52 protein-coding genes (2 of these 52 only partly in view) are annotated in these 57,189 nt (G+C 61.8%); 43 read left to right on the forward strand and 9 right to left on the reverse strand.

What is annotated here, in order from left to right:
• The 3 genes from clpA to AC3WVQ_RS06265 all read left to right on the forward strand — a co-directional run.
• Positions 1–960, forward strand: partial view of an ATP-dependent Clp protease ATP-binding subunit ClpA gene (gene clpA / locus AC3WVQ_RS06255; protein WP_034796722.1) — the end only. It extends 1,557 nt beyond the left edge of the window; only the last 960 of its 2,517 coding nucleotides appear in the window; its start codon lies beyond the left edge, outside the window; its stop codon occupies positions 958–960.
• 192 nt (positions 961–1,152) lie between these two features.
• Positions 1,153–1,890 (forward strand): AzlC family ABC transporter permease, encoded by a 738-nt coding sequence (locus AC3WVQ_RS06260; RefSeq protein WP_060607501.1) that lies wholly within the window; start codon positions 1,153–1,155, stop codon positions 1,888–1,890.
• A complete protein-coding gene (locus AC3WVQ_RS06265; protein WP_034796719.1) occupies positions 1,887–2,231 on the forward strand; it encodes an AzlD domain-containing protein in 345 nt (114 codons plus the stop codon). The genes AC3WVQ_RS06260 and AC3WVQ_RS06265 overlap by 4 nt, the downstream gene beginning before the upstream one ends.
• 88 nt (positions 2,232–2,319) lie before the next feature.
• On the opposite strand, the gene AC3WVQ_RS06270 is transcribed toward AC3WVQ_RS06265, so the two are convergent.
• From AC3WVQ_RS06270 to AC3WVQ_RS06285, 4 genes are read right to left on the reverse strand one after another with little or no spacing between them, the layout of a single operon-like run.
• Positions 2,320–2,736 (reverse strand): HIT family protein, encoded by a 417-nt coding sequence (locus AC3WVQ_RS06270; RefSeq protein ID WP_090295669.1) that lies wholly within the window; start codon positions 2,734–2,736, stop codon positions 2,320–2,322.
• 43 nt (positions 2,737–2,779) lie between these two features.
• Positions 2,780–3,967: a GNAT family N-acetyltransferase gene (locus tag AC3WVQ_RS06275; RefSeq protein WP_089044618.1), complete on the reverse strand. Its 1,188-nt coding sequence runs from the start codon at positions 3,965–3,967 to the stop codon at positions 2,780–2,782.
• A 4-nt stretch (positions 3,968–3,971) separates the two neighbouring features.
• Positions 3,972–4,697, reverse strand: a complete 726-nt coding sequence (locus tag AC3WVQ_RS06280) for a glycerophosphodiester phosphodiesterase (protein WP_060585298.1) — start codon at positions 4,695–4,697, stop codon at positions 3,972–3,974.
• 13 nt (positions 4,698–4,710) lie between these two features.
• Positions 4,711–5,178 (reverse strand): RidA family protein, encoded by a 468-nt coding sequence (locus AC3WVQ_RS06285; RefSeq protein ID WP_043622203.1) that lies wholly within the window; start codon positions 5,176–5,178, stop codon positions 4,711–4,713.
• Positions 5,179–5,323: 145 nt separating this feature from the next.
• Between AC3WVQ_RS06285 and AC3WVQ_RS06290 the strand changes: the two genes are divergently transcribed.
• The 8 genes from AC3WVQ_RS06290 to rseP all read left to right on the forward strand — a co-directional run bounded on the left by AC3WVQ_RS06290 (position 5,324) and on the right by rseP (position 12,590).
• Positions 5,324–6,151, forward strand: a complete 828-nt coding sequence (locus AC3WVQ_RS06290; protein WP_034796712.1) for a cell envelope integrity EipB family protein — start codon at positions 5,324–5,326, stop codon at positions 6,149–6,151.
• Between the two features lie 182 nt (positions 6,152–6,333).
• Complete coding sequence (gene rpsB, locus AC3WVQ_RS06295) at positions 6,334–7,101, forward strand: 30S ribosomal protein S2 (RefSeq protein ID WP_034796710.1); 768 nt, start codon at positions 6,334–6,336, stop codon at positions 7,099–7,101.
• 252 nt (positions 7,102–7,353) lie between these two features.
• The gene (gene tsf / locus AC3WVQ_RS06300; RefSeq protein WP_034796708.1) at positions 7,354–8,277 is read left to right on the forward strand and encodes a translation elongation factor Ts; all 924 of its coding nucleotides are present in this window, start codon (positions 7,354–7,356) and stop codon (positions 8,275–8,277) included.
• A gap of 192 nt (positions 8,278–8,469) precedes the next feature.
• Positions 8,470–9,192 carry a UMP kinase gene (pyrH, locus tag AC3WVQ_RS06305; RefSeq protein WP_090295665.1) on the forward strand — a complete coding sequence of 241 codons (723 nt, stop codon included), beginning with the start codon at positions 8,470–8,472 and terminating at the stop codon, positions 9,190–9,192.
• Positions 9,193–9,245: 53 nt separating this feature from the next.
• The gene (gene frr, locus AC3WVQ_RS06310; RefSeq protein ID WP_034796704.1) at positions 9,246–9,806 is read left to right on the forward strand and encodes a ribosome recycling factor; all 561 of its coding nucleotides are present in this window, start codon (positions 9,246–9,248) and stop codon (positions 9,804–9,806) included.
• Positions 9,807–9,848: 42 nt separating this feature from the next.
• Positions 9,849–10,592, forward strand: coding sequence for an isoprenyl transferase (locus AC3WVQ_RS06315; protein ID WP_090295662.1), 744 nt, complete (start codon positions 9,849–9,851; stop codon positions 10,590–10,592).
• Positions 10,592–11,425 (forward strand): phosphatidate cytidylyltransferase, encoded by an 834-nt coding sequence (locus tag AC3WVQ_RS06320; protein ID WP_090295660.1) that lies wholly within the window; start codon positions 10,592–10,594, stop codon positions 11,423–11,425. Before AC3WVQ_RS06315 ends, AC3WVQ_RS06320 begins: the two co-directional genes overlap by 1 nt.
• Before the next feature lie 31 nt (positions 11,426–11,456).
• Positions 11,457–12,590 (forward strand): RIP metalloprotease RseP, encoded by a 1,134-nt coding sequence (gene rseP, locus AC3WVQ_RS06325; RefSeq protein ID WP_090295657.1) that lies wholly within the window; start codon positions 11,457–11,459, stop codon positions 12,588–12,590.
• An 84-nt stretch (positions 12,591–12,674) separates the two neighbouring features.
• Here the strand turns inward: rseP and AC3WVQ_RS06330 are convergent, their stop codons facing one another.
• Positions 12,675–12,899 (reverse strand): hypothetical protein, encoded by a 225-nt coding sequence (locus AC3WVQ_RS06330; protein WP_162251000.1) that lies wholly within the window; start codon positions 12,897–12,899, stop codon positions 12,675–12,677.
• Between AC3WVQ_RS06330 and bamA the strand changes: the two genes are divergently transcribed.
• From bamA to lpxB, 6 genes are read left to right on the forward strand one after another with little or no spacing between them, the layout of a single operon-like run.
• Positions 12,841–15,177 carry an outer membrane protein assembly factor BamA gene (bamA, locus tag AC3WVQ_RS06335; RefSeq protein WP_060607504.1) on the forward strand — a complete coding sequence of 779 codons (2,337 nt, stop codon included), beginning with the start codon at positions 12,841–12,843 and terminating at the stop codon, positions 15,175–15,177. The two genes, AC3WVQ_RS06330 and bamA, sit on opposite strands and share 59 nt — an antisense overlap.
• A gap of 46 nt (positions 15,178–15,223) precedes the next feature.
• The gene (gene lpxD / locus AC3WVQ_RS06340; protein ID WP_034796696.1) at positions 15,224–16,291 is read left to right on the forward strand and encodes a UDP-3-O-(3-hydroxymyristoyl)glucosamine N-acyltransferase; all 1,068 of its coding nucleotides are present in this window, start codon (positions 15,224–15,226) and stop codon (positions 16,289–16,291) included.
• Complete coding sequence (fabZ, locus tag AC3WVQ_RS06345; RefSeq protein WP_034796695.1) at positions 16,284–16,748, forward strand: 3-hydroxyacyl-ACP dehydratase FabZ; 465 nt, start codon at positions 16,284–16,286, stop codon at positions 16,746–16,748. The genes lpxD and fabZ overlap by 8 nt, the downstream gene beginning before the upstream one ends.
• A complete protein-coding gene (gene lpxA, locus AC3WVQ_RS06350) occupies positions 16,745–17,560 on the forward strand; it encodes an acyl-ACP--UDP-N-acetylglucosamine O-acyltransferase (protein WP_162731877.1) in 816 nt (271 codons plus the stop codon). Before fabZ ends, lpxA begins: the two co-directional genes overlap by 4 nt.
• Before the next feature lie 5 nt (positions 17,561–17,565).
• A complete protein-coding gene (locus AC3WVQ_RS06355) occupies positions 17,566–18,453 on the forward strand; it encodes an LpxI family protein (protein WP_060585276.1) in 888 nt (295 codons plus the stop codon).
• Positions 18,450–19,625, forward strand: coding sequence for a lipid-A-disaccharide synthase (gene lpxB / locus AC3WVQ_RS06360; protein WP_090295651.1), 1,176 nt, complete (start codon positions 18,450–18,452; stop codon positions 19,623–19,625). The genes AC3WVQ_RS06355 and lpxB overlap by 4 nt, the downstream gene beginning before the upstream one ends.
• Before the next feature lie 198 nt (positions 19,626–19,823).
• Here lpxB and gltA read toward each other — a convergent pair whose 3' ends face one another.
• Positions 19,824–21,113 carry a citrate synthase gene (gene gltA, locus AC3WVQ_RS06365; protein ID WP_034796688.1) on the reverse strand — a complete coding sequence of 430 codons (1,290 nt, stop codon included), beginning with the start codon at positions 21,111–21,113 and terminating at the stop codon, positions 19,824–19,826.
• A gap of 315 nt (positions 21,114–21,428) precedes the next feature.
• On the opposite strand from gltA, the gene AC3WVQ_RS06370 reads away from it, so the two are divergent.
• From AC3WVQ_RS06370 to exoR, 9 genes are all read left to right on the forward strand, one after another.
• Positions 21,429–23,903: a ComEC/Rec2 family competence protein gene (locus AC3WVQ_RS06370; protein WP_244546739.1), complete on the forward strand. Its 2,475-nt coding sequence runs from the start codon at positions 21,429–21,431 to the stop codon at positions 23,901–23,903.
• A 183-nt stretch (positions 23,904–24,086) separates the two neighbouring features.
• Entirely contained in the window at positions 24,087–25,169 is a 1,083-nt protein-coding gene (gene exbB / locus AC3WVQ_RS06375) for a tonB-system energizer ExbB (RefSeq protein ID WP_244546738.1), read from the forward strand.
• Between the two features lie 3 nt (positions 25,170–25,172).
• The gene (exbD, locus tag AC3WVQ_RS06380; protein WP_034796684.1) at positions 25,173–25,598 is read left to right on the forward strand and encodes a TonB system transport protein ExbD; all 426 of its coding nucleotides are present in this window, start codon (positions 25,173–25,175) and stop codon (positions 25,596–25,598) included.
• Positions 25,599–25,802: 204 nt separating this feature from the next.
• Positions 25,803–26,468, forward strand: coding sequence for a protein-L-isoaspartate O-methyltransferase family protein (locus AC3WVQ_RS06385; protein WP_060583185.1), 666 nt, complete (start codon positions 25,803–25,805; stop codon positions 26,466–26,468).
• Positions 26,469–26,756: 288 nt separating this feature from the next.
• Entirely contained in the window at positions 26,757–28,124 is a 1,368-nt protein-coding gene (locus AC3WVQ_RS06390) for a TolC family outer membrane protein (RefSeq protein WP_034796676.1), read from the forward strand.
• A 208-nt stretch (positions 28,125–28,332) separates the two neighbouring features.
• Entirely contained in the window at positions 28,333–29,136 is an 804-nt protein-coding gene (locus AC3WVQ_RS06395; protein ID WP_060516970.1) for a PopZ family protein, read from the forward strand.
• Between the two features lie 121 nt (positions 29,137–29,257).
• Entirely contained in the window at positions 29,258–32,098 is a 2,841-nt protein-coding gene (locus AC3WVQ_RS06400) for a valine--tRNA ligase (RefSeq protein WP_090295648.1), read from the forward strand.
• Positions 32,099–32,597: 499 nt separating this feature from the next.
• On the forward strand, positions 32,598–33,875 hold the full coding sequence (locus AC3WVQ_RS06405) for an outer membrane protein transport protein (protein ID WP_034796673.1): 1,278 nt from the start codon (positions 32,598–32,600) through the stop codon (positions 33,873–33,875).
• A gap of 467 nt (positions 33,876–34,342) precedes the next feature.
• On the forward strand, positions 34,343–35,149 hold the full coding sequence (exoR, locus tag AC3WVQ_RS06410; RefSeq protein WP_034796672.1) for an exopolysaccharide production regulator ExoR: 807 nt from the start codon (positions 34,343–34,345) through the stop codon (positions 35,147–35,149).
• A gap of 79 nt (positions 35,150–35,228) precedes the next feature.
• Here the strand turns inward: exoR and xth are convergent, their stop codons facing one another.
• Positions 35,229–36,020 (reverse strand): exodeoxyribonuclease III, encoded by a 792-nt coding sequence (gene xth, locus AC3WVQ_RS06415; RefSeq protein WP_492382614.1) that lies wholly within the window; start codon positions 36,018–36,020, stop codon positions 35,229–35,231.
• A gap of 206 nt (positions 36,021–36,226) precedes the next feature.
• On the opposite strand from xth, the gene AC3WVQ_RS06420 reads away from it, so the two are divergent.
• Positions 36,227–37,690, forward strand: coding sequence for a phospholipase D-like domain-containing protein (locus AC3WVQ_RS06420; RefSeq protein ID WP_090295647.1), 1,464 nt, complete (start codon positions 36,227–36,229; stop codon positions 37,688–37,690).
• Between the two features lie 61 nt (positions 37,691–37,751).
• Here the strand turns inward: AC3WVQ_RS06420 and erpA are convergent, their stop codons facing one another.
• Positions 37,752–38,084 (reverse strand): iron-sulfur cluster insertion protein ErpA, encoded by a 333-nt coding sequence (gene erpA, locus AC3WVQ_RS06425; protein ID WP_034796669.1) that lies wholly within the window; start codon positions 38,082–38,084, stop codon positions 37,752–37,754.
• A gap of 212 nt (positions 38,085–38,296) precedes the next feature.
• On the opposite strand from erpA, the gene AC3WVQ_RS06430 reads away from it, so the two are divergent.
• The 15 genes from AC3WVQ_RS06430 to AC3WVQ_RS06500 all read left to right on the forward strand — a co-directional run bounded on the left by AC3WVQ_RS06430 (position 38,297) and on the right by AC3WVQ_RS06500 (position 55,601).
• Positions 38,297–39,514, forward strand: coding sequence for a deoxyguanosinetriphosphate triphosphohydrolase (locus AC3WVQ_RS06430; protein WP_034796668.1), 1,218 nt, complete (start codon positions 38,297–38,299; stop codon positions 39,512–39,514).
• 96 nt (positions 39,515–39,610) lie between these two features.
• Complete coding sequence (gene argS / locus AC3WVQ_RS06435) at positions 39,611–41,371, forward strand: arginine--tRNA ligase (protein WP_034796661.1); 1,761 nt, start codon at positions 39,611–39,613, stop codon at positions 41,369–41,371.
• A 63-nt stretch (positions 41,372–41,434) separates the two neighbouring features.
• The gene (locus AC3WVQ_RS06440; RefSeq protein ID WP_110818971.1) at positions 41,435–44,311 is read left to right on the forward strand and encodes an SPOR domain-containing protein; all 2,877 of its coding nucleotides are present in this window, start codon (positions 41,435–41,437) and stop codon (positions 44,309–44,311) included.
• 152 nt (positions 44,312–44,463) lie between these two features.
• On the forward strand, positions 44,464–45,480 hold the full coding sequence (nagZ, locus tag AC3WVQ_RS06445) for a beta-N-acetylhexosaminidase (RefSeq protein ID WP_090295642.1): 1,017 nt from the start codon (positions 44,464–44,466) through the stop codon (positions 45,478–45,480).
• A 53-nt stretch (positions 45,481–45,533) separates the two neighbouring features.
• On the forward strand, positions 45,534–46,400 hold the full coding sequence (locus AC3WVQ_RS06450) for a segregation and condensation protein A (protein WP_371813562.1): 867 nt from the start codon (positions 45,534–45,536) through the stop codon (positions 46,398–46,400).
• The gene (gene scpB / locus AC3WVQ_RS06455) at positions 46,393–47,121 is read left to right on the forward strand and encodes an SMC-Scp complex subunit ScpB (RefSeq protein ID WP_060516985.1); all 729 of its coding nucleotides are present in this window, start codon (positions 46,393–46,395) and stop codon (positions 47,119–47,121) included. Before AC3WVQ_RS06450 ends, scpB begins: the two co-directional genes overlap by 8 nt.
• 82 nt (positions 47,122–47,203) lie before the next feature.
• Complete coding sequence (locus tag AC3WVQ_RS06460) at positions 47,204–48,316, forward strand: ABC transporter ATP-binding protein (protein WP_492382615.1); 1,113 nt, start codon at positions 47,204–47,206, stop codon at positions 48,314–48,316.
• Positions 48,317–48,407: 91 nt separating this feature from the next.
• A complete protein-coding gene (locus AC3WVQ_RS06465) occupies positions 48,408–48,614 on the forward strand; it encodes a twin-arginine translocase TatA/TatE family subunit (RefSeq protein ID WP_034796642.1) in 207 nt (68 codons plus the stop codon).
• A 74-nt stretch (positions 48,615–48,688) separates the two neighbouring features.
• Positions 48,689–49,405 (forward strand): Sec-independent protein translocase protein TatB, encoded by a 717-nt coding sequence (tatB, locus tag AC3WVQ_RS06470; RefSeq protein ID WP_090295637.1) that lies wholly within the window; start codon positions 48,689–48,691, stop codon positions 49,403–49,405.
• Positions 49,402–50,244 (forward strand): twin-arginine translocase subunit TatC, encoded by an 843-nt coding sequence (tatC, locus tag AC3WVQ_RS06475; protein ID WP_034796629.1) that lies wholly within the window; start codon positions 49,402–49,404, stop codon positions 50,242–50,244. Before tatB ends, tatC begins: the two co-directional genes overlap by 4 nt.
• A 46-nt stretch (positions 50,245–50,290) precedes the next feature.
• Complete coding sequence (serS, locus tag AC3WVQ_RS06480; protein ID WP_090295634.1) at positions 50,291–51,574, forward strand: serine--tRNA ligase; 1,284 nt, start codon at positions 50,291–50,293, stop codon at positions 51,572–51,574.
• A 26-nt stretch (positions 51,575–51,600) separates the two neighbouring features.
• Complete coding sequence (gene surE, locus AC3WVQ_RS06485) at positions 51,601–52,371, forward strand: 5'/3'-nucleotidase SurE (protein ID WP_090295631.1); 771 nt, start codon at positions 51,601–51,603, stop codon at positions 52,369–52,371.
• The gene (locus AC3WVQ_RS06490) at positions 52,368–53,021 is read left to right on the forward strand and encodes a protein-L-isoaspartate(D-aspartate) O-methyltransferase (protein ID WP_034796623.1); all 654 of its coding nucleotides are present in this window, start codon (positions 52,368–52,370) and stop codon (positions 53,019–53,021) included. Before surE ends, AC3WVQ_RS06490 begins: the two co-directional genes overlap by 4 nt.
• 194 nt (positions 53,022–53,215) lie before the next feature.
• The gene (locus tag AC3WVQ_RS06495) at positions 53,216–53,860 is read left to right on the forward strand and encodes a hypothetical protein (RefSeq protein WP_034796617.1); all 645 of its coding nucleotides are present in this window, start codon (positions 53,216–53,218) and stop codon (positions 53,858–53,860) included.
• A gap of 187 nt (positions 53,861–54,047) precedes the next feature.
• Entirely contained in the window at positions 54,048–55,601 is a 1,554-nt protein-coding gene (locus AC3WVQ_RS06500) for a peptidoglycan DD-metalloendopeptidase family protein (protein WP_090295629.1), read from the forward strand.
• Positions 55,602–55,717: 116 nt separating this feature from the next.
• Here AC3WVQ_RS06500 and AC3WVQ_RS06505 read toward each other — a convergent pair whose 3' ends face one another.
• The gene (locus AC3WVQ_RS06505) at positions 55,718–56,587 is read right to left on the reverse strand and encodes an ATP-binding protein (RefSeq protein ID WP_090295626.1); all 870 of its coding nucleotides are present in this window, start codon (positions 56,585–56,587) and stop codon (positions 55,718–55,720) included.
• A 302-nt stretch (positions 56,588–56,889) separates the two neighbouring features.
• On the opposite strand from AC3WVQ_RS06505, the gene yajC reads away from it, so the two are divergent.
• Positions 56,890–57,189 carry the 5' portion of a preprotein translocase subunit YajC gene (yajC, locus tag AC3WVQ_RS06510; RefSeq protein WP_034796611.1) on the forward strand. 36 nt of this gene lie beyond the right edge of the window, so the window shows 300 of its 336 coding nt (coding positions 1–300); the start codon lies at positions 56,890–56,892; its stop codon lies off the right edge, out of view.

Raw genomic sequence — 57,189 nt, forward strand, 5'->3', positions numbered from 1 at the left:
AAGCAGCTTGCGACCTCGCTCGGCGTCGAGCTCCTGCGCTTCGACATGTCGGAATACATGGAGCGGCATACGGTTTCGCGCCTGCTCGGTGCACCTCCCGGCTATGTCGGCTTCGACCAGGGCGGCCTCTTGACCGATGGCGTCGATCAGCACCCGCATTGCGTGCTGCTGCTCGACGAGATCGAGAAGGCGCATCCGGACCTGTTCAACATCCTGCTGCAGGTCATGGACCATGGCTCGCTGACGGATCACAACGGCAAGAAGATCGACTTCCGCAACGTCATCCTGATCATGACGACCAATGCCGGCGCATCGGAAATGGCCCGGGCCGCCATCGGCTTCGGTTCTTCCAAGCGTACGGGCGAAGACGAAGAGGCGCTGAACCGCCTGTTCACGCCGGAATTCCGCAACCGTCTGGATGCGGTCATTCCGTTTGCTTCGCTGCCGACACCGGTTATCCACCAGGTGGTTCAGAAGTTCGTCATGCAGCTTGAAACCCAGCTTGCCGAGCGCAACGTCACCTTCGACCTCGCGCCGGAGGCGATCGCCTGGCTTGCCGAAAAGGGCTACGACGAGAAGATGGGCGCGCGACCGCTGTCGCGTGTCATCCAGGAAAACATCAAGAAGCCGCTCGCCGATGAAATCCTCTTCGGCAAGCTGAAGAAGGGCGGGGTCGTCAAGGTGACGATCGGCACGAAGGCCGATGGCACCAAGGGCCTGCTGCTCGATGCCGTTCCTGAGACGACGCCAATCAAGCCGAAGGCGGAAGTATCCCGCCCGGCGATGAAGGCCGCCAAGCCGAAAAAGGCCGAGGACAAGGAAGAGGTGGGCGCCGAGCCTGCGCCGAAGTCCAAGCCGAAGAAGGCTGCCGCCAAGGCGTCAACGGATGACGAGGCCGGGGCGGGCGACGCGGCTCCCAGAAAGGGCCGCACGGTGCCGAAGGTGCCGCGCAAGAAGTAGCCCCCGCAAGACACGTTTGACGGTGCTGGATGCAAACCATTCGGCACCGTTTTTCTTTAAAGAAGAAATGAGAAGAGCCTGCGTGGTTTTTCGTCCGCGTGCCGGTCTGATAGCCTATATTCGGTCATGCTGATCCCGGACGATTCGATCCGGGGTGGTCGTATTCGAGTTGAAAACAATCCGGAATCGCCGATGAAGAGAGAAGAAGACGAGCAATCTTCGCTCGCCTGGTTCGGGAAAGGCATGCGCGGCATTTTCAGTCTGCCGGCCTTCATTCTGATGTTGTCCTTTGTCGGCTTCTGTTCGCTGACGGCTCAGGCCGGCATCCCGGTCGAGCAGGTGGTCTTCATGGTCGGCATGGTCTGGGCGCTTCCGGCCAAGGTCATTCTCGTCAGTTCGATGATGAGCGGAGCCGGGCTCGCGACCGCGTTCCTCGCGGTCTCGCTGTCGTCCGTCCGGCTGATGCCGATGGTCGCCGCGCTGATACCGGAGCTGCGCGGGTCGCGCACGCCGACTTGGCTTCTGCTCTTCCTGTCGCATTTCGTCGCGATCACCGCCTGGGTGTTCGCGATGGAGAAGGTGCCGCACGTGCCGCGCGAGCGTCGCGTCGCCTTTTTCGCGGGCTTCGGCATCACGCTGGTGGCGGCAAACATGCTGCTCGTCGCTGTCGTCTACCACTTCGTCGCCGATTTCCCGCCGATCGTTGCCGGCTGCCTTTTCTTCCTGACGCCGGTCTACTTTCTCGCCTCGATCTGGCATTCGGCGCGCCATCCCGTCGTCTATGTGGCGTTGCTCTTTGGTCTTGCAGGCGGGCCGCTGTTCTACTGGCTGTTTCCGGAATTCGACATCCTGCTCGCCGGCCTCGTCGGCGGCACGCTTGCCTGGCTCATCGAGCGCCTCTGGCGGCGCCGCAAGGAGGTGGGAGCATGACCTGGCAGGATGGTTGGTGGGCCTATGTCTTTATCGCGATTGCCGGCTGGCTGGCGACCGACATCTGGCGCTGGTTGGGTGTCATCACAGGCAACAGGCTGCGCGATGATTCCGAGGCGCTGAACTGGGTGAGGGCGGTTGCCACCGCGCTGGTCGCAGCGGTCATCGCCAAGCTTATCCTCTATCCGACCGGCGTACTCGAACAATCCCCGCTCTGGCTGCGCGCAGGTGCCGTCGCGCTCGGGGCGGCCGCCTTCTTCCTGTTCGGAAGAAAGCCGGCGATCGGGATCGCGTCAGCGATTGCCGCGTTGGCGCTGGGCCTGTGGTGGTTGGGTTTTTAGGCCGGGTGAGGTGCTTTCACCTGACCGTCGGTTAAAGAGCCGGCGCGTCGCCGGCTCCCTGGCTCCTGCGCGGATAGTATGAGCGCGATCAGAGCGCCTGCCGAACCTTTTCGGCATTGGCAGCCAGAACGGCGCCGTCTTCCATCGTGCCGGAATGCGGCTTCAGCGGCACGCCTGCTTGCCGCGGAATGACGTGGAAGTGCAGGTGGAAGACCGATTGTCCAGCCGGTGCTTCGTTGAACTGCATGATCGTCACACCATCGGCGTCGAAAGCTTCCTTGGCGGCAACAGCCAGCTTCTGTACGGTGGCAATCAGCGCCGGCAGCGTTGCTGCATCGGCGTCGAGCAGGTTGCGCGAAGGGGATTTCGGCACCACGAGCAGATGGCCTTCTGCCTGCGGCATGACATCCATGAAGGCGATCGTCGCGTCGTCCTCGTAGACGCGGTGCGAGGGAATTTCACCGCGCAGGATCCTGGCGAAAATGTTGTTGTCGTCGTAGCTCATTGTTCTTCCTCGTGTAATGAAGCCGGCCTTCACGAAAAGGCGGTCAGTCGTCCTGCCGTTCACCTTTGCGGAAAGGTCCGTGCTCGGCAAGAAACTCGCCCGTTTCCTCCACATCCCTGCGCTCGCGCTGAAGATAGTCGCCGACGGCGCGGGCAAGTCCCGGATGTGTGATGAAATGGGCGGAATGGGTGGTGACGGGCATGTAGCCGCGCGCAAGCTTGTGCTCACCCTGGGCGCCAGCCTCCACCCGTTTCAGCCCCTTGGCGATCGCGAAATCGATCGCCTGGTGATAGCAGACTTCGAAATGCAGGAACGGGTGATCCTCGATGCAGCCCCAGTGGCGACCGTAGAGCGCATCGCCGCCGATGAAGTTGATCGCGCCGGCGATGTAGCGGCCGTTGCGGCGTGCCATCACCAGCAGGATATCGTCGGCCATGCGCTCGCCAATGAGCGAATAGAACGCGCGCGTCAGATAGGGGCGGCCCCATTTGCGTCCGCCGGTGTCCATGTAGAAGGCGAAGAACTCGTCCCAGATCGATTCCGTCAGGTCGCTGCCGGTCAGCCAGTCGATCGAAATGCCGTTTTCGAGCGCAGCCCTGCGCTCCTTCTTCAGCGCCTTGCGTTTGCGTGAGGCAAGGGTCTCCAGAAAATCGGCGTGGGAGCCATAGCCTTCATTGGTGAAGTGGAACTGCTGGTCTGTGCGGTGCAGGAACCCGGCGCGCTCAAGCGCAGGGATCTCGGCTTCGGGCACGAAAGTCACATGTGCCGAAGAGACATCGTGTCTGCGGGCAAGCTCTTTCAGGCCCGCGGCAAGCGCATCCTGAACGGCGTTCGTATTTTCGTCCGGTGCCGAAAGCAGCCGTGGTCCGGTCGCAGGCGTGAAGGGGATGGAACTTTGCAGTTTCGGATAGTAGCGACCGCCGGCGCGCTCGAAGGCGTCTGCCCAGCCGTGGTCGAAAACGTATTCGCCCTGGCTGTGGCTCTTCAGGTAGCAGACGAGGCCGCCGCGCAATTGCCCGTCGCCGCCTTCAAGCAACAGATGCTGGCCGAGCCAGCCGGTCTTGGCCGTCGCCGACCCGGACTCTTCGAGCGCCGAGAGATAGGCATGCGAGAGGAAGGGATTGTAGACGCCGCCAGGAAACGCCTTCGATGCACCGGACAGCACATTCCAGCGTGCCGCTGGTATATCGGTGAAGGATTGCGCGATGCGGAGGGTGACGGCGTCTGACATTACTTTAGGAAACCAGGGCCTCCCGCGGGTCGAAACCCTCGAAGGTCATCTGATCCGCATGGGCAAACGTGTAGGCTTCGGCCTGCCGGTCGCGCACGGTCCAGGTGATGATCGTCTTGCCGAGCGTCCGTTCCTTGGTGATGAACGAGTTCGGCAGGTGGCCGTAGTGGTAGGAGATGAAATCGAGCCCGAGCTGCATCGCTTCCTCATGCACGAAGAAGGTCTCCGGATTGGCACCTTCCGCTGTGAGGCCCAGCGGGTAGGGCGCGTCGAGCGCCTTCAGGTCCTTGAGCAGCCAGTGATCGAAGCTCATCAGCGCAACGTGGCCCTTGTAGCCTTCGAGCGTTTCGAGCACGGCGGCGGCAAAGCCCTCGTCGTCGCCCTTGCGGCCCTTGAGCTCGATGACGAGCGGCACCTTGCCGGCAACCAAGCGCAGCATCTGCGTCAACGTCGGCACCTTGTCCTTCGTGCCGCCGATCGCCATCAGGCCGAGTTCGCCGGCGGTGCGCGCGCGAACGTCGCCCTTGATCCCGCACAGTCGCTCGGTATCGTCATCGTGGAAGACGACCGGAATGCTGTCGGCGGTATACTGCAGATCGCATTCGATCGCGAAACCGGCGTCGACGGCGCGGGAGAAGGCCGAAAGCGTATTCTCCCACACCTGCTTGTTCATGTCGTGATAGCCGCGATGGGCAATCGGTTGGGCCTTCAGCCAGGAAATATCAGCCATGCCGGGCACTCTGTCAGGCGATTTCGATGACGGCGTCGATCTCGACGGCGGCATTGAAGGGAAGGGAAGCCATGCCGACGGCGGCACGCGCGTGCTTGCCGGCTTCACCGAGCACGGTCGCAAGCAGATTGGATGCGCCGTTGATGACCAGATGCTGCTCGACGAATTCCGGTGTCGAGGCGACGAAGCCGTTGATCTTCACCAGGCGTCGGATGCGACCGAGATCGCCGCCGAGTGCTGCCTTGGCCTGGGCGAGGATGTTGATTGAGCAGAGTTCGGCGGCGCGCTGTGCGCGGGCCACGTCCACATCCTTGCCGACGATGCCGGTCACAGCGACCTTGCCGTCTTCCATCGGAAGCTGTCCGGAGATGTAGAGCATCGAGCCGCTGATGACGTAGGGCACGTAGTTTGCAACCGGGGTCGCAGCCTGGGGAAGTGTGACTCCGAGGTCCTTGAGGCGCGCTTCGATCTCTGCCGACATGGAAAGCTCCATTGTTGTCTTTTGTGTTAAAATCCTGCATTCAGGCCGGATCGCGGCGGGCACCGGCTTTTTCCTGCGAACGCCGCCTCGCTTCTGCCGAACGCTTGTTTATAGCATTGCCGGCGAGTCCAACAGGAGGAAACGGATGTTTCATAAAGGCTTCGGTCTCGTCACTTTGGGCAGCGCCTGTTTCGCCGTCATGACAGTATCGGGCGCCACGGCGGCACACGCAAACGCCCTTGTGCCGCACCGCGCCGTCTATGATCTCGAACTCAAGGATGCATCGGATCGTTCGGGCATTGCCGGAATGTATGGTCGCATGGTCTACGAGTTCAATGGCTCGGCCTGTGCGGGCTATACCGTCAGCTTCCGTTTCGTCACCCAGGTCGATACCGGCGAGGAAGTGCGCCTGACCGATCAGCAGACGACCACCTACGAAGATCTAAAGAATGGCAATTTCCGCTTCCTGACCCGCTCCTTCACCGATGAGAAGCTGGACAAGGAAGTACGCGGTACAGCGCATGAGGAAAAAGCGGGCGTTAAGGTCGAGCTGACTGCGCCGGACAAGCGCGAAATCGAGCTTGCGGCGAGCCGGTTTCCGACGGCGCACATGATGGAGGTGATCTCGCGAGCGAAGAAAGGCGAGAGCCTCTTTGAGGCGCGCATCTTCGACGGCTCCGATTCGGGTGACAAGACCTTGATCACCTCGACCTTCGTCGGCAAATCGCGCAAACCCACGGCGGACGAGCCGGATGCAGGCAAGGCGGGCAAGCTCAGCGGCGACAATTACTGGCCGGTGACGATCTCCTATTTCAACGATGACAAGAGCGGCGACGCGCTGCCGATCTACCGTATGTCGTTCAAGCTTTACGAGAACGGGATTACCCGCGACCTGACGATGGACTACGGCGATTTCGTCCTGAGCGGCAAGCTTGCGGACCTCGAAGTGTTCAAATCCGAGGACTGCAAATAGCCGATTGCGGTAAAAAGCGGCGTTTGCGGCTTGATTTCTCGGGCAGTTGCCGTTAAGGGGCTGCCCATTCCACACGTGAAGCTTGGGATGTTCCGGGAGAAATCCGGATCGTTCCGCCGGTGGGCCGGTCGAAAGACATGCTCGACGCTTCGCGGAGGTTCAACCGGAAAAGGAGAAAAGGCATGGCATTGCCTGATTTTAGCATGCGTCAGCTTCTGGAAGCTGGCGTTCACTTCGGCCACCAGACGCACCGCTGGAACCCGAAGATGAAGCCGTACATTTTCGGCGATCGCAACAACGTTCACATCATCGACCTCGCACAGACCGTGCCGATGCTGTCGCGCGCCCTGCAGATCGTCAGCGACACCGTTGCCAACGGCGGCCGCGTTCTGTTCGTCGGCACCAAGCGCCAGGCGTCCGAAATCATCGCTGACGCTGCCAAGCGTTCGGCCCAGTACTACGTCAACGCTCGCTGGCTCGGCGGCATGATGACCAACTGGAAGACGATTTCGAACTCGATCCAGCGCCTGCGCAAGCTCGACGAAATCCTCTCTTCGGAAGCTTCGGGCTTCACCAAGAAGGAACGCCTGAACCTCGAGCGCGAACGCGAAAAGCTGAACCGCGCTCTCGGCGGTATCCGCGACATGGGCGGCACGCCGGACCTGATGTTCATCATCGACACCAACAAGGAATCGATCGCGATCGACGAAGCCAAGCGCCTCGGCATCCCGGTTGTCGCAGTCATCGACTCGAACTGCGATCCGGACCAGATCGACTATCCGATCCCGGGCAACGACGACGCTTCGCGCGCCATCGCTCTCTACTGCGACCTCATTGCACGCGCTGCCATCGACGGCATCGCACGTCAGCAGGGCGCATCGGGCCGTGACCTCGGCGCATCTGCCGAAGCTCCGGTCGAGCCGGCGCTCGACGAGGCCTCCGACGCCTGATCGGGCCTTGGCGGCAGGTAAGCCTGCCGCCCCCAATGAAATGTCGGGACAAGGCCGTTTGTGATGAAAATCTGAACGGCCTTGTTCTTTTCAGCCGGGGATGGCGCTGATCCGTTCGGATCTTTGGAGCCGAGCAACCCCGTGATGGTTCAGTCATCACGGTGTCACATTGAAAAGCCATTCCCTGCCACACCTCCTGGTACCGCGCCCTCAAGGGCAGCGCGCCAACCAAACAGACAAAGAGGCAATAAGATGAGTGTAACTGCAGCAATGGTGAAGGAACTGCGCGAAAAGACCGGCGCAGGCATGATGGACTGCAAGAAGGCGCTCGCCGAAACCAACGGCGACATGGAAGCTGCGATCGACTGGCTGCGCGCCAAGGGCATCGCCAAGGCCGACAAGAAGTCGGGCCGCACGGCTGCTGAAGGCCTCATCGGTATTGTCAGCGGTGGCGTCAAGGCTGTCGTCGTCGAAATCAACTCCGAGACCGATTTCGTTGCCCGCAACGAAGCCTTCCAGGAACTCGTCCGCGGCGTTGCCAATGTAGCGCTGACCACCGACGGCTCGGTTGAAGCCATCGCGGCTGCAAACTACCCGGCAACCGGCAAGTCGGTCGACGAGACCATCAAGGACGCGATCGCCACCATCGGCGAGAACATGACGCTTCGCCGCGCAGCCCTCCTCAAGGTCGAAGACGGTGTTGTTGCTACCTACATCCACAACGCTGCCGGCGACGGCATCGGCAAGCTCGGTGTTCTCGTCGCCCTGAAGTCGATCGGCGACAAGGAAGTTCTCTTCTCGGTTGGCCGTCAGATCGCCATGCACATCGCTGCGACCAACCCGCTCGCGATCCGTGCGGACGAAGTCGACGCCGCTGTTGCCGAGCGCGAACGCAACGTCTTCATCGAACAGTCGCGCGCTTCGGGCAAGCCGGACAACATCATCGAAAAGATGGTCGAAGGCCGCATGCGCAAGTTCTTCGAAGAAGTCGCTCTGCTGTCGCAGGCCTTCGTCATGAACCCGGAAATCACCGTCGGTCAGGCCGTCAAGGACGCTGAAAAGCTCGCTGGCGCACCGATCGAAGTCACCGGCATGGCTCGCCTGCTGCTCGGCGAAGGTGTCGAGAAGGAAGAGTCCGACTTCGCTGCAGAAGTTGCAGCCGTCGCCAAGGGCTGATTTCTTCACCCATATTGGGAAAACCTTGGGGCATCGCGTGACAACGCGGTGCCCTTCGTGTATCCGGCTTCGTCAATGCGCTGGACCCGCCGGAAAATAAGCCGCTGCGGTTGAAACCATGGTGCGCAATGTGTCCTTATGCGCTGTGCGCCGCCATCGTGCGCACGCGCGCCGATCTGTTCAGGAGCGATGATGCCGGCCGAGCCACTCTACAAACGCGTTCTACTCAAAGCCTCCGGTGAAGCTCTCATGGGCAGCCAGGGCTTCGGCATCGATGTGGCGGTCGCTGACCGGATCGCCGCAGATATCGCGCAAGCGCGCGCCATGGGCGTCGAAGTGGGCGTGGTTGTCGGCGGCGGCAATATCTTCCGCGGCGTGGCCGTCGCTTCCAAGGGCGGCGACCGGGTAACCGGCGACCACATGGGCATGCTGGCAACCGTCATCAACGCGCTGGCGCTCGCAACGTCGCTGCGCAAGCTCGACATCGATACGGTCGTGCTCTCGGCAATCGCGATGCCGGAAATCTGCGAGAGCTTCTCGCAGCGCGCAACGCTCTACCATCTTTCCCTCGGCCGCGTCGTGATCTTCGCCGGCGGCACGGGCAATCCTTTCTTCACGACCGACTCTGCCGCCGCCCTTCGCGCCGCCGAAATGGGCGCGCAGGCGATCTTCAAGGGCACCCAGGTCGATGGCATCTATTCCGCGGACCCGAAGAAGGATCCGGACGCGACCCGCTTCGACCGCCTGACGCACAGCGAAGTCCTCGAGAAGGGGCTTGCCGTCATGGATGTTGCCGCCGTCGCGCTTGCACGCGAAAATGCCATTCCGATCGTTGTCTTCTCCATTCATGAGAAGGGTGGCTTTGCGGAAATATTGACCGGCGGCGGTCGCGCGACCATCGTCACAGACAATTAAGAAGCTGCAGAACGGCCCTCGGGCCGGCGAATGATAGAACGGGAGTTTCGACCATGAGTGAAGGTGTTGACCTGAAGGAACTGAAGCGTCGCATGGATGGCGCCATTTCCGCATTCAAGAGCGATATCGCGTCGCTCCGTACCGGCCGCGCGTCGGCGAACGTTCTCGACCCGGTGACCGTCGAAGCCTATGGCTCACGCGTGCCGCTCAACCAGGTGGCGAACATCACGGTTCCCGAGCCGCGCATGCTGTCCGTCTCGGTCTGGGACAAGCAGATGGTCGGCGCTGTGGATCGCGGCATTCGCGAATCGAACCTCGGCCTCAATCCGATCATCGACGGCCAGAACCTGCGCATTCCGCTGCCGGAACTCAACGAAGAGCGCCGCAAGTCGCTCGTCAAAGTGGCACATGACTACGCCGAAAAGGCGAAGGTCGCCGTGCGCCACGTGCGCCGTGACGGCATGGACGACCTGAAAAAAGCCGAAAAGGATGGCGACATCGGTCAGGATATCAGCCGTTCTCAGTCCGAGCGCGTGCAAAAGATGACCGACGAAACGATTTCCGATATCGACCGCTTGCTCGTCGAGAAGGAAAAGGAAATCATGCAGGTCTGATCTGCTCTGCTCGTGATCTGAGTCTCCTTTCGCGGACGCCTTATGCAAAACCTCACTTCCACGACCGTTCCGGAACATGTTGCCATCATCATGGATGGCAACGGGCGTTGGGCGAACGCGCGTGGTCTGCCGCGCACGATGGGGCACCGCAAGGGTGTCGAGACCGTTCGCGCCGCCGTCAAGACGGCGGGCGACTTGGGGATCCGCTACCTCACGCTTTTTGCCTTTTCCTCGGAAAACTGGAGCAGGCCGGCGGCGGAAGTCAGCGATCTGATGGGGCTGCTCAAGACCTTTATCCGCCGGGATCTTGCCGATCTGCACCGCGAGAATGTCCGCATCCGAGTCATCGGTGACCGCTCCAACCTCAGAGGCGACATTCTACCGTTGCTGGTGGAGGCGGAAGAAACGACGCGGGCAAATACCGGGATTACGCTCGTCATTGCCTTCAATTACGGCGCCCGGGACGAAATGACACGAGCCATGCGGCGGCTGGCGACGGAAGTCGCCGAAGGACGCTTGCGGCCGGAAGACATCAACCCCGAGCGTATCGCGGCGATGCTGGACACGTCGGACATTCCCGATCCGGACCTGATCATCCGCACCAGCGGCGAAGAGCGTCTCTCGAATTTCCTTCTTTGGCAGGGCGCCTATTCGGAACTGATCTTCGTTCCGGAGTTGTGGCCGGACTTTACGCGCGAAACGTTCCAGGCGGCGCTTGAAAAATACGCCTGCCGCGAGCGCCGCTTCGGCGGCGTCGCCGAGCCCACGTTGGCGGTCGGTTCCTGATGCAGACTGAACTTAAGCTTCGTATCGCTTCGGGCGTGGTCCTCGCAGCGGTGACACTAGCGGCGACCTGGTTCGGCGGTTTGGCGTTTCAGTTGCTGTCGGCGCTGATTGCGCTGCTCGTCTATTATGAGTGGTCGACGATCACGGACCTCCAGGAGCGGGATTTCCAAGGCAATGCCGTTGGTTGGCTGGGCGTCGTGATCATCGCCGGCCTGATCGTGACCGGCTATATCGGCTACAGCCTTCCGGTCCTAGCCGCTTTTGTAGTTCTCACTGTCCTTTGGGTATTTCTGCAGAAGACCAGTTGGTGGCTGCCGGGTGGCATCGCCTATGCCGGGCTGACCGGCATTTCGCTTGCGGCCCTTCGCGGCGCCGACGATCTTGGCTTGATGGCGACGCTGTTCGTCTTTGCCGTCGTCTGGGCGACCGACATCTTCGCCTATTTTACCGGCCGCGCGATCGGTGGACCGAAGCTCGCGCCACGCATATCGCCCGGCAAGACATGGTCGGGTGCCATCGGTGGCACAATTTGCGGCATTGTTGCCGGTGTTGCCGTCTTTATGGCTTATTTTTCACTGCAAGATCTCCGCATTCCGATCATTGCGCTGGTGCTTTCCGTCGCCAGCCAAGTGGGAGACTTGTTCGAATCCTTCATCAAGCGCCGTTTTGGGGTGAAGGATTCCAGCCGTCTCATTCCGGGGCATGGCGGCGTTATGGATCGGGTCGACGGGTTGATTTTCGCGTGTGTCGCGGCGTTGATTCTGGTCATGGTTCAGTATTTCGTCAGCGATGGGCGCCAGATCGCTTTCGGATCCGTCCTGTATAGCCTTTGAGCTTAGGCCCGCGGGTGCTTGAGGAACGTTCATGACATATCTGCTTGATGCCCTTCAGATTCTGACCGGCTACGTCGTCCCATTTCTTCTGGTGCTGACGCTGCTGGTCTTTGTGCACGAGATGGGCCACTACCTCGTTGGCCGCTGGTCGGGCATCCGCATTCTGGCTTTTTCGATCGGCTTTGGCCCTGAGCTCGTCGGCTGGACCGATCGGCACGGAACGCGGTGGAAACTGGCGGCGATTCCCCTTGGCGGTTACGTCAAGTTCTACGGCGACGAGGATGCGGCGAGCGTGCCGGACTACAAGCGCCTGGAGGCGCTGGCGCCGGAAGAGCGCAGCCAGACCTTCCTCGGCGCCAAATTGTGGAAGCGTGCGGCAACCGTCGCCGCCGGACCGATCGCAAACTTCATTCTCGCCATCGCCATCTTTGCCGTGCTGTTTTCCGTCTACGGGCGTCAGGTCGCCGATCCGGTGGTTGCGCGGGTGAATGAGAACAGTGCTGCTGCGCAAGCCGGTGTCGTGCCGGGAGACCGTCTGATTTCGATCGACGGCACGCCCGTCGTCACCTTCGACGACGTTCGCCGCTACGTCAGTGTTCGCCCGGAAATGCCGATTTCGATCCGAATCGAACGCAACGGCGCGATGCTCGATCTGTCCATGGTGCCGCAGCGTACCGAGCTCACGGATCAGTTTGGCAACAAGATGGAAATCGGCGTCATCGGTATCCTGACCGACCAGGAAGCCGGCAATTTCCGCACGGTCAGCTATGGTCCGATCGAGGCCGTCGGGCAGGGCGTCCTGCAAAGCTGGCACGTTGTCACCGGTACTTTCGACTATCTCTCCAATGTCGTGACCGGGCGGATGAAGGCGGATCAGATCGGCGGACCGATCCGCGTCGCCAAGGTCTCGGGGCAGATGGCGACGCTTGGAATTCCGTTTTTGCTGAATATTGCCGCGATCCTGTCTGTTTCCATAGGATTGCTTAACCTCATGCCCGTTCCGGTGCTTGATGGCGGCCACTTGATGTTCTATGCGGTTGAGGCCTTGCGCGGAAGGCCGGTGGGCCCGGCCGCGCAGGATGTCGCCTACCGGATCGGTTTTGCCATGGTGCTGATGCTCATGGTCTTTGCCACCTGGAACGACATATCGATGTTCTTCGGCTAGCGTTCGGCCGGGGAAACGGCGAGGGGGATTTCGACGGATACTGTGAACGATTGGTTTTCAACGGCTTGCGACGAAAGGTTTTGTTTACGATAAATCGAAGCTGTAGTGGCCGTTAAGCCACGGTTCGAATTGAAGTAAACAGAAATTAACGAGCTGGCTTGCTTGTATGGGAAAAGCGGTTAAAACGGCAACCGTGACCGGAGTCGGCACGAAACTGCCGCGCGACGTTTGGAAAAGGTAAGATTTGAACATGAAAGCTGGTTCAAGGTTTTTGAACGCGGTGTCGGCGGCTGCGCTGTCAACAAGCATTGTTGTTTCCGGCGCTGGTGTTGGGTTGCTCGCAGGCACGTCCGTTGCAGAAGCTGCGGTCATCAATCGTGTCGAAGTGCGCGGCGCCACGCGCGTCAGCGCTGAGACGGTTCGCGCCAACATCACGATCGTTCCGGGCAAGAGCTTCAACAACACCGACATCGACGCTTCTGTGAAGCGCCTGTATGCGACCGGCTACTTCTCCGACGTCAGCATCAATGTTTCCGGCGGCACGCTGGTCGTCAGCGTGAGCGAGAATCAGCTTGTCAACCAGGTCGTCTTCAACGGCAACCGCAAGATCAAGGACGACAAGCTGCAGGGCGTCGTGCGCACGCAGCCGCTCGGTCCTTACAGCGAAGCGACGGTCGAGACGGACATCCAGTCGATCAAGGACGCCTATGCGGCGATCGGTCGTGGCGATGTCACGGTGACGACGCAGGTCGTTCCTGTCGCCGAAGGTCGCGTCAACCTCGCGTTCGTCATCAACGAAGGCGAGCGCACCAAGATTTCTCAGATCAACTTCGTCGGCAACGAAGCCTACAGCGACGGTCGTCTGCAGTCGGTCATCGCGACGAAGGAATCGGGCATCTTCTCCTTCATTACGCGGAAGGACGTCTACAATCCTGACAAGCTGCGCGCGGACGAAGAACTGCTACGTCAGTTCTACTACAACCGCGGCTACGCCGACTTCCAGGTCGTTACTTCGGATGCGACCCTGAATGAAGCGACCAACGAATACACGGTGACGATCACAGTCGAAGAAGGTCCGCGCTACGACTTTGGTTCCGTCAATGTCGAATCGACCGTTGAGGGCATCAACGCCGAAGAACTGAAGGGGCTTATCGTCAGCCGTCAGGGTTCGGTCTACAAGGCCAAGGACGTTCAGGCGACGATGACCGAGATCTCGAAGCGCGTCGCTTCGGCTGGCTACCCGTTCGCTCGCGTCACGCCTCGCGGCAACCGCGATCTCGGCAACCACACGATCGCCGTCGACTACCTCGTCGACCAGGGCGAGCGCGCCTATGTCGAGCGTATCGAAATCCGCGGCAACACCCGTACCCGCGACTACGTTATCCGTCGCGAGTTCGACATGGGTGAAGGCGACGCCTTCAACCAGGAAATGGTAGCGCGCGCCAAGCGTCGTCTCGAGGCTCTCGGTTACTTCTCGACGGTCAACGTTTCGACCGCTCCGGGCAGCGCCGCTGACCGTGTTGTCGTGATCGTCGACGTACAGGATCAGTCGACCGGTTCGTTCGGTATCGGTGCAGGTTACTCCGCCGGTAGCGGTGGTGGCTTCCTCGTCGAAGCTTCGATCGAAGAAAAGAACTTCCTCGGCCGTGGTCAGTACATCCGCGTTGCCGCTGGTCGTGGTGACGAGAGCCGCACGTACAACGTTTCGTTCACGGAGCCGTATTTCCTCGGCTATCGTCTGGCCGCAGGCTTCGACGTCTTCAAGAACGAAAACGACTTCGATGACGACAACTACAGCTACGAAGATCAGGGCTTCAGCCTGCGCGTGACCGCGCCGATCACCGAGAACCTGTCGACGACGCTGCGTTACAACTTCACGCAGTTCGATTATAGCGGTGACCGGTCGAAGCTTTCGTCGCCCTACATTCGTGCGATCGACGGCGGCAACTGGGTCCGTTCGTCGGTGTCGCAGTCGATCACCTACAACACGCTCGACGATGCGCAGCTGCCGCATGACGGCATTCTTGCGACCTTCACGCATGAATTCGCCGGCCTCGGCGGTGACTCCGACTTCTACAAAATGACCGGTAAGGCCAAGTGGTACTACACGGTCAACGACGAAGCCGACATCATCGCCTCGCTCGGCGGTAGCGCTGGCCATATCTTCGAGACCGGTAGCGATCTGCAGGTCTTCGACCAGTTCCAGCTCGGCACCAGCGACATCCGCGGCTTCGAGCGGAACGGTATCGGCCCGCGCGAAAAGCAATCGGGTGACTCGCTCGGTGGTACGACCTATTTCACGGCTTCGGCCGAGGCGACGTTCCCGCTTCCGGGTATCCCGCGTGACAGCGGCTTCCGCGGTGCGGTCTTCGCTGACGCAGGAACGCTCTACAGCAACAAGGTCGCGCTCACCGGTCCTGGTGAATCGGTCCAGGGCAACGACGCCTCGCTGCGCGCCTCGGTCGGTATTGGTCTGATCTGGGCTTCGCCCTTCGGTCCGCTGCGAGTCGACTACGCATGGCCGGTTGCCAAGGAAGATTTCGACCGGGTTCAGAACCTGAAGTTCGGTATTTCGTCGTCGTTCTGATAAGAAGCAGTCCAGAACTGCCAGAAAAGATCGTTCTGGAGTGTACATGGAACAGAACTGGTTTTTTCCGCCCCACGATGGGATCCGCCTGGGCGACCTGGCGGATCGAATTGGGGCGGAATTGGTGGATGTCGCGGTCGCTGACCGTGCTGTCCGCTCCGTAGCGCCGGTCTATCGGGCAAAGCCCGGGGACGTCTGCTATATGTTGTCTCGCAAGAGCCGTGCCGAGCTCGAAACGTGTGAAGCATCGGCGATCATTTGCGATAAGACGATTTCGTCTCTCGTCCCTGCACATATTCCCGTCCTTTTGACAGCGCGGCCGCACACGGCCTTTGCGCTTGCCGGCACGTTGTTGCACGAGATTGCGATGCGTCCGGCACGCAATACGAGCCTGCGCGGCATCGCGCCTGGGGCGTTCGTGGATCCGACGGCGCGGCTTGAGGACGATGTCGAGGTCGAACCGACGGCTGTGGTTGGTGCCGGCGCCGAGATCGGCCGCGGCACGCGGATCGCGGCCGGCGCGGTCATCGGCCCAGGCGTGCGCATCGGTCGCGAGTGCACGATTGCCGCAGGTGCAAGCGTGCTTTGCGCTCTCGTCGGCAACAGCGTGATCATTCACCCCGGCGCTCGCATCGGTCAGGACGGCTTCGGCTATGCGCCGGGTCCGAAAGGCGGGATGATCAAGATCGTTCAGGTCGGACGGGTGATCATTCAGGATCATGTCGAGATCGGCGCGAATACGACCATCGACCGTGGCACGATGGATGACACAGTGATCGGCGAGGGTACGAAGATCGACAATCTCGTTCAGATCGGTCACAACGTGCGCATTGGTCGCTATTGCGGCATCGTCAGCGGGGTCGGCATCGCCGGCAGTACAAAGATCGGCGATGGCGTCATGATCGGCGGCGGCAGCGGCGTCAATGGCCATATCACGGTTGGTGATGGCGTCCAGATCGCCGCCATGAGCGGCGTGGCGGCTGATGTTCCCGCCGGCGAACGGTACGGCGGTATTCCAGCGCGCCCGATGCGTGATTTCCTGCGCGACGTTGCGGAAATGGCCATGCGGGCAGAGGAAAGACAGAAAAAGAAGAAGGGCGGCGCGAATGAGTGAAGCAGCAACGGTTCTCGGCACGGCGGATATTCAGGAAATCCTGAAACTGCTTCCCCATCGCTACCCATTTCTGCTCGTCGATCGCATCATCGAGATCGACGGCGACAATTCGGCGATCGGCATCAAGAACGTTTCGGCGAACGAGCCGCATTTCACCGGCCACTTCCCGGAGCAGCCGATCATGCCGGGCGTCCTGCTGGTCGAGGGCATGGCGCAGACCGCCGGCGCGATCTGCGCCCGCAAGGTGGGAACCGGCACGAACCTGGTCTATTTCATGACCATCGACAATGCCCGTTTCCGCAAGCCGGTCGTGCCCGGAGATCGCGTCGAATTCCATGTCGTGAAGCAGAAGCAGCGCGGCAATATCTGGAAATTTCACTGTGACGCAAAAGTTGACGGGCAACTTGTCGCAGAAGCTGATATCGGCGCGATGATAGTCAGCAAGGAAGACGCCTGAACATGATTGCAGCATCTGCGAAGATCCACCCGTCCTCGATCGTCGAGAGCGGTGCTGTGATCGGCGAGAACGTCAAGATCGGCCCGTTTTGCTACATCGGGCCGAAAGTCGTTCTGGGCGACGATATCGAGCTTCTCAGCCATGTCGCGGTGATCGGCCGGACGACCGTCGGCAAGGGAACGAAGATTTTCCCGAACGCCGTTATCGGCGGTGACTCCCAAAGCGTTCATCACAGTGCCGTCGACACCGAGCTTCTGATCGGCGCCAATTGCACGATCCGTGAAGGCGTGACGATGAACACCGGTACCGTCGAGCATGGCGGTAAGACGGTCGTCGGCGATAACAATCTCTTTCTCGCCAACTCGCACGTGGCGCATGATTGCCGCCTCGGCAGCAACATCATCCTGTCCAACAATGTGATGCTGGCGGGCCACGTCACGGTCGAAGATCGCGTCATTCTCGGCGGCGGCTGTGCGGTCCACCAGTTCACCCGCGTCGGCCGTCAGGCCTTTGTCGGCGGTCTGTCGGCTGTCAGCTACGACGTCATTCCCTATGGCATGCTCAACGGCAATCCCGGTCTGCTGAGCGGTCTGAATGTCGTCGGCATGAGCCGGGCTGGCATCGATCGTGCAACGATCCATGTGGTTCGCCGCGCCTACAAGCAGATCTTCGAAGGGCCGGAATCGATCCGCGCCAATGCCGCAGCGATTCGCGAAGACTATATGGATTGCGCGCCGGTCATGGAAATCCTCGATTTCATCGGCGCCGAGAGCGACCGCGCGCTATCTTCGCCGCAACGCGGCAAGGCCTGACCGTGATGTCTTCTGCTGCGAGCCGCGCGGCGACCAGCGGCCGGCTCGCAATCATCGCTGGTGGCGGCGCGCTGCCTCATCACGTTGCCGAAGCGGTTCGTGCACGCGGCGAAGATCCCTACATCATCGCGCTCACGCGTGAAGCGGAAGAAACCGATTGGGTCGATTTTGACCATTCGGTTCTGGCGATCGGCGATTTCGCCAATATCAGCCGCACATTCAAAGAAGAGGGCATCGACCGCGTCGTCTTGTCCGGGTGGGTTCGGCGTCGGCCGGAGTGGCGCGATATCCGCCCGACGTTGCGGACCCTCGCAAAGATACCGTCAGTGCTGAAGACCTTGGTCTCGGGCGGGGACGATGCGGTTCTGCGCATGGCGATGCAGCTGATCGAGGCAAGCGGCGCGCACGTCATCGGCGTGCACGAGGTGGTACCCAATCTCCTGGCCGAATCAGGCCCCATCGGTGCCGTGAACCCTGACGGTGACGACCAACGCGACATAGAAGCGGGCATCGCTGCGGCCAACGCGCTCGGCGCGCTCGACGTGGGGCAGGGGGCGGTTGCGGTCGGCGGGCGTGTCGTAGCGCTCGAGGGCGCGGAGGGCACGGACGCCATGCTGGAGCGTGTCGCTGTCTTGAAGGCGGAGGGGCGCGTCTCTTCGCGCCGGCGCGGCGTTCTCGTCAAACTTTGCAAGCCCGGGCAGGATCTGCGCGCGGACCTGCCGTCGATCGGCCCGTCCACCATCGCGCTTGCCGAGCGGGCCGGTCTTGCCGGTGTTGCCGTCGAAGCCGGACGGGCGCTGGTGCTGGAACGTAGCGAAGTGGTCAAGGTCGCCGATCAAGCGGGGCTTTTTGTCGCCGGAGTGGAGCGCACTTCCGGAGGTATCAGACGATGAACGCGCCACGTTACAAGCTCGCAGTGATCGCGGGTGAAGTTTCCGGCGACCTTCTGGGTGCCGATCTCGTCCGCGCGCTTCGGGCGCAAAGCCATTCTGACGTCGAACTCGTCGGGGTCGGCGGCGAGGCGCTGGAGGCCGAGGGCCTTCGCTCGTTGTTCGACTATTCCGAACTGTCGATCATGGGCTTCACCCAGGTGCTCGCCCGTCTGCCGAAGCTGATCATGCGTATTCGCCAAACGGCAAAGGCGATCATCGCAGCCCGACCCGACGCGCTTCTGATCATTGATAGCCCGGATTTCACCCACCGCGTGGCGCGAAAAGTGCGCGCCGCATTGCCGGATCTGCCCGTCATCAACTACGTCTGCCCGAGCGTCTGGGCCTGGAAGCCGGAGCGAGCACCGCGCATGCGCGGCTACGTCGATCACGTGCTCGCCGTCTTGCCGTTCGAGCCGGAGGCGATGGAGCGGCTGCAAGGCCCCCCGACCACTTATGTCGGCCATCGCCTTGCAAGCGACGCCAATGTGCTCGCCGTTCGCGCAAGCCGCCAGCCGCGCCTTGCGGGCGCCAAGGAGGGGCGTGTTGAGACATGCCTTCTATTGCCGGGCTCGCGCTCCAGCGAGGTCGGTCGCCTGCTGCCGATCTTCCGCGCGACAGTCGAGGAACTCGAAGCCCGCCATCCGGGAATTCGCTTCCTGCTCCCGACCGTCCCGCGCCAGGAGAAGCTGGTGCGGGAAATTACCGCATCCTGGACGATCCAGCCGGAAATTTCCGTCGGTGCGGCCGACAAATGGGCGGCCTTCGATCGAGCCGACGCGGCGATTGCTGCTTCGGGTACGGTCATTCTGGAACTCGCTTTGGCTGGCGTGCCCGTGGTTTCAACCTATGCGCCGGATTTCCTGGTGAAGTTCCTGCACAAGCGCATCCGCATCTGGAGTGGCGCGCTGCCGAACCTGATCGCGGATTTCCCGATCGTCCCGGAATATTTCGGCGAATCGATCCGCCCCGGCGCGTTGACGCGCTGGATGGAGCGGCTTTCGGGCGCAACGGCGCAGCGGGCCTCGATGCTCGACGGTTACGCGCTGGTGCAGCAGCGCATGACGACCGATCATCCGCCGGGCGAGATGGCGGCCAAGATCGTTTTTGGCTATCTCAACAAGAGCCAGCCGTAAGACTTAGCGCCGCCCGAGCGCACGACTGCCGCAATACTTCTGAAGACGGTGCCTGGTGCACAGTGCGCGCTAGGGTGGCGTTGTGTTGCCGCCATTACGAGACCGGCCACAACCGGTGCGAAACGTCGATCCTACCCTGCAAAAACAAAAGCCCGGCCATCGCTGACCGGGCTTTGTTGTCTCTGCTGATTGTCAGTCTTAGCGCTTGGAAACCGGCACGTAGTCGCGCTGCGGAGCGCCGACATAGAGCTGGCGCGGACGGCCGATGCGCTGTTCCGGATCCTCGATCATCTCGTTCCACTGCGCGATCCAGCCGACGGTACGGGCAAGCGCGAAGAGAACGGTGAACATGGTGGTGGGGAAGCCGAGAGCCTTCAGCGTGATGCCCGAGTAGAAGTCGATGTTCGGGTAGAGCTTCTTCTCGATGAAGTACTCGTCGGTGAGCGCGATGCGTTCGAGTTCCATCGCCACTTCGAGAAGCGGATCGTCCTTGTGGCCGAGTTCGGCGAGCACTTCATGCGTGGTCTTCTGCATGATCTTGGCGCGCGGATCGTAGTTCTTGTAGACGCGGTGACCGAAGCCCATCAGGCGGAACGGATCGTTCTTATCCTTGGCGCGGGCGATGAATTCCGGAATACGGTCGGCCGTGCCGATTTCGGCAAGCATGTTGAGTGCCGCTTCGTTGGCGCCGCCGTGCGCCGGGCCCCAGAGGCAGGCGATGCCGGCCGCGATGCAGGCGAACGGGTTGGCACCCGACGAGCCGGCGAGACGAACCGTCGAGGTCGAAGCGTTCTGTTCGTGGTCGGCGTGCAGGATGAAGATACGGTCCATGGCGCGCGACAGAACCGGGTTGACGACATATTCTTCGCAGGGAACGGCGAAGCACATGCGCAGGAAGTTCGAGGCGTAGTCGAGGTCGTTCTTCGGGTAAACGAATGGCTGGCCGATGTGGTACTTGTAGGCCATGGCCGCAATCGTCGGCATCTTGGCGATCATGCGCAGCGACGCAACCATGCGCTGGTGCGGATCGGTGATGTCGGTCGAGTCGTGGTAGAAGGCAGAAAGCGCGCCGACGCAGCCGCACATGACGGCCATCGGGTGTGCGTCGCGGCGGAAGCCGGTGAAGAAGCGCGACATCTGCTCGTGCACCATGGTGTGGTGCGTGACGCGGTAGTCGAAGTCAGCCTTCTGCGCCTTCGTCGGCAGTTCGCCGTAAAGCAGCAGGTAGCAGACTTCCAGGAAGTCGCCGTGCTCGGCGAGCTGTTCGATCGGATAGCCGCGGTGGAGCAGCACGCCTTCGTCGCCGTCGATATAGGTGATCTTGGATTCGCACGACGCCGTCGACGTGAAGCCCGGGTCGTAGGTGAACATCTTCGTCTGCTTGTAGAGCGAGCCGATGTCCACGACGTCAGGGCCGATGGACCCAGATCGCACAGGAAGATCCGCCGACTTTCCATCGAGTGTTACAACCGCGGTTTTATCAGTCATCGGACCCTCCGTCTTATGGCAACGTGGCACACAGACGTGCCACGACAATGAACGTTGCGAATTTGCTATATGATTTATTTTCGACTGCCAAGCTGTACGAAAGGCAAATTGTGCGATGCGAAAATGTGCATATGGCGACGCAATAATGGCATGTTACGGCAATAAGTCCAAAGAGATCAATAAGCTCGTCCGATGATGGTGCGGTACCATTCTATATAGGTTTGCCGCTTTTTTCGGCAGATAGCGCCTCGGTTGCAGTTGCGCTGCGTTGGTTGCATGATCGACCGCGAAGTCAGGGTCCAAAGTGCGGGCGCAATGAGCGAAACGGAAATGCGGCAAGCGTCGCTCGACGTCGAACGCGGAAGCTTCAGGCTTCCCGGATCCGATGCCGCCGTTATCGCCGCGACATTACCTACGCGAGGCCGGTTCTCCCTGTTTCTCCGGCCATCGTGGCAAGCAATTGCGGGCCGCGCAGCCCGTTTCCGGCCTGCCGCGCTTAAACCGGCATTCCTCGCCGCCATCGAAGAGGAACGGGCATTCGGTCACGGTTTCGTGTTGATCCCGGTGTTCTTGATCTTCGGCGTGCTCGCCTGGCTGGCGCTGCCCTTCGATATCCGGATTGCCAATCTTGCAGTGCTGCTGTGCATTTTCGGAATAGCAGCGCTGGCCTGTCGGTGGCGGCTGGCGCCTTTGAGGGCTCCGTTGATTGCGGTTACGCTCTTCATCTCCGGCATGCTGCTGGTCGCGATCGAGACATGGCGCACCGACACCATTGTTCTCGACGCTCCGGTGACCACGAACCTTCGGGGTGTGGTCTTTTCACGCGAGCAGGATGATCGCGGCCGGTGGCGCTACGGGCTGGAGATCGAGGAAACGAGCCGGCCAAAGCTGCGCCGCCAGCCGCTGAAGGCGACGCTGGTGACGCGGGGCTCCGGAGAGCCGTTTCCGCTCGGCGCCCTGATCGAGGGCAGGGCGCGGCTGTCTCCGCCCTCGGGTCCGGCGCTGCCCGGCCTGAACGATTTCGCCTTCGACAGCTATTTCAAGGGAATCGGCGCCGTCGGGTTTTTCTACGGCGCGCCCAAACTATCCGAGAAGGTGGCGACCGAAGAGCCGGGGACGGCTTTCTCGCTGCGTTCGGCAGCGGCAAAAACGATGGCCGCAATGCGGGAAACGGTTGGCGAGAGGATTCGCGCCTCGATCGGCGGCGATACCGGCGCGCTAGCGGCGGCTCTGGTGACCGCAGAGGAAAGGGCCATCAGCCGGGAGACGGTCGAGGTGCTGCGACAGGCGGGGCTAGCGCATGTGCTGGCGATCTCCGGCCTCAACATGGCGCTGGCAGCCGGCACGTTTCTGATCGGCGCACGCACTGTTCTCAGCATGGTTCCGGGGCTGGCGCACCGTGCGCCGATCAAGAAGGTTGCCGCTGCCGGTGCGCTGCTGATGGTCTGCCTCTACATCCTCATTTCCGGCGGCGCCGTATCGGCACTTCGCGCCTGGATCATGATCTCGATCATGCTGGTCGCGGTGTTTTTCGACCGCATGTCGATCAGCCTGCGCAACGTCGCGCTCGCCGCAATCGTCATCGTGGTTCTCATGCCTTCGGCTGTGGCCGGGCCAGGCTTCCAGATGTCCTTCGCCGCCACCCTGGCGCTGGTTGCCGGCTACGGGCGCTGGCGCGAACGGCGCAACGGCAAGGCCGAAGCGGCTGGCGGCCGCACCAAGGGGCGCCTCATCACCGGCGTCGCCGCAGGCATCCTCATCACCTCGCTCATCGGCGGCCTGGCAACGTCGGTCTATTCGATCGCCTACTTCCACAGGCTGCCGGCCTATGGCCTGCTCGCAAACATTCTCACCATGCCGCTGATCAGCATCGTGATCATGCCGTTCGGTCTGTTCGCCATGCTTCTGATGCCGTTCGGGCTTGAGCATATGCCTTTGATGGCGATGGCGTGGGGTCTCGATCGGATGCTCGACGTCGCCCGGTTCGTGACGTCGCTCGATGGCGAGGTCGTGACCGGCCGCATCGGACCCATCGGCTTCGTGCTGATCGCGATCGGCGGGGTTTTTCTCTGCGTGCTGCGCAGTTGGCTGGCAATCTCTGGCATCGTGCTGATCTGTGCAGGCTTCTTCAGTCTGGCATTGGAAGATGGGAGTCGGCCCGACATCGTGATCGCCGAGGACGGACGCCTTCTCGGCCTGGTCACGGATGATGCCATCGCAACGAACCGGCCGCGCCCGCCGGACTTCATATTTTCGCAATGGCAACGAGCGCTCGCCGTGGGGGAGCACGAGCGGCCGGTCATGCTCCCGCCTGCAGCCGATGATCTTTACCCGGCTATGGAACAGGCGGTCCGACGAGCGCCGCCGATCGATGGAGAGAAGGCTACGGCGATCCGTGCGGATTTTTCATCGGCCATCGAGGCAAGCCGGCCAGGCCGATTTGTCTGCCGCGACAAGCAATGGTGTGCGGCGCGCAGCGCCATCGGCTGGACGATCGTCACCCTCGAAAATCCGCGCCTCTTTCCCGCCCTGTGCGATCAGGCAGACTTGATCGTGGTCGCCGCGCGGGTCGATGTGGAAGCGTGCGCGCCGCGCCGAGCCCGCATCGTCGACGCACGGACGCTGCGCCGCATGGGCGCAATCGAAATTCGGGCGGAGCAGCAGGAAGGGCAGGGCTCACCCGTCATGCAAATCCGGCCGGCTTTCACGACGCTTGCCCGTCCATGGGAGCGCCATCGCACCTATGATTGGCGCAGCGACACCTTCATCGAAGATCAGCCGACGCCCTGAAAACGCCTGTCCAGCTCCGGCAATGGGTGGTTGCGAAATTATTCTTGATTGATAAACTCCACAAATCCTTGTCATTCGGTTTTCCTTTGCTTAAAGAGCCCCGGAAGCGCGCAAGGGTAGCGGCGGATGACGGAAAACCCTTCGCCCTGACACGACGAAATGGACCAGTACGTGAGGAACGAGATGCCGAGACGAGCCCGATCGACGATCAATTTGTTGGCAGCCGCGATGCTGGTCCTGTCCTCCGCAGCTTCGCCAACGGCCGCCTTGGCCCAAGCGACGACGCAGGCACCCGCGGTTAATGGTACGCAAAGCGGAGCAACGGCGCCGTCCGCATCCGCGCCGACGGCAGAAAGTCAGGGCACGGCCGTAACCGTTCCGCCAGCGGAACCGGCGACGCAGGCGCAGCCGACACTGCAAGCTCCTGCCGCTACGTCGGGCGAGGGGGCTCCGGTAACCGTTGAAGGCGCCCCGGTGACGGCGGAAAGCGGGCCGGCAACGGGCGAGGGTGCAGCAAGCCCGGTGTTGCCGCATGATCTTTCGCCGATTGGCATGTTCATGGCCGCCGACGTGGTGGTGAAGAGCGTGATGATTGGCCTTGCGCTGGCGTCCGTCGCCACCTGGGCGATCTTTGTGGTCAAGTTGCTGGAACTCTTTGGCGCCAAGGCGCGCCTGACGCGCGCAGTTCGCCTGCTGTCGGCTGCCAACGGCCTGGCAGACGTCAAGGGAGCCTTTGACGGCAAGTCGGGACCGGCGCCCGAAATGGTCGCCGCGGCGATCGACGAAATGGCCCGCTCGGAGGCGGTGATCGACCATGCGCCGACGGGCGGCCTGAAGGAGCGTGTTTCCTCGCTTCTGACCCGCATCGAGGTTCGCGCCGGTAAGCGCATGACAAGTGGCACCGGCATCTTGGCCTCGATCGGCTCCGTCGGCCCATTCGTCGGCCTGTTCGGCACGGTCTGGGGGATCATGAATTCCTTCATCGGCATCAGCAAGGCGCAGACGACCAATCTGGCGATCGTGGCGCCGGGCATCGCGGAGGCGCTTTTGGCGACCGCTATCGGCCTGGTGGCGGCGATCCCGGCCGTCGTCATCTACAACTATTTTGCCCGCTCGGTCGGTGGCTACAAGGTCATTCTCGCCGATGCCGCGGCGGCCGTGGAACGGCTCGTCAGCCGCGACCTCGACCATCGCCTGGCCCGCAAGGCGCAGCCGCGCCGCCAGGACTTCGGTCACACCGAGACGACCATCGCAAGGATCGGGTGACCTATGGCCGGAAAAATCAGCGACGGTGGCGGCGATCTCGATGAAAACGCCGAGATCAACGTCACCCCCTTCATCGACGTCATGCTGGTGCTGTTGATCATTTTCATGGTGGCGGCGCCGCTTGCCACCGTGGACATGAAGGTGGACCTGCCGCAATCGGCTGCAAAGCCGGCTCCGCGGGACGACAAGCCGGTCTTCGTGACTTTGAAGGCGGATCTGGCTCTGGCGATCGGCAACGATGAGACGGCGCGCGAGAGCTTTGCCGACGAGTTGAAGCGCCTGACCGAAGGCAATACCGAGACGCGCGTTCTGCTGCGCGCGGACAAAGCCGTCGACTACGGTGAACTGATGACGGTGATGAACCTCATTCAGAACGCCGGCTACACCAAGATTGCCCTCGTTGGGCTGGAAGGCGCGCCGGGACGCTGATCCCGGCCGGCAATCGTGTTGCCTCCGCCATTCGCAGTGCAATTCCCTCCCGTTTTTCCGGCGCAGATTGCCGCTATCGCTTGAAACCGGCCGGGCGCCGATTTATGAGCTTACCTCAAAGGCTTTCCGACGGGAGCCAGAAGACGATCGTGCGTGCTTGCCCGAAAGCGGGCGCCGCGCCTATCCGGACACGAGGGCACTACCATGAATTTCGAAGCAGCGCGCACCAAGATGGTGGACAACCAGATCCGCACGACGGATGTCACGTCCCACTCGGTTCTGTCCGCGTTCCTGAGCGTGCCGCGCGAGGAATTCGTGCCTGCCAAGATGAAAGAGCTTGCCTACATCGACACGGATATCGCGCTTGAGGTTACCAATGGCAACGCACCGCGTTTCCTGATGGAGCCGTCGCCGCTCGCCAAGCTTCTCCAGCTGGCCGAAATCGCCAAGTCCGATGTCGTCCTGGAGATCGGCTGCGGCACCGGCTACGCGTCCGCACTGCTGTCACAGGTTGCAGGTTCGGTCGTTGCGCTCGAAAGCGATGAAGGCCTCGCCGCCACCGCGACGGAAACGCTGTCTCGCCTCGGCTACGACAACATCGCCGTCGTGACCGGCGAACTCGAGAAGGGATATGCCGCCGAGGCACCCTATGACGTGATCTTCGTTCACGGCTCGGTCGAAGTCCTGCCGACCGCTTTGTTCGAGCAGCTGCGCGATGGCGGGCGGCTGGTCGTCGTTGAAGGATTTGGCAATGCTTCTCGCGCTAAACTCTATGTGCACGAGCACGGAAAGACGTCCGAGCGCCCCGATTTCAACACCGCGGTCAAGCCGCTTCCCGGCTTCCGTCGTGCACAGGAATTTGTTTTTTGAGGTCCCGCTTATTGAGGGATATCAACAATTAATTGCGTTGCTAAAATAACAATGTTGCCAATTCGCAACGCGGTACTTGTTTCTTTTTGAAATGGCTGCGCAGAGTATGGCTGCGCAGTTGTCGGAATGCTGATTCCGGGTTTCAAAGAGTGCAGTGGTAGTGATTTGCTCACCAGTGGGCGGTGTGAGCGCTTCATCGCCGTGTCTAGTTGGGGTCGCTTTTTTCACAAAGAGCGGCGCCGCGGAAATAGAGGGCAGGCTCTGCCGCCCCGATCGGAGAGAGAAGTAATGGTGTCGATTGTCCGCAAAGCGGCCCTCCTGGCCGCCGTTTCGACAAGCTTGCTGCTTGCACCGCACGCAGTACTGGCCGAAACGATCTTCGGCGCAATGGCCAAAGCCTACGCAAACAACCCTGACCTGAACGCCGCGCGGGCCGGCCTCAGGGCGACCGACGAGAGCGTGCCGATTGCCAAGTCCGGCTTTCGCCCCCAGGTGGCGGCATTCGCGTCCGGAACGCTTTCGACCATCGACAGAGAAAAGACCCTGAGCGAAGACCTCCACCAGGGACAGGTCGGCATCACCGTAAACCAGATGGTGTTTGACGGCTTTCAGACGCTGAACAATGTGCGCGCCGCTGAATCGAACGTCTTTGCGACCCGCGAATCGCTGCGCGCCAACGAGATATCGATTCTCCTTTCGGCCGCGACCATCTATTCCAACATCGCGCGCGACCAGCAGCTCGTATCGATCCGCAAGCAGAACATCGCCTTCCTTCAGGAGCAGGTTAACGCGGCGAAAGCCCGTCTCGATGTGGGCGAAGGCACCCGAACGGACGTGAGCCTCGCCGAAGCCTCGCTCGCCAACGCCCAGTCGCAGCTTATCGTCGCCGTCGCTCAGTTGAAGCAGAGCGAAGCGACCTATGTACAGATCGTCGGCGATGTGCCGCGTGGCATCAAGCAGGCTTCGCCGGCTTCGAAGGCCCTGCCGCGCACGCTCGATCAGGCCGTCGCGACCGGTCTGCGCGAAAGCCCGATCATTCTGTCGGCGCAGTACTCCGTTGATTCGGCCGGTTATCAGGTCAAGTCGGCGGAAGGCACGATGCTCCCCGGTGTGACGCTGCAGGGCCAGGTTGGCCGCACCACCGGCAATGCCAGCCAGTTCGATAGCAATGCATCGAGCATTACGGCTCGCCTCGAAGTTCCGATCTATCAGGGTGGCGCCGAGTACGGCCAGATCCGCCAGGCCAAGGAACGTCTCGGCCAGCAGCGCATCCTCGTCGATTCGGCGCGTGCGGCGGTACAGCAGACTATTGTCTCCGCCTATGCTCAGCTGGAAGCCGCGATTGCGCGCATCTCCGCCAACAAGGCGCAGATCTCCGCCGCCAAGCTGGCTCTCGATGGCGTGATCGAAGAGCGCAAGGTCGGCCAGCGTACGACACTCGACGTGCTTGATTCGCAGCAGGACGTGCTTCAGGCACAGGAACTTCTGGCCGTTGCCCAGCGCGACGCGGTCGTTGCGAGCTATTCGCTGCTTGCTGCCGCCGCGCGGCTGACCGTGAAGGATCAGGGCCTGCAGGTTGCCGAATACCGTGCCGAAGAGCACTACGAAGTGGTCAAGGACAAGTGGTTCGGTCTGCGAACCGTTGACGGTCGCTAAGGCGTCCGTTCGCATCATTGAGTACCTGCCAACGCCTCGGGTCTTCCCCGGGGCGTTTCTATTTTTTCCCCTGAAAACAAATCTGTGCAAGAATCCTTAGCGTTGATTCGTGGCGTATGTTTCGTTCGCGAACTCACTTAAGGTTTGTCGGAAATCGGCGCATGTCCAGTTTTGGGACACATGTCTGCCGCGTCAAACGAGGATGGAAATGGCACAGCTCAATGTCGCGCGTGAACCGTCGATGGATGAAATCCTGGCATCCATTCGCAAGATCATTGAGAGCAACGAACCCGGGCAAGCCGGATTTGCGCCGCAGGAGCAGTTCGAGGACGAGGGCAACGACGAGATCGAGCTGACTATCGACAGCGAGATCGAGACGATCGCCTTTGGCCGACGCGATGAGGCGCCCAAGGCCGCGTTTGTCGAACCGGTCGTGGACAGCCAGGCCGGGCTGTCGGAGCCGTCGCCGGCAGCGCAGCCGCCGCTTTCACTTGCCGATGTCGCAGCACGGGTTCGCGCCGCGTCCGAGCGTCATACGACGAGCTTTGCCGGACGTGAGGTGCCGCCTGCGCCGCAGGTCGTCGCTATTCAGGACAGTCCGGTCGTCACCTCGCGCATGGCAGCAGTTTCCGCGCCGAAAGCGCCGGTGATCGAGCCCGTTGCTGCAGTTGAGGCGCCGGCAGAGCCGGAAGTCGTAGCGCCGCCGCCAGTCGAACTCCCGGAAGTTCTAAGCGCGGTTCCGCCGGTGGCCGCCGTCGTTCCGCCGGAAGCGCCCGCGCCGGAGACGGCGCTTGCCGCGATCGTCTCGCCGGAGGTCGGCCGCAAGGTCGCTCAGTCGTTCGGCGATCTTGCCCACGCAGTGGATCAGGAATCGCGGCGTTCCTTTGATGAAATTGCCGAAGCGATGCTACGGCCGATGCTGCAGGAATGGCTCGATGACAATCTGCCGACGCTTGTCGAGCGGCTCGTCCGCGAGGAAATCGAACGCGTCGCGCGCGGCCCCCGCCGCTAAATGCCGAATCCGAACACGAAAGAAGCCGCGCGATCGTCGCGGCTTTTTGCGTTCGTGTTGACTTGCACCGGCCGTTCCGGTTTACAAGACGCTGACATCAATCTCGTAAATTGGCTCCAAAATGCTTGATAAGACCTACGATTCCGCATCCGTCGACCCGCGTATCGCCAAGAAGTGGGACGAAGAAAACGCGTTTCGTGCAGGGGCGGGTGCCAAGCCCGGCGCCGACAGTTTCTGCATCGTGATCCCGCCGCCGAACGTGACGGGTTCGCTGCACATGGGCCACGCGCTCAACAACACGCTTCAGGACGTGCTCGTTCGTTTCGAACGCATGCGCGGCAAGGATGTGTTGTGGCAGCCGGGCATGGACCATGCAGGCATCGCCACCCAGATGGTCGTCGAGCGTAAGCTGATGGAGAGCCAGCAGCACCGCCGGCAGATGGGCCGCGAAGCCTTCATCGAGAAGGTCTGGGAATGGAAAGCCGAATCGGGCGGGCTCATCTTCAACCAATTGAAGCGTCTTGGCGCGTCCTGCGACTGGTCGCGCGAACGCTTCACCATGGACGAAGGTCTGTCCGAAGCCGTTCTCGAGGTCTTCGTTTCGCTCTACAAGGAAGGCCTGATCTACAAGGATAAGCGCCTGGTCAACTGGGACCCGAAGCTTCTGACCGCGATTTCGGACCTGGAGGTCGAGCAGCACGAGATCAACGGCAACCTCTGGCACCTGCGCTATCCGTTGGAGCCTGGCGTAACCTTCGATTACCCGGTCGCCTTCGATGAAGACGGCAAGGCGACCGAGTGGGAAAAGCGCGATTACCTCGTCGTCGCCACGACGCGTCCTGAAACCATGCTCGGAGACAGCGGCATCGCGGTCAATCCGGAGGATGAGCGCTACAAGCCTTTGATCGGCAAGCACGTCATTCTGCCGATCGTCGGTCGCCGCATTCCTGTCGTTGCCGACGACTATGCGGATCCGACCGCCGGCACCGGTGCGGTGAAGATCACGCCTGCGCATGATTTCAACGACTTCGACGTCGGCAAGCGCGCCGGTCTGCGCGCGATCAACATCATGACGATCGAAGGCCGCATCACGATCAAGGACAACGAGGATTTCCTCGAAGGGCTCAGCGATCCGGCTGCCCTGCACGGCGCCTGGGACGAACTCGAAAGCAAGGACCGCTTCGAAGCGCGCAAGATCATCGTTCGCATCTTCGAAGAGGCGGGCCTGCTCGACAAGATCGAGCCGCACAAGCACATGGTTCCCCATGGCGACCGTGGCGGCGTGCCGATCGAACCGCGTCTGACGGAGCAATGGTACGTTGACGCGAAGACGCTGGCCAAGCCCGCGATCGCCGCCGTCAAGGAAGGTCGGACCAACTTCGTTCCAAAGAACTGGGAGAAGACCTACTACGAGTGGATGGAAAACATTCAACCCTGGTGCGTTTCGCGCCAGCTGTGGTGGGGGCACCAGATCCCGGCCTGGTACGGTCCGGACGGTCAGGTCTTCGTCGAAAAGACCGAGGAAGAGGCGTTGCACGCGGCGATCCAGCATTATCTGGCGCATGAAGGCCCGATGAAGGCCTATGTCGAGGATCTGCTCGAGAACTTCAAGCCGGGCGAAATCCTGACGCGTGACGAAGACGTTCTCGACACCTGGTTCTCCTCGGCGCTTTGGCCGTTTTCCACGCTCGGCTGGCCGAACGAGACGCCGGAACTGGAGAAGTACTATCAGACCGACGTGCTGGTCACCGGTTTCGACATCATCTTCTTCTGGGTTGCCCGGATGATGATGATGGGCCTGCATTTCATGAAGGATGCCGACGGCACTCCGGTCGAGCCTTTCCATACGGTCTATGTCCATGCGCTCGTTCGCGACAAGAACGGCCAGAAGATGTCGAAGTCGAAGGGCAACGTCATCGATCCGCTCGAACTGATCGACGAATACGGTGCTGACGCCTTGCGCTTCACGCTGGCGATCATGGCGGCCCAGGGGCGTGACGTGAAACTCGACCCGGCCCGCATCGCCGGCTACCGCAACTTCGGCACCAAGCTGTGGAACGCGACGCGTTTTGCCCAGATGAATGGCGTTACCAGCAGCGATGGTTTCATTCCCGAAACCTCATCGCTCACCGTCAACCGCTGGATCCTGACGGAGCTGTCGCGGACCATCCGCGACGTCACCGAGGCGCTCGATGCCTATCGCTTCAACGACGCGGCCGGCAGCCTCTATCGGTTCGTCTGGAACCAGTTCTGCGATTGGTACCTCGAACTGCTGAAGCCGATCTTCAGTGGCGAGGACGAAGCGGCAAAACGCGAGTCGCAGGCCTGCGTCGCCTACGTTCTCGACGAGATCTACAAGCTGCTGCACCCGTTCATGCCGTTCATGACGGAAGAGCTCTGGGCGCAGACGGCAGGCGAGGGCCAGGAGCGTTCGACGCTGCTGTGCCACGCCGAATGGCCGGCGCCGTCCTATGCTGACGACACGGCGGCCGACGAGATCAACTGGCTGATCGATCTGGTTTCGGGCATTCGTTCGGTCCGTTCGGAGATGAACGTCCCGCCGGCGGCAACCGCGCCGCTGATCGTTGTCGGTGCCAACAACCTGACGCGCGAGCGCCTGCAGCAGCATGCCCAGGCCATCGGTCGTCTGGCGCGCGTCGAGCATATCGACCACGCCACTGTTGCGCCGCGCGGCAGCGCCCAGATCGTCGTTGGCGAGGCAACGGCCTGCCTGCCGCTCGGCAACCTGATCGACCTTTCCGCCGAGAAGGCCCGACTTGAGAAGGCGATCGCCAAGGTGGAAGCCGAGCGCGAGCGCATCCTCGGCAAGCTGGCCAATGAGAAGTTTGTCGCCAACGCAAAGCCGGAACTGGTCGAAGCGGAACGTGAACGCCTCGTAGAGCTCGATCTCCAGAAGGAATCGCTGAGCGTTGCGCTGACGCGCGTCGCCGAGGCCGGTTGAGGCCGTTAATCGACGGATTCAACGAGAGGGCGTTCAAGAGAATGCCTGACCGTCAGAAATCGAAATCCGCGGCAGAAATGCCGCGGATTTTTTATTTTAGAGATACAAGATAGACTTCAGCCTATCGAGATTTGGCATTGATTCGATCAGTTGAATCTGCTGCGCGGGTCATTAAGCGCGCGTGGCGTTTGAGCGGAACTTCAACGGAGTTTTTCGCTGTTCTACCGCAAAAAGCGATAATGTTGTTCAGGCGACACAGGTTTTCGATGGTTTGGAAATCCATTCTAATTCAGTGGATTTCATCCATGATTCTGGAAAAATGGTTCCGATCTGGCGCCATTGTGGCTAAATCATGAGAATCTTACGTAAATTCTGTGACCGATCGAGCCTGCTAACTGCTAGATCTCGCATTTGCGATTTCACGGGATCGTGAGAATACTTCGGCCCACACGACATGAGGTGGAATGTCGCAGTTTTGCAGTGCAGGGGGAGGAGCTGGATGGCTCACATGAATTTAAAGCGGGGTGTTCTGTCGGTAGCAGCGGGTTTGCTGTTTGCCTCCGCCGCGCACGCGGGCGGTCTTGAGCGCGGCGGTTACAACATCGATCTGCTGTTCGACCCGTCGGATTATGCGGGGGAAGCGTCGGCGACCTACGTCAATCCGCAGCGCGAATTGAAGAACGTCCGTGATACCGATACCGGGAACACCAACATCCTTACCGGGACTTTTGGTGGCGGCAATCTCAACAACAGACCGAATACTGCTGACGACACCGAGAGCTACTGGGTTCCGCGCGTCGGCGTTAAGGCGGCCTTTGGTGACAGCGTCGACTGTATGGCTGACTACTCCCAGCCCTGGGGTGCCCACACCAATCCGGGGCAGAACTGGGCCGGTGCCAACAGCAATATCGAAACGAAGGTAGAGAGCGACAACTACGCCGCGACCTGCTCCTACAAATGGGACATGGGGCCAGGCCAGTTCCGTGTGATCGGCGGCGTCTTCTATCAGGAAGTCAACGGCTTCAAGGAACGGCTGGTTCAGGATTATACAGGCACGCCGCTCGCTGGTGCCTTTACCGGCATTGGCAGGCTCGAGCTTGGAGGGCATGGCTGGGGCTGGCGCGCAGGTGCTGCCTACGAAATCCCCGAGTATGCCTTGCGAGCGAGCCTCGTCTACAACAGTGCTGTCGATCTGGATAACCTCTCGGGCTTCATCGACCTTCGCCAGTTGGGCTTCGTTGTACCGGGTGTGGGCCTTGTGACCGGTACGAAATACGACGTAAACGGTGCGGCTTCGATGCCGGACTCGCTGGAACTCAAGCTGCAGAGCGGCTTTGCACCCGGTTGGGCGGCATTTGGCTCGGTGAAGTGGACGGACTGGAGCCAGCTTCAGGTCCTGAAGTTCTGCCCCGCCACGGTCTCCCGTACTACGCCATGCACGAGCCTTGATCTTCTCTACCGTGACGGCTGGACGATCACCGGCGGTGTCGGCCACAAGTTCAATGATCAGTGGAGCGGCGCCGTCAGCCTGACCTGGGACCGCGGCACCAGCCACGGTTATGGAACGCAGACCGACACCTGGACGCTGGGAACCGGTGTTTCCTACACGCCGACCGAGAACCTTGAGTTCCGTCTTGCTGGTGCTGTCGGCATCATGACCGGCGGCAGTTCCGGTGCGGTGAAGTATGGTGACGACGTCATTGGTGACGACGTTTCCTACGATTTCGACGACGACTTTGTCGGTGCCATTTCGACATCGATCAAAGTGAAGTTCTGATCCTTCGTCATCTGATCCTGCAAGGCCCGGTTTTACCGGGCCTTTCTTATGTGTGGAGCCTCTTAACCACGCGTCCGCACTGTCCCGCAATGTGACGATTCAGCAACACTTTTAATGCTAGAGTTTGCTAGGATCAGACTCGTTCCGGCTATGTCCATTTCCCGCCACAAACAGGGAGCAGCGATATAGGGACAAGCCTGCAATGTGAGTGCGATACCTGCAGCGTTTGGGGTGAAATGAAACTTGGATCGATGACCGTCATGAGAAATGTGGCCTCCGGCACGCCAGTGCAAGTGGTCCATCAAAATGACTGCTTCGGGGACTATGTCGAAGTTTCATTGTGGAAAGGTTGCGCCGGCTTTGTCGGCGGAGTTGGTGCAGTTCCCGGCGGCGGGTCGTCCGGGCTTGTGTGTTTGCAGCGGTGATGGGTTCGGCGTGGCCGGCTGGAACGGAAGAATTAGACTGTGATGCTTGCGGGTGAACTAAAGTCACTAAAGGTTGCGATACTCGGCGTGTCGCTGGCGGTCTGTGGGACCTTCGCCATGCCGGCCTACGCTTTTGATCCCGGTGCGGGCGTCACCAAGGAATCAGGTCCGTTCGCGCTCTTCAAGTTCGGGTTTTCCGCCTACAAGAATGGCCGCAAGGACGAGGCCGTAGAAGCTTACAAATACGCGGCCGAGAAGGGCCACACCGGATCCCGCTGGGCCCTCGCCAACATGTACGCCTATGGCGACGGCGTCGCCGAGAACGACCTCGAAGCCTTCAAGATCTATAGCGAAATCGCCCAGGAGGGCGTGGAGCCGGGGTCGGAAGACACCGGTTACTTCGTCAACGCGTTGATCTCCCTTGCCGGCTACTATCGCCGCGGCATTCCCGACAGCCCGATCAAGTCCGACATGTCCCAGGCGCGCCAGCTCTATTTCCAGGCGGCATCGACCTTCGGCGTCGCCGAGGCGCAGTTCCAGCTCGCGCGCATGCTCTTGTCGGGCGAGGGCGGTAGCGTGAACGTTCAGCAGGCCAAGAAGTGGCTCAATCGTGCGCGCAAGAGCGGTCACGCCGGCGCCATGGGCGTCTTTGGCAATGTGATTTTCCAGGAAGGCCAGACCGTTCGTGGTCTCGCGTTCATGACTGCGGCACTCGACCAGTGTTCGCCGAAGGATCGGCCCTGGATGCAGTCGATGCAGGAGCAGGCCTTCTCGCTTGCCAGCGAGGACGATCGACGCACGGCAATCGCACTGTCGCAGAACCTGCACATGCAGGGCGACGACGACTGATTGTCATCGTCGAGCGTTCCCCGAACCGCCGCCGGCCCAGGGATCATTCTCCACACACTAAGATCTGGAAAAATGCGCCTTAAGCGGGCGCGAACGCAAACGTCCCGATGACGGGCACGTGGTCCGAAGGCTTCTCCCAGGCGCGGACATGCTTGTCGATGGATGTTGACACCAGCCGATCGGTCGCCTCCGGCGACAGCATCAAATGGTCGATGCGGATGCCGAAATTTTTCGGCCAGCAGCCGGCCTGATAATCCCAGAACGTATAGAGCGGCACAGCGTCCGACGTCGCGCGCACAGCGTCGGTGAAGCCGAGGTTGCGCAGCCGGCGAAATGCCGCGCGCGTTTCCGGCAGGAAGAGGGCATCGTTCTGCCAGACCTTGATATCCCAGCAGTCGTGTTCCTCGGGGATGACGTTGTAGTCGCCGGCAAGGATGAAGGGTTCTTCGAGCAACAGGCGCTGCTTCGCATAGGCCTCCAGCCGGCGCATCCAGGCGAGTTTGTAGGGATATTTCTCGCTGTCGACGGGGTTTCCGTTCGGAAGGTAGAGCGAGCAGACGCGGATCGCGCCGCCTTCGACCGAGAAGATACCTTCGATGAAACGTGACTGTTCGTCCGTATCGTCACCAGGCAGGCCGCGATTGACCTCGTCCGGCCGCAGCTTGGAAAGCAGCGCGACGCCATTGAAGCCCTTCTGGCCGTGTGTTTCGACATGATAGCCAAGCGCCTCGATCTCGAGGCGCGGAAAGCCGTCGTCGACCGATTTGATCTCCTGCAGGCAGACGATATCCGGTCCGCTTTCCTTCAGCCAGGCCAGCAGGCTGTCGATTCGCGCCTTGACGCCATTGATGTTCCAGGTGGCAATCTTCATGGCTCGAAACGCCCTTCCATGTCGGTTAAGTCCTTGGCGGGGTCATTTCTAGCCGCTCCGGATTCTTTTGACAAATCCGTTGCCTGCGGGTTTTCAACAGCGCGCGCGAGCCGCACCGACGCTTCCCATCAGGGGGCAGCGGTCGATACGGTATACGCTGCAGGCGTCGAATTGATTCCGCCCGTTGGCGGGCTATAGTCCCGCCCATGATCGATCTCGTGCAGAATTATTGGCCGCATATCCTGGCGCTTTTGTCCTTCGCGCTGGGCATTCCCGCGGCCATTCATGCCGCGATGACGAAGGACGACGTGCGCGCCGCGGCGGGCTGGGTCGGTGTCGTCCTGCTTTCGCCGATCGTCGGCGCGCTGATCTATGCCGTTGCCGGAATCAACCGTATCCGGCGCTCCTCAATCGGCTCGCAACGCGCTCTGTTGCGCGGGCAGGGGCCGGATCAGTTCGGCCGCTTCGACGTTTCGGATGCCGACATATCGGTGCAGTTCGGAGAACGATTTGCGGCGATGAAGATCCTCGGCGACCGCGTTTCACGCCATCGCATGTGCACGGGCAACCGTATTTCGGTGCTCGCCGGCGGCGATACCGCCTATGCCGCGATGCTGGAAGCGATCGCCGGCGCCCGGCGCTCGATCCTGCTCGAAAGCTATATCTTCGATCGCGACGTCATAGGCCTACGCTTTGCCGACGCCCTGATCGCGGCGGTGGCGCGCGGTGTCGAGGTGCGGGTGCTGATTGACGCCGTAGGCGCGCGCTACTCGGTGCCGAGCATTGTCGGTCATCTGGAGGCGGCGGGCGTTCCGACGGCGGTTTTCAACGGCAACATCATCATGGGGCTACGGCTGCCCTATGCCAACTTGCGCACGCACCGAAAGATCCTTGTGGTCGACGGTCAGGTTGCCTTTGCCGGCGGCATGAACATCCGGGTGGGCTTCACCAGCGAGATCGCCGGTCAGGCGCCGGCACAGGATACGCATTTCCGCATGGCCGGACCGGTGGTCGCCGATATCTTCCAGGTCTCGTCCGAAGATTGGCAATTCTCAAGTGGCGAGGTTCTGGCGGGCCCCGCATGGGCGATCGAAGAGGCACCGCTGCCGGCGGATGGGCCGTCGGTACTGATGCGTGCCGTGCCATCCGGACCTGACGCCACCAATGAGACCAATCACAAGATGCTCATGGGGGCGTTTTCGGTCGCGCAGAAGAATATCCGCGTGATGTCACCCTATTTCCTGCCGGACCGCGAACTGATCAGCGCGCTCGTCACCGCCGCGCGCCGCGGCGTCGAGGTGGATATCATCGTTCCCGCAGTCAACAATCTGCTGCTGGTCGACAGGGCGATGACTGCGCAGTTCGATCAGGTGCTGAAGGGCCATTGTCGTGTCTGGCGGGCGAAGGGCGCATTCAACCACTCCAAGCTTTTGACCGTGGACGAGCGTTGGGCCTATGTCGGGTCCACCAATCTCGACCCGCGCTCCCTGCGCCTCAACTTCGAGTTCGACCTTGAGGTTCTCGACCATGGCTTCGCCGAGGCGATCAATGGCACGATCTCCGACATTCTCGCCTCAGCCGAGCCGGTCACGCTCGAAAGGCTGCGCAAAAAGTCGTTCGCGGATCGATTGGCGAACCGCATTCTCTGGCTCGGATCGCCCTATCTCTGACGCAAACGGCTCCGTTCGTTGTTGAAACGGAGCCGGCTAAGAGAGACGTGGGGCGCTGGCGTCAGATGGAGAAACTCGTTCCGCATCCGCAGCTTGCAACCGCGTTCGGATTCTTGATCTGAAACGACTGGCCGAGCAGGTTGTCGACGAAGTCGATTTCCGAGCCGCCCATATAGACGAGCGACAGGCTGTCGATCAGGACCTTGGCTTCGTTCTTTTCCAGCACCAGGTCGTCGTCATTGCTGCTGTCGACCAGGTCGAACTTGTAGGAGAAGCCCGAGCAGCCGCCGCCCTCAACGGACACTCGCATGGCGTTGTTGTGGCTGTCGGAACGCAGGATCGTGGCGATCCGCTTCGCTGCAGCGTCCGAGAGGGTCACGGTTTCATGCGTCATATCTGCCTCCTGCCGGGGTCAAGAACCGGAGAGAATTGCCCTGTGTTAAAGCATGCGATCTGGTCGGTTTCGGGGCCTCTTTCAAGACCCGCGGCCAAGCCGTTGCTTCCGCTTGCGGAATCGGTCGATCTTGCATGACGTGTTTCCGTAGCTTTCACTATAGGTATGAAGGCTTGAATGTCCCGTCAATGGGACGACGAATTAGGTGGAAGATGACATTCGACAAAAATGCGCTCGGCTTCGGTTATGGTGAACATGCGCCGTTCGCGTCGAATCCCTGGATGACGCGCGGCAGGCTCTTTCCCGAAGCGACGAGCGCGACGCGCTCCGATTTTCAGCGCGACCGCGACCGCATCGTGCACACCACTGCGTTTCGCCGCCTGAAGCACAAGACGCAGGTCTTCATTGCCGCTGACGGCGATCACTACCGCACCCGTCTGACGCACACGATCGAGGTGGCGCAGATCGCCCGGGCTCTGGCGCGCGCGCTCAAGCTCGACGAAGATCTGGCCGAAGGCGTCGCTCTCGTGCATGATTTCGGCCACACGCCCTTTGGCCATACGGGCGAGGATGCCCTTCACGAGATGCTGAAGCCCTATGGCGGCTTCGATCACAATGCCCAGTCGCTGCGCATCGTCACCAAGCTCGAGCGGCGCTACGCCGAGTTCGACGGGTTGAACCTGACCTGGGAGAGCCTGGAAGGTCTGGTCAAGCACAACGGGCCGTTGCTGACCGCGGACGGTGAGGGCACGCGAGGGCCCGTGCCGCAGCCGATCCTCGACTATTGCGCGCTGCATGATCTGGAACTGGCGAGTTTTGCGAGCCTCGAAGCGCAGGTCGCGGCCATTGCTGATGATATCGCCTACAACACCCATGATATCGATGACGGTCTGCGGGCTGGCTATCTCACCTTCGAAATGCTCGAAGACGTGCCGTTTCTCGCGCGCCTGATGCGCGAGGTCCATGACCGCTATCCCGGTCTTGAAAGCAGCCGCTTCACGCATGAGATCATGCGGCGTCAGATTACCGCGATGGTCGAGGACGTGATCGGCGTCGCGCAGCAACGGATCGGCGAGATAAGGCCGCAAAGTGCTGCCGATGTGCGCCAGGCCGGCACCGTGATGGCAACCTTCTCTGAGGAGATGGGCGAGACGGACAAGCAGATCAAGCGCTTGCTGATGACCCGGATCTACCGGCACCCGGAAGTCATGCGCGTGCGCGAAAATGCAGCCTCGATCGTCTGCGATCTCTATCATGCCTTCATGGACGACCCGCAGCTGATGCGTGAGCACTATTGGATCGACCAGATTGCCGGCATGGCGGAGCCGGCGCGGGCGCGGCACGTCGGCGACTACCTCGCCGGCATGACCGACACTTTTGCGATCAGCGTGCACAAGCGCTTGTTTGACCATACGCCCGATTTGCGCTAGGGACCCCCCGCCCGGAGGCTTGCGGTTCGGCCGAACCGAGCCTCCTTTTTGAGTTTTGCGCCGGTCACTTGTGGCCGGGAAAAGCGGACGGATCAGATGAATCTCTTCACGGACTTCGAATCAAGAATTAAGGACATTCTCGAAACGCTTGAAAGCGTTCGAGAAAAGCGATCCGAGCTTGACTTCGGCCGTGTCAATGTCGAGCCGCCACGTGATCCGAGCCATGGTGATGTTGCGACCAATGCTGCGATGGTGCTGGCAAAGCCGCTCGGCATGAATCCTCGCGCGCTTGCCGAACTCATCGTCGAGAAGCTCAAGCAGGATCCGGAAGTCACCGACGTCTCCGTCGCCGGTCCGGGCTTCATCAACGTCCGCCTTTCTGTTTCCTACTGGCAGAAGCTGCTGTCGGGCATGGCGCGTGCGGGCGTCGACTACGGCCGTAGCGCTGTCGGTGGCGGCCGCAAGGTCAACGTCGAATACGTATCGGCCAACCCGACCGGCCCGATGCATGTCGGCCATTGCCGCGGAGCCGTTGTCGGCGACGCGCTGGCCAACCTTTTGGCCTTCTCCGGCTATGAGGTCACGAAGGAATACTACATCAACGATGCGGGGTCGCAGATCGACGTTCTCGCGCGGTCCGCATTCCTGCGTTATCGCCAGGCGCTGGGCGAAGAGATCGGCGAGATCCCGCCGGGCCTTTATCCGGGCGACTATCTCGTGCCGGTCGGCGAGGCGCTCGCCGACGAATTCGGCACGAGCCTCAGGCTGATGCCTGAAGACAAGTGGATGCCGCTCGTCAAGGACCGGACGATCGACGCGATGATGGCGATGATCCGCGAGGATCTCGCGGCGCTGAACGTCAATCACGACGTCTTCTTCTCCGAGCGCACGCTGCACGCGAACGGTGCTGCCGCCATCCGCACGGCGATCAACGACCTGACCTTCAAGGGCCACGTCTACAAGGGCACCCTGCCGCCGCCGAAGGGCCAGCTGCCGGAAGATTGGGAAGACCGCGAGCAGACGCTGTTCCGTTCGACCGAGGTCGGCGACGATATCGACCGGCCGCTGATCAAGTCGGACGGCAGCTATACCTACTTCGCCGCCGACGTTGCCTACTTCAAGGACAAGTTCGACCGCGGCTTCGACGAGATGATCTATGTGCTCGGTGCCGACCATGGCGGCTACGTCAAGCGCCTGGAAGCGCTGGCGCGCGCCGTCTCCGGCGGTTCGTCGAAGCTTACGGTTCTGTTGTGCCAGCTGGTCAAGCTCTTCCGCGACGGCGAGCCGGTGAAGATGTCGAAGCGCTCCGGCGACTTCGTCACGCTGCGCGATGTCGTCGATGAAGTCGGCCGCGATCCGGTGCGCTTCATGATGATCTACCGGAAGAACTCGGAACCGCTCGACTTCGACTTTGCTAAAGTAACAGAACAGTCGAAGGATAACCCGGTCTTCTATGTGCAGTATGCGCATGCGCGCTGCCGCTCGGTCTTCCGCCAGGCCGCGGACGCATTCCCGGATCTGAACCTCGAATCGGTCGATCTCGCCAGTGCCGTTCTGGGCCAGATCACGGATCCGACGGAGCTCCAGCTCGTCGCCAAGCTCGCAGAATATCCGCGAGTCATCGAGGCTGCGGCACTGGCTCAGGAGCCGCATCGCATCGCGTTTTACCTGTATGATCTTGCCGCCGCCTTCCACGCACATTGGAACAAAGGTAAAGAGAATCCGGAATTACGTTTTGTTAACGATAAAAATAGAGAATTAAGTACTGCCAGACTCGGGCTGGTGCATGCTGTCGCTTCGGTATTGAAATCCGGCCTGTCTATTACAGGCACCTCCGCACCGGAGGAAATGCGATAAGTATTGTCACCATTTTCCCACAATGCACTGGCACAGCGATACAGGCAATTGTGAGTGGAGAGCATGGCAGACAAACAATTCGCACGAAGCGGGCCGGCTGAATTCGATGTATTGGCAGACGATGATCCGTTGGCCGAACTCGCCCGGATCGTCGGTTACGATGCCCGGCCGGCCGTCCAACAGTTGCAGGAACTGCAACGACACCAGGAGGCGGTGCGTCAAGATCCCGCCTTCGATCTCGAAGGCGAGCTGCTTCGCGCGTTCGACAGCTACGACGCGCCGCGGTCCGCACCGCAGCCGGCTCCGATCGAAGAGCCCCGGTTCGAGCCGGTAGCTGAACACGTCGTCGTTCACGATGAGCCGGTGGCGGAGCCCGTCGCCGAGCTTGACGAGCCGGTGTTCGTCCAGCCCGAACGCGTCGAAGCGGCGCCAGCCCCCGTCGCTGACGAGGACTATGCCGAGGTTCACGCCTTCTCCGTGGCGCCGCAGGTTGCCGAAGACGGCAACGCCGAGGCCGTCGTCGACGAGCCGGCGTTTGACCTTGAGCGCGAACTCGAGTTGTCGCTTGGCGAAGCCGATCTGTTGTCGGACGACGTTGCCGAGGTTGCGGCGCACGTCGAGCCGCAGGATATCGATCCGCGTGATCAGTTCGTCGATGCATGGCAGGCGCCGGCCGTCGAAGCCGCTCCGGTCTGGGCCGAGCCGGCTCCGGTTGCGGATGCATTTTCGGCCTATGAACAGCCGCGCTTCGATGTCGCGGCCGAAGAGCGTGAAATTGAGCCTTCCTATCAGGAAGACGTGGTCGCAGCTCAGGCAGTCGTCGAGCAGGATGCTGGCCGTGACGATCTTCTGGCGGACATAGAACGGTTCCCGGTTCCGCCGGTCTCAGCGATGGTTGCCGCTGCGGTCCAGTCGCATCCGGCTCTCCATGTGGAAACACAGCCCGTCGTTGCGCCGGTGGTCACGCCAGCGGTTGCCACTGCCGCTCCGATAAAGAAGAGCCCTTATCCCTTTACGCCCACCTTCAGCCGTGCGACGCCGGTTGCGTCCGCCTCGGGCGCCAGCCAGCAGCGTGCCTTTGCCGGCCCGTTGGTATCGTCGGTCGCAGCACCGGTGGCCGCTGTTGCAGCGCCGGTTGCGGCAGTGGCTACTGCTCCCGTTCAGGTCGCGGAACCCTTGGTCGAGCTGGCCAAGCCAATTGCGCAGCCGGAGCACGAGCCGAGCTTCGACATCGAGAACTTCGAAATTGAGCTCTCCGACGAGGCGCTGAAGCTCGACTTCGCAGACGTCACAGTAGATGAGCCGGTCGTTGCTGCCGTCGTGCCACAAGCACCGGTGCAGCCGGTCGCGCAGGCGGCCGTTCCCCAGCGCGAGCCGGAGCGGTTCGTCGAGCCTTACGTCGCTCCCGCGCCGGTCGAGCGCCAGGAAGCACAGCCCGAGAGCACGCTGCCCTTCGATCCGTCGATGATTGCCGAAGCCGAGAACGGCGTCGCCCCGATCGCGGATATGGACGTGCCGCAGCTGCCGGTTATCGAGACCGAGAAGCCGGTCGCTTATCCGGCCGACTACGATCTCGACATCGACGCGGAAATGGCCCAGCTCTTCGGAACGCCGGCTCCGGTCAAGGAAAGCCGTCCGGCGGCCGTCGAAAAGGTGGAGCCGGCCCGTCCGGCACCGGCCGCTGCCGCTGCGCCGGCTTTCGGTCAGGGTTCGCTTGACGATTTCGACGAGTTTGAAAAGGCGATGGAAGAAGACTTCCGCCGCTCGATCGTCGAGCGTCCGGCGGTTGCCCGAGATGCCGAACGGGTTTCAGCGGCGCAGAGCCAGCAGGATGCCGGCGAATACCGCGAATATGGCACCGGCCGTCGCTCGCAGCGCACGATGTTGCTGGCAGCAAGCGTTGCCGGCGTCATCATCCTTGGTGGCGCTGCCGTCTACGCCTGGATGGGCGGTAGCGGCGCGGTCAGCTCGGCCGAAGGCCCGAAGATCATTCTGGCCGACAAGGCCCCGGTCAAGGTCGTGCCCGAGGAAAAGGGCGGCAAGACCGTGCCGAACCAGGACAAGGCGGTTTATGACCGCGTTGCCGGTGCTCAGGCTGGTGCCCCGCAGCAGGAAGCCCTGGTCTCTTCGACCGAGGAGCCGATGGATGTCGTCCAGAGGACGCTGACGCCGGAGACCCTGCCGCTCGAAGGCAGCAACGAGGCCGAAACCCTGCAGACGGCATTGCCAAACGAAGAGGACGGCGATCGCCTGCTGCCGGATGGCGCCAACGGCGAGACCGCTGCCCAGGAAGAAGACAAGACGCCGGCCGTCGCACCGAGGAAGGTGCGCACGATGATCGTCAAGCCGGATGGAACGCTGGTCGCTCGAGAGGAGCCGGTTGCAGCACCGGCGACCGATGTCGCCGGCACGACCCAGCCGCTGCCCGCAACGCCTTCGAACGAAGTCGCTGCTGCAGGCCAGGCTGCGGCCAACACCGACCAGGTTGCGCTTGCCGCAACGGGTAACGCCAACATCGAACAGGTTCCGGTGCGCAGCGTCACGACGACGGCTTCTGCCGGTGGCGACAAGGCGCCGACGCCGCAGACCCGTCCGGCCGCACAGCCTGCCGAAATCGCCCGTCCGGCGGAAGAGCAGGCCGCTCTCCCGGCTGAGACCCAGCCCGCGCAGCAGGTTGCCACGGCATCGGTTCCGGCCGGTGGCTACTTCATCCAGGTCGCATCTCTGCCGTCGGAAGCCGAGGCGCAGAAGTCCTACAACAGCCTTTCGAGCAAGTTCGGAAGCGTCATCGGCGGCCGCGGCGTCGACATCCGCAAGGCGGAGATCGCCGGCAAGGGTACCTACTACCGCGTCCGCATCCCGGCCGGTTCGAAGGACGAGGCCAATGCCCTTTGCTCCAAGTACAAGGGCGCCGGCGGAAGCTGCCTGGTTACCAAGTAAACGGGCATAATGATCGAGTTGACGAAGGGCGCGGCCGAGGAGGCTGCGCCCTTCGCGTTTTCGGGCTTCCGATGCCCATGACCTTGTGCATGAGTGGGGGTGCGCTGTGTTTGTGGCTTCGCGCCGGGCAGCCCGCGCTCTATGCTTTTGGGATGAGCGAATCAAAAGCATTTATCTCCGGCTGCAAGGGCCTTTCCCTCACGAGCGACGAGCGCGATTTCTTTGCAGGAGAACGCCCCTGGGGCTTCATTCTGTTCGGTCGCAACATTGGCGAGGAGCAGCAGATCTCGGATCTGGTGGCAGCCCTTCGCGACAGCATCGGCAATCCCAATGCGCCCGTGCTCATCGACCAGGAAGGCGGACGCGTTCAGCGCATCCGCCCACCGCTCGTTCAGCAGTATCCGAATGGCGCGGCGATCGGCGAAATCTACCGCCGCGACGCGAAGCTCGGTCTGCGCGCCGCCTGGCTGATGGGACGCCTGCACGCCTTTGACCTGATGCGCTTCGGCATCACCGCCGATTGCCTGCCTGTGCTCGACGTGCCCGTGCCCGGCAGCCACGACGTCATCGGCAATCGCGCCTATGGGCACGATCCCGAGACCGTCACGGCAATCGGCCGTGCGATGGGCGAGGGACTGAAGGCCGGCGGCATGCTGCCTGTAATGAAGCATATGCCGGGCCACGGACGCACCTTCGTCGACTCGCACCACAACCTGCCTGTCGTCAGCGCCACATTCGACGAGCTTGCTGCGAGCGACTTCCTGCCCTTCGTTGCGATGAAGGACGAGGTGATGGCGATGTCGGCGCACATGGTGTTCACCGCGATCGATCCGGACAATCCGGCGACCACCTCTGCGAAGGTCGTGCGCGAGATCATTCGCGGCCATATCGGTTTCGACGGCTTGCTGATGTCGGATGACGTGTCGATGAACGCGCTTGCCGGCGACATGACGACCCGCGCGCGCAACATCATTGCCGCGGGACTTGATCTCGTCTTGCATTGTCATGGCATAATGGAGGAAATGAAGGCCGTCGCGGATGTCGTGCCGGTTCTGGCTGGCGAAAGCTTGCGCCGGGCGCGGGCCGCCGAAGCCGCGTTCCGGGCGCCTGACTGTGCGAGCGAAGTCGATCTGCGGGCGGAGTTCAATGCCCTGTTTGCAACCGTCTGAGGCAAACTGAGGCTGACGGCAAACAGGGATTGAAGGAAAGGATCGGGCTGCCAGTGAGCAATGCGGGCGAAAGACAAGGCAAGCCTGCGTCGAAGGCGCCGATGGAGCCCTTGTGGCAGGATGAGACTGCCGAGCGCGGACTGCATGAGGAAGCGCTGGTGGTCGACATCGCCGGCTTCGAAGGTCCGCTCGACCTGCTGCTGCATCTCGCCCGAAGCCAACGCGTCGACCTTTCGCGCATTTCCGTCCTGGCGCTCGCCGAACAGTACATCGCCTTTATCGAACGCGCGCGCAGCATCCGCATCGAGCTTGCGGCCGATTACCTCGTCATGGCGGCGTGGCTCGCCTATCTGAAGTCGCGGCTGCTGATCCCGCAGCAGGCGAAGGATGACGGTCCTACCGGCGAGGAGATGGCCTCGGCGCTGGCCTTCCGGCTCAAGCGGCTGGAAGCGATGCGTGAGGCGGCGACGCGGCTCATCAACCGAAACCGGCTCGGCCGGGACGTTTTCGTCCGAGGCGCACCGGAGCATATCGTCACCGAGAGGAAATCCGGTTTCGACGCTTCGCTCTACGATCTGCTGAGCGCCTACGCGGGCCTGCGCCAACGACAGGCGATCACCCAGGTGACAATCGAGAAGCGCCACGTCTGGTCGCTGTCCGATGCGCGGCTGATCCTGGCCCGCATGATCGGTGGTCTCGACGACTGGACTGCGCTCGATCATTTTCTCGTGCGCTACATGACGACGCCGAAGGAGAGAGCGACGGCAATCGCCAGCTCCTTTGCCGCGTCGCTCGAAATGGTTCGCGAGGGCCGCCTGGAGATCCGCCAAGAGGAGGCCTTCGCGCCGATCTATCTCCGGCGCGGACCAAATCCGATCGATGCGGAGACTCTCGCCGAGATGGAGGCAGCCCGTGGCTGAAGCCCAGAAGTACCTGCCTGGCGTTCCCGACGAGGAGGACGAGATCGAAACGGCATCCCTCGACCCCCGGCTGGAGCAGGAAGCCGAGCGGATCGCCGAAGCCCTGGTGTTCGCTTCGGCGCAGCCGGTGTCCGAGGCCTATATCGAGAGCCGGTTGCCGCGTGGCGCCGATGTCCGCACGATCATGCTGCGGCTTAAAGCCGTTTACGCGACGCGCGGCGTCAACCTCGTTCAGGTGGCCGACCATTGGGCCTTCCGCACGGCCGCCGATCTCTCTTTCGTCGTTCAGACCGACGAACAGGAGGTCCGCAAGCTTTCAAGGGCAGCCCTCGAGGTTCTGTCGATCATCGCCTACCATCAGCCGGTTACGCGCGCCGAGATCGAGGATATCCGCGGCGTGCAGACCTCGAAGGGTACGCTCGACGTGTTGATGGAGGCGGGCTGGGTCCGGTTCCGCGGGCGCCGGCGCACACCGGGGCGTCCGGTGACCTTCGGTACGACGCGCGACTTCCTCGATCACTTCGGGCTTGAGGAACTGCGCGACCTGCCGGGCATCGAGGAATTGAAGGGCGCCGGGCTGCTCTCCGGCCGCGTGCCTTCGAACCTCAACATCCCCGTTCCGACCGGCGACGACGAACTGGCCGAGAACGAGGATCCGATCACCCAGCTCGACCTGGAGGAACTGGGGCTCTTGACACCGAAGGGCGAAGAAGCCGATTAGAAAAACCTGATTATAGATATCGGCTTTCCATGGCGTCGGGGCTCGCTGAGCCTGCGCCACTGGTGTCAAGGAATGCAAGAGCATGGTTTCAGATCCGCAGGACGCTCCCGTCATGACCACGCGACGGACAGCGGGCGTCTCCTTCGCGGCGAGCCTGACCTTCGAAGATATTCACCACAGCTATCACGCCAAGGAAACGATCAAGGGCGTCAGCCTGGCGGCAAAGGCCGGCGAGGTCCTTTGCCTGCTCGGGCCTTCGGGATCCGGCAAGACGACCCTGCTGCGCATCGCCGCGGGTATCGAGAGGCAGAGCGCTGGGCGTCTGATGCTTAATGGCCAGGAAATTTCCGGCCCCTCTGTCTTCCTGCCGCCGGAAAAGCGTGGCGTCGGGCTGATGTTTCAGGACTTTGCGCTTTTCCCGCACATGACGATCCGCGACAATGTCCGTTTCGGTCTGACGGCGATCTCCAAGAAGGAAGGTCTGATCCAGGCGGATGCGGCGCTCGAGCGTGTCGGCCTGTCGCACTATGCCGATCTGTATCCGCACGTGCTTTCCGGCGGCGAGCAGCAGCGCGTAGCGCTTGCCCGCGCGCTCGCGCCGCGCCCGGCGGTGCTGCTCATGGACGAACCATTTTCCGGCCTCGATTCGCGCCTGAAGGATTCGATCCGTGCCGATACGCTGGCGATCCTCAGGGAAACGCGGGCAACGGCTATCGTCGTCACGCATGACGCCGAAGAGGCGATGCGCATGGCGGATCGCATCGCGCTCCTGAAGGACGGGCGCCTCGTTCAGGTCGGAACGGCCTACGAACTCTACCGCGAGCCGAGGGATCTTTTTGCCGCCGGCTTCTTCTCGGAGATCAACGTCTTCGATGCGCAGGTTCGTGACGGCCGCGTCGAAACGCCGGTCGGAAGCGTTGCAGCCGGCCCCCATCCGGAAGGCAAGCGCCTCTCGGTGGCTGTCAGGTTGTCTGGAGTGCGCGTCGGCGAAGAGGATGGCGACATTCCCGCCCGCATTCTCTCCCGTCGCTTCATCGGCGTGGTCGAGCTTCTGGAGCTCGCTGTGCCGCGTTGTGAGGAGGTGGTTCGGGCGCGCATCAGGGCGGACCGATTGCCGCATGGATTGCGTGATGTAATGCTTTCAGTTAACGAGCGGGATATATTACTGTTTGAAAAAAGCAGTTCGGCATCTTAGGTTCTGTCACAACGAGACGCGTGCTTGAGGCACGCCTGAAAATTGACATGTGATAGAGCCTAAATCGGGGAAGGCTCAGAGGAGTAAGAGCATGGGTTCGTTAAGCATTTGGCACTGGCTGATCGTTCTGGTCGTGGTGCTGCTCTTGTTCGGTCGCGGTAAAATCCCCGAACTGATGGGTGACGTTGCTAAGGGCATCAAGAGTTTCAAGAAGGGCATGTCCGACGATGAGGCGGCTGCTACCGACAAGACGCTCGACAGCAAGACCGTTGACCACAAGTCTGACGAAGTTCGCTAACAGTCTGGTGTCGGTGAAGCCTGTCCGGTGTCCATACCGGGCTGGCGGCATCAAGGGTTTGCAGGACATATCGCATGCTTGATATCGGCTGGACCGAGCTCGTCGTCATCGCAATCGTTCTGATCGTGGTTGTCGGGCCGAAAGATCTTCCGCCAATGTTGCGGGCTTTCGGCCGCATGACCTCGAAGATGCGCGGCATGGCATCGGAATTCCGTCAGCAGTTCGATGAAGCGCTGCGCGAAGCGGACCTTGACGAGGTTCGAAAGACCATCAGCGACGCGCAAAGTCTCAATCCGGCCAATGCGTTGCGCGATGCAATCAATCCGCTGCGCCAGATGGGCAACGATATCAAGGCGGACCTGCAGAAGGCGGCCACACCCGCCCAGCCTGCGACATCGAACACCGTCGATACGGTTTCCGCCGTCGAACCAGCCGTTGCGCCGGCCGCGGTCGAAGCCAAGCCCGCAGATGCGGTTGCCGCTGCGGCAATCGGTTCGGCCAATCGCGAGATCGAGCGCGCAGAGGTCGCATCCGTACCGGCAGAAAAGCCGAAGCGTGCGACCAGGACGAAGGCCGATGCGACGCCGGCTGTAAAGAAGGCCGCGCCCAAGTCGACAACGGCAGCGCCCAAGACGGCAACAGCTGCATCCAAGTCGGCCACGGCAAAGTCTGCTGCCAAGGCGCCCGCGAAGCCGGCCGCTGAAAAGAAAAAAGTGACGCCGACAGTGGCAGAGCCTGCTGCCAAGACGTCAAAGCCGCGCACCAGCGCGCGCAAGAAAGGTGAAGCATGAGCGGCGATATCGAGGACCGGCCGCAGCCGCTGATCGAGCATCTGATCGAATTGCGCAGGCGCCTGATGTGGGCCATCGGCGCGTTCTTCGCTGCGTTCCTCGTCTGCTTCTACTTCGCCAAGGGCCTGTTCAACCTTCTGGTGCTGCCGTTCAAATGGGCCGTGAGCTGGGCGGGCCTCAACCATCGCAATGTCGAGCTCATCTACACGGCGCCGCAGGAGTTCTTCTTCACCCAGATTAAGGTGGCGATGTTCGGTGCGCTGGTCATCGCCTTTCCTGTAATCGCGGCACAGATCTACAAGTTCGTTGCACCGGGGCTCTATAAGAACGAGCGCGCGGCGTTTCTGCCGTTCCTGGTCGCGTCACCGCTCCTGTTTCTGCTTGGCGGCGCGCTTGTCTATTTCTTCTTCACACCGATGGTCATGTGGTTCTTCCTGGCCATGGAGCAGGGCGGTGGCGAAGGGCAGGTGGCCATTCAGCTCCTGCCGAAGGTTTCGGAGTATCTCAGCCTGATCATGTCGCTGGTCTTCGCCTTCGGCCTTGTCTTCCAGCTCCCGGTCATCACCACGCTTCTTGCCCGCGTCGGCTTCGTGAGCTCGCAGGGTCTTGCCGAGAAGCGCAAATACGCGATCGTAATCGCCTTCGTTGTCGCGGCCGTGCTCACGCCGCCGGACCCGATTTCCCAGATCGGCCTTGCGCTGCCAGCCATCCTTCTCTACGAAATTTCGATCTATACGGCGCGACTCGTCGAAAGGCAGCGGGCAGCGGACGCGCTCAAGAGCGAGGCTGCCGAGTCGCAGGAAGGATCTTCCGGAGAGGTCGGCCCCGCCAAGGGCTGAGCATTCGAGATTTCGCGCCGTGATCTGACCAACGCGTGGAACGAAAATGCTTGATATCAAATGGATCCGTGAGAATGCCGAGATGCTGGACGCCGCCCTGGCGAAGCGGGGCGCGGAGCCTTTGTCGGCATCTCTGATCGCGCTCGACGAACGCCGCCGTACGAACCTTCAGGCGCTGCAGGACATGCAGTCGCGCCGCAATGCGGCCTCGAAGGATATCGGCGCGGCCATGGCGCAGAAGAATGCCGAGCTCGCCGACAAGCTGAAGGCCGAGGTTGCCGACCTGAAGAACGCCATGCCCGCGCTCGAAGAGGACAGCCGCAATATCGAGGCCGAGCTCAACGACGCCCTCTCGCGCATTCCGAACATCCCGCTGGACGATGTACCCGTCGGTGCCGACGAGACCGGCAACGTCGTCAAGAGCGTGGTTGGCAAGAAGCCCACCTGGAACCACCAGCCGCGCGAGCACTTTGAAATCGGCGAAGCGCTCGGGCTGATGGATTTCGAGGGTGCGGCCCGCATTTCCGGTTCGCGCTTCACGATCCTGAAGGGCCAATTGGCGCGGCTCGAGCGCGCGCTCGGCCAGTTCATGCTCGACCTGCACACCCAGGAACATGGTTACACCGAAGTGCAACCGCCGCTTTTGGTGCGCGACGATGCGATGTATGGCACCGGCCAGCTGCCGAAATTTGCCGAAGACCTCTTCCGCACCACGGATGGCCGTTGGCTGATCCCGACGGCGGAAGTGCCGCTCACCAACATCGTCCGGGAGCAGATCCTGGAAGGCGAAAAGCTGCCGCTGCGTTTCACCGCGCTGACGCCGTCCTTCCGCTCGGAAGCTGGTTCTGCCGGTCGCGATACCCGCGGCATGTTGCGCCAGCACCAGTTCAACAAGGTGGAACTGGTCTCGATCACCGATGCCGAAACGTCCGTTGCCGAACACGAGCGCATGACCGCCTGCGCCGAGGAGGTGCTGAAGCGCCTCGGCCTGCATTACCGCGTCATGACCCTTTGCACCGGCGACATGGGCTTTGGCGCCCGCAAGACCTATGACCTCGAGGTATGGCTGCCGGGACAGGATACGTTCCGCGAGATTTCGTCCTGCTCGGTCTGTGGCGATTTCCAGGCGCGCCGCATGAACGCCCGCTATCGCACCAAGGAAGACAAGGGAACCCGCTTCGTTCACACGCTGAACGGTTCGGGCGTTGCCGTCGGCCGCGCGCTCATCGCCGTCATCGAGAACTATCTGAATGACGATGGTTCGATATCGGTGCCGGAGGTGCTGGTCCCCTACATGGGCGGCCAGACGCGCATCGAAAAGGTAGCCTGAGCGAACGTCGAGGGGAGTGCGGCATCATGCGGATCCTGCTGACAAACGATGACGGCATTCACGCCGAGGGCCTGTCGGTACTTGAACGCGTCGCCCGGACGATTTCGGACGATGTGTGGGTCGTTGCGCCCGAAGCGGACCAGAGCGGCCTTGCCCATTCGCTGACCCTGTCGGAGCCATTGCGGCTGCGGCAGATCGCGGAAAAGCGCTTCGCACTTCGCGGCACGCCGACCGATTGCGTCATCATGGCCGTCCGCAAGGTACTCGATCGCAAGCCCGATCTCGTGCTGTCCGGCGTCAACATTGGCGCCAACATGGCCGACGACGTGACCTATTCCGGTACCGTCGCCGGCGCCATCGAAGGAACGTTGCAGGGCATCCGCTCGATCGCGCTGAGCCAGGCCTACAATCACGCCGTCGGAAAGACCGTACCGTGGGATGTCGTCGAAATGCACGCGCCGGCCTTGGTCCGCAAGCTGATGAAGGTGGATCTGCCCGACGGCACGCTGCTCAACGTCAACTTCCCCAATTGCTCGGCGGACGCTGTTGCCGGTACGGAGGTGACGTCGCAAGGCAAGCTCGACTTCGGCCTGTCGATCGACGAGCGAACCGATGGCCGCGGCTTTCCCTATTTCTGGTTGCGTTTCGGCGAACGCTTCGGCGATTTCCGCGCCGGAACCGATATTCACGCCCTGCGTGAAAACATGATCTCGGTCACGCCGCTCAAACTCGACCTTACCGACTACAGTGTCCAGGATCGCCTGGCGCGGGCGCTCAACGAGGGAGCCGTTGCTTGAGTGCGCGGGTGACCGAACAGGAAGGCTTTGCCAAGATGGTGCTGCGTCTGCGCGCCGAAGGCATCACCAACCATGATCTGTTGAAGGCGGTTGAGCAGACGCCGCGAAGCCATTTCGCGCCGCCGCAGTACCAGGCCGAAGCCCATTCGCAGCGGACGATCCCGCTCGATTGCGGTTCGTTCATGGAGGGATACGACTTTGCGGTCCGTCTGCTGCACAGTCTCAATCTGAAATCCGGCCAGCGTGTTCTCGAAGTCGGCACCGGCAGCGGCTTCACGGCCGCGGTCATGGGACGCGTTGCCGAGCGGGTGCTGACGATCGACCGCTATCAGACGCTCGTTGGCATGGCCCAGAAGAACCTCGAAAAAACGGGTGTTCGTAATGTCATCGTCCGGCATGCCGACGGTAGCGCCGGCGTGCCGGGTGAGGGCACCTTTGACCGGATCCTGATCACGGCCGCCTTCAACAGTCTGCCGCGCATGTTTTCGGATCACCTCGTTTCGGGCGGCACCCTGCTGGTTCCGATCATGATGAGCGAGACCCATTGCCGGGTCGTGCGCGTCAGCCGCACGGGCAGCCGCTTCGATCGCGAGGATCTGTTCGACGCGCCTTACCTTCCGATCGTGCAGCAGCTGGCGTCGTTTCTCTAAATATTGAATTCCCGTCCGCGCGGGTGAGGAGCGCCGGTCGCGCCGGCGTCGACTATTAACGACCCCTTAACTTCCTCCAGCTTCGCGCAAGCTTCGCGCCATACGCCTGCCGTGCACGGACAGGGTTCCGCCTACGAGTCGTCGCTTGCCTTGCGACGTCGGCGGACACCGGTCGCGAGGTACGGAGACGGCACATGCAGATCGCGAACAGGTTGACGGCGGCAGCATCCGGCGACGGGCTGAACAATCTTGCCGGGCGCAATGCCGGCCAGACGAATTCCGCAGGCAAGGATGAGCAGGCGGCGCAGGCGCTTGCCGCGACCTTCTTTGATCCGACGCCACGCATCTCGCTTTCGGCCGATGCCCTGCTTTATCTAGGCCAGACGAAGAAGGGATCCGACGGCCAGCCGGCGCTCACCCGCGAGGAATGGAACAACCGACTGTCGCCGCAACTGGCCTCGCGCGAGTACCAGGCCTTCGGCAAGTTTCTCGATTCCGGCGATCACCAGGCCTATTACAAGAACTTCATCGACTACTACGACGGCCTTCGTCCGGAGGACCAGAACAGTTTGCGCTATTTCGGGACACGCGAGGCGGCGGTGGCCGGTCTGCGGTCGCTCGAATATGAAGAAGCAAGCGGTGCGGACGGAGACGCGGCGTTCCAGACTTTGGTGAGCGTCCTGCTCGACGAAGACAAGACGGCGCAGTCCGAAACCCTGGCGCAGCCGGCCGGTCGCCAGATTTTTGCCTGGGACCTGACGAGCATCAGCTACGAAGAAGACCAGACGGAGCGGCGATCCGTGTCCGAGATCGAGCGCCTCTATTCCGAACTGATCTAGCGCTAGGCTCCTCGTGCCCGGGCGGCAGCTGTGACGCTGCCTCTAGCATGCCCTTGACGGGCGACGGTCGACCTATGGTTAGCATTTGGTCAAATTAGTCCTTTGGTGGGGTCTGCCTTAACCACGCGGTAACTCTAATACGCTTTAATCAATCCACATCGAGTTGCGTTCGGAGTGGGTAAGCGTCATGCGTAAGTTTGTATCTCCCGGGGTTGGAAAGTCGACGATCCGCCTTTGCGTGGCGGTCCTGCTGGCAGGCGTCGCAACAGGCTGCAGTTCGGATGCAAGCCGGTTTGACGGCCTGTTCTCCCGGTCCGACAACATCACCACAAATTCCATCCCCCGAGACGCAACGCCGGTTCCGCGCGGCGATGTGTCCGTCGGTCAGATGGCGGCAGCGCCGGTTGATAACCGTGGTTCAGCCCTCGGTCAGCCCTATCCCGCGGCAGCCGGGCAGGGTGCCTACGATCCGGTAAACACGGCCTCCACGCCCGTATCCAACGCCCGCGTCGCCTCGACCCCGATCTCCGTTCAGCGCACCACTCTGGCTGACCCGAGCGCTGCTGGAAACCAGCGCGCCGAAGCCCAGCCGTTCCCGGCAGCACGCCAGCAGGCCGCACTCGCCACGCAGCAGACGCTTCCCGCAACGGTCAAGGAAACCGCAAGCAAGAGCGGCTGGACGACGCAGAACGCTCCGACGATCATGGTTCGCCCGGGTGACAATGTCGCCGTTCTCTCCAAGCGTTTTGGTGTCCCGGAAAAGGAAATCCTGAAGGCCAACGGTCTGCAGTCCGCAGCGCAGGTCGAGACCGGTCAGCGTCTCGTCATCCCGACCTTCGGCGTCGCAGGCAGCGCTGCCAAGGCGGCAGCCACGAACTCGATCGCCGATCTCGATGGCAACAGCCGCCAGCCGTCGCCGCTGCCGGTCAACCAGCGCGACGTTGCGATCCTGCCGGGTTCGGCCCAGTCCCGCGAAAAGGGTGAAGGCAAGTCTGACGTCGTTGCAGGCAAGCCGGCAACGAACGGCGAGGGCGCCGGCGGTGGATCCTACACCGTCAAGCCGGGCGACTCGCTCAACCGTATCGCCAAGACGACGGGCGTATCCGTTGCCGCCCTCAAGCAGGCAAACGGCCTGACGGCCGAATCGATCCGTGTCGGCCAGACGCTGCAACTGCCGGGCGCAAATGGTGCCGCTCCGGATCAGCTCAAGACGGCCTCGGTTCCCAAGAAGGCCGAGCAGCCGCAGGTTGCCTCGCTCGACAAGAACAAGCCGGCTGAATACCAGGCGCCGGTTGCCAAGCAGAGCGTCAGCGAAGTCGCCAGCAAGACGACGGATATCGACGACGATTCTCCGAAGTCGACCGGCATCAGCAAGTACCGCTGGCCTGTGCGCGGCGCAGTCGTCGCCGGCTACGGCGCCAATGTCGATGGCAACCGCAACGACGGTATTAACATCTCGGTGCCCGAGGGCACGCCGATCAAGGCGGCTGAAAACGGTGTCGTTATTTATTCGGGCAGCAGCCTGAAGGAACTCGGCAACGCCGTCCTGGTGCGCCACGACGACGGCACGGTCACGGTTTATGGTAACGCTTCCGAACTCAAGGTTCAGCGCGGCCAGAAGGTTCAGCGCGGCCAGACGCTCGCTGCTTCGGGCATGACCGGCCGGGCAAGCCAGCCGCAGGTTCACTTCGAGGTGCGCAAGAACGCCACCGCGGTAAACCCGGCGACCTTCCTCGAATAGTCTCGATCGGTCGCAAAGCCGATCCGGATCCGATGTTTGCACCGCTTGCCCTCTCGGGCAGGCGGTGCTTTCTATTTCAGGATGTCGGCAAGGCGTGCGGTTCGCGACGCGCCCGGTTACCCGTCGAGCCTGTGGCGCAGGCGGCCGGCGAGATCCTGGATGAATTGCCAGGCGACGCGGCCGGACCGTGCGCCACGGGTCGTTGCCCATTCCAGCGCTTCGGCGTGCAAGGTGTCGCGATCGAGCTTGAAGCCATAGTGCGCGGCATAGCCGTCGATCATCGCCAGATAGTCGTCCTGGCTGCACTTGTGGAAGCCGAGCCACAGGCCGAAACGGTCGGACAGCGAAACCTTCTCCTCGACCGCTTCCGACGGGTTGATCGCGGTCGACTGCTCGTTCTCCATCATATGCCGCGGCAGCAGGTGGCGCCGGTTCGAGGTGGCGTAAAGGAGCACGTTGGAAGGGCGTCCCTCGACGCCGCCGTCGAGCACGGCCTTCAGCGACTTGTAGGACGTATCGTCGTGATCGAAGGACAGATCATCGCAGAAGACGATAACCGGGACCGGTGCCGACTTCAGAATGTCCATCAGCGCCGGAAGCGTGGCAATATCTTCGCGATGCACCTCGACCAGCTTGACCGCAACACCGGTGTCGCGCGCAACCTGCGCATGAACCGATTTTACCAGCGAGGATTTGCCCATGCCGCGTGCGCCCCAGAGAAGCACGTTATTGGCCGTGTAGCCCTCGGCAAAGCGCAGCGTGTTGTCGAGCAGGATGTCACGGACATGGTCGACCCCGGTGATCAGGGACAGTTCGATGCGGTTCGGCTTGGTGACCGGCTGCAGATGGTGTGTCGCCGGGGCCCAGACGAAGCACTCGGCAGCGGTCCAGTCGTTCGCTGCAGCGGCGGGTCCGGCCATGCGCTCGATCGCCGCGGAAAGCTTCTGCATTTCCCTGATGAGAACGTCGATCTTGGCTTCCGGCATATGTCTCTCTCCACTCGCTGAATCAGGTGTTTGGCCGTGCCGTCATGATTCGAGGCGGCGTGGCCCTGGTGTTTACCGTAACCGCGTCGCGGCCAGGTCCCACCAGAAACCCGGTAGCACGCAGGTTTACGCTGGAAAAGGTCACCGAGGCCCGCGCGAGGGGTTCTCCTCTTGTGTAAATTGTGTCAGAGGCACAGGAACGGGTACGGGTGCCCGCGGCTTTGCAGAGCGGCGGGGCGTCCCTATATTCCGGCCGATTTGGCGCGGAGGAACCGCCGATATTTGAACTCAAGGAGTGATCGATGTTCATTACCGAAGCTTTTGCGCAGACTGCCGGCGCCCCTTCCGCCGGCGGCGCGGACATTCTCATGTCCATCCTGCCGTTCCTGCTGATTTTCGTCGTTATGTATTTCCTGATCATCCGTCCGCAGCGCGCTCAGATGAAGCGCCGCGAGGAACTCCTGAAGAACATCCGTCGCGGTGACCAGGTCGTGACCGGTGGCGGCATCGTCGGCAAGGTCACCAAGGTCGTTGACGACAGCGAACTCGAAGTCGAAATCGCCGATGGCGTGAAGATCCGCGTCGTCCGCAGCGGCGTGTCG

This window comes from Ensifer sp. EB106-05-01-XG146 (genome assembly GCF_058791875.1).

Coding starts and splice junctions, on each gene's coding strand:
- AC3WVQ_RS06330 (WP_162251000.1), bottom strand. CDS start 12,899: ATGCTTGTTGACAGCGCAGCCGCCGACACCGCGTTCAAAAACCTTGAA.
- AC3WVQ_RS06495 (WP_034796617.1), top strand. CDS start 53,216: ATGCAGATCGCGAACAGGTTGACGGCGGCAGCATCCGGCGACGGGCTG.
- exoR (WP_034796672.1), top strand. CDS start 34,343: ATGCTTGCGGGTGAACTAAAGTCACTAAAGGTTGCGATACTCGGCGTG.
- lpxB (WP_090295651.1), top strand. CDS start 18,450: ATGAACGCGCCACGTTACAAGCTCGCAGTGATCGCGGGTGAAGTTTCC.
- nagZ (WP_090295642.1), top strand. CDS start 44,464: ATGAGCGAATCAAAAGCATTTATCTCCGGCTGCAAGGGCCTTTCCCTC.
- AC3WVQ_RS06270 (WP_090295669.1), bottom strand. CDS start 2,736: ATGAGCTACGACGACAACAACATTTTCGCCAGGATCCTGCGCGGTGAA.
- exbD (WP_034796684.1), top strand. CDS start 25,173: ATGGCCGGAAAAATCAGCGACGGTGGCGGCGATCTCGATGAAAACGCC.
- AC3WVQ_RS06400 (WP_090295648.1), top strand. CDS start 29,258: ATGCTTGATAAGACCTACGATTCCGCATCCGTCGACCCGCGTATCGCC.
- AC3WVQ_RS06290 (WP_034796712.1), top strand. CDS start 5,324: ATGTTTCATAAAGGCTTCGGTCTCGTCACTTTGGGCAGCGCCTGTTTC.
- AC3WVQ_RS06395 (WP_060516970.1), top strand. CDS start 28,333: ATGGCACAGCTCAATGTCGCGCGTGAACCGTCGATGGATGAAATCCTG.
- tatC (WP_034796629.1), top strand. CDS start 49,402: ATGAGCGGCGATATCGAGGACCGGCCGCAGCCGCTGATCGAGCATCTG.
- AC3WVQ_RS06405 (WP_034796673.1), top strand. CDS start 32,598: ATGGCTCACATGAATTTAAAGCGGGGTGTTCTGTCGGTAGCAGCGGGT.
- AC3WVQ_RS06285 (WP_043622203.1), bottom strand. CDS start 5,178: ATGTCGGCAGAGATCGAAGCGCGCCTCAAGGACCTCGGAGTCACACTT.
- AC3WVQ_RS06385 (WP_060583185.1), top strand. CDS start 25,803: ATGAATTTCGAAGCAGCGCGCACCAAGATGGTGGACAACCAGATCCGC.
- AC3WVQ_RS06260 (WP_060607501.1), top strand. CDS start 1,153: ATGAAGAGAGAAGAAGACGAGCAATCTTCGCTCGCCTGGTTCGGGAAA.
- tatB (WP_090295637.1), top strand. CDS start 48,689: ATGCTTGATATCGGCTGGACCGAGCTCGTCGTCATCGCAATCGTTCTG.
- AC3WVQ_RS06420 (WP_090295647.1), top strand. CDS start 36,227: ATGATCGATCTCGTGCAGAATTATTGGCCGCATATCCTGGCGCTTTTG.
- AC3WVQ_RS06500 (WP_090295629.1), top strand. CDS start 54,048: ATGCGTAAGTTTGTATCTCCCGGGGTTGGAAAGTCGACGATCCGCCTT.
- AC3WVQ_RS06390 (WP_034796676.1), top strand. CDS start 26,757: ATGGTGTCGATTGTCCGCAAAGCGGCCCTCCTGGCCGCCGTTTCGACA.
- exbB (WP_244546738.1), top strand. CDS start 24,087: ATGCCGAGACGAGCCCGATCGACGATCAATTTGTTGGCAGCCGCGATG.
- pyrH (WP_090295665.1), top strand. CDS start 8,470: ATGCCGGCCGAGCCACTCTACAAACGCGTTCTACTCAAAGCCTCCGGT.
- fabZ (WP_034796695.1), top strand. CDS start 16,284: ATGAGTGAAGCAGCAACGGTTCTCGGCACGGCGGATATTCAGGAAATC.
- AC3WVQ_RS06315 (WP_090295662.1), top strand. CDS start 9,849: ATGCAAAACCTCACTTCCACGACCGTTCCGGAACATGTTGCCATCATC.
- AC3WVQ_RS06320 (WP_090295660.1), top strand. CDS start 10,592: ATGCAGACTGAACTTAAGCTTCGTATCGCTTCGGGCGTGGTCCTCGCA.
- AC3WVQ_RS06430 (WP_034796668.1), top strand. CDS start 38,297: ATGACATTCGACAAAAATGCGCTCGGCTTCGGTTATGGTGAACATGCG.
- AC3WVQ_RS06280 (WP_060585298.1), bottom strand. CDS start 4,697: ATGGCTGATATTTCCTGGCTGAAGGCCCAACCGATTGCCCATCGCGGC.
- frr (WP_034796704.1), top strand. CDS start 9,246: ATGAGTGAAGGTGTTGACCTGAAGGAACTGAAGCGTCGCATGGATGGC.
- AC3WVQ_RS06265 (WP_034796719.1), top strand. CDS start 1,887: ATGACCTGGCAGGATGGTTGGTGGGCCTATGTCTTTATCGCGATTGCC.
- AC3WVQ_RS06275 (WP_089044618.1), bottom strand. CDS start 3,967: ATGTCAGACGCCGTCACCCTCCGCATCGCGCAATCCTTCACCGATATA.
- AC3WVQ_RS06440 (WP_110818971.1), top strand. CDS start 41,435: ATGGCAGACAAACAATTCGCACGAAGCGGGCCGGCTGAATTCGATGTA.
- surE (WP_090295631.1), top strand. CDS start 51,601: ATGCGGATCCTGCTGACAAACGATGACGGCATTCACGCCGAGGGCCTG.
- rpsB (WP_034796710.1), top strand. CDS start 6,334: ATGGCATTGCCTGATTTTAGCATGCGTCAGCTTCTGGAAGCTGGCGTT.
- rseP (WP_090295657.1), top strand. CDS start 11,457: ATGACATATCTGCTTGATGCCCTTCAGATTCTGACCGGCTACGTCGTC.
- tsf (WP_034796708.1), top strand. CDS start 7,354: ATGAGTGTAACTGCAGCAATGGTGAAGGAACTGCGCGAAAAGACCGGC.
- AC3WVQ_RS06370 (WP_244546739.1), top strand. CDS start 21,429: ATGAGCGAAACGGAAATGCGGCAAGCGTCGCTCGACGTCGAACGCGGA.
- erpA (WP_034796669.1), bottom strand. CDS start 38,084: ATGACGCATGAAACCGTGACCCTCTCGGACGCTGCAGCGAAGCGGATC.
- lpxD (WP_034796696.1), top strand. CDS start 15,224: ATGGAACAGAACTGGTTTTTTCCGCCCCACGATGGGATCCGCCTGGGC.
- AC3WVQ_RS06465 (WP_034796642.1), top strand. CDS start 48,408: ATGGGTTCGTTAAGCATTTGGCACTGGCTGATCGTTCTGGTCGTGGTG.
- AC3WVQ_RS06355 (WP_060585276.1), top strand. CDS start 17,566: ATGTCTTCTGCTGCGAGCCGCGCGGCGACCAGCGGCCGGCTCGCAATC.
- AC3WVQ_RS06505 (WP_090295626.1), bottom strand. CDS start 56,587: ATGCCGGAAGCCAAGATCGACGTTCTCATCAGGGAAATGCAGAAGCTT.
- serS (WP_090295634.1), top strand. CDS start 50,291: ATGCTTGATATCAAATGGATCCGTGAGAATGCCGAGATGCTGGACGCC.
- argS (WP_034796661.1), top strand. CDS start 39,611: ATGAATCTCTTCACGGACTTCGAATCAAGAATTAAGGACATTCTCGAA.
- gltA (WP_034796688.1), bottom strand. CDS start 21,113: ATGACTGATAAAACCGCGGTTGTAACACTCGATGGAAAGTCGGCGGAT.
- xth (WP_492382614.1), bottom strand. CDS start 36,020: ATGAAGATTGCCACCTGGAACATCAATGGCGTCAAGGCGCGAATCGAC.
- bamA (WP_060607504.1), top strand. CDS start 12,841: ATGAAAGCTGGTTCAAGGTTTTTGAACGCGGTGTCGGCGGCTGCGCTG.
- AC3WVQ_RS06460 (WP_492382615.1), top strand. CDS start 47,204: ATGGTTTCAGATCCGCAGGACGCTCCCGTCATGACCACGCGACGGACA.